Origin of the sequence: Proteiniphilum acetatigenes DSM 18083 (genome assembly GCF_000380985.1) — a bacterium.
GTDB lineage: Bacteria > Bacteroidota > Bacteroidia > Bacteroidales > Dysgonomonadaceae > Proteiniphilum > Proteiniphilum acetatigenes.
The window spans coordinates 1-57671 of record NZ_KB905705.1 but is presented as its reverse complement, the minus strand read 5'-3'; the positions used below and the strand labels follow the sequence as shown (position 1 = coordinate 57671).

At 44.4% G+C, this 57671-nt stretch carries 46 protein-coding genes and 2 pseudogenes (1 of these 48 running past the window's edge); 37 read left to right on the top strand and 11 right to left on the bottom strand.

What is annotated here, in order from left to right; genetic code table 11:
* Window positions 1-482: the end of a putative transporter gene (locus tag F597_RS0116515; RefSeq protein ID WP_019540873.1), read on the top strand. The gene continues 1189 nt to the left of window position 1, outside the view; only the last 482 of its 1671 coding nucleotides appear in the window; its start codon lies beyond the left edge, outside the window; the stop codon is at window positions 480-482.
* Window positions 483-605: 123 nt separating this feature from the next.
* A complete protein-coding gene (locus F597_RS0116510) occupies window positions 606-3275 on the top strand; it encodes a 4-alpha-glucanotransferase (RefSeq protein WP_019540872.1) in 2670 nt (889 codons plus the stop codon).
* A 246-nt stretch (window positions 3276-3521) separates the two neighbouring features.
* On the opposite strand, the gene F597_RS0116505 is transcribed toward F597_RS0116510, so the two are convergent.
* On the bottom strand, window positions 3522-4514 hold the full coding sequence (locus tag F597_RS0116505) for a class II fructose-bisphosphate aldolase (protein WP_019540871.1): 993 nt from the start codon (window positions 4512-4514) through the stop codon (window positions 3522-3524).
* Window positions 4515-4813: 299 nt separating this feature from the next.
* Here F597_RS0116505 and ald point away from each other — a divergent pair, with 299 nt between their 5' ends.
* The 8 genes from ald to gcvP all read left to right on the top strand — a co-directional run bounded on the left by ald (window position 4814) and on the right by gcvP (window position 15014).
* On the top strand, window positions 4814-5923 hold the full coding sequence (gene ald / locus F597_RS0116500; RefSeq protein ID WP_019540870.1) for an alanine dehydrogenase: 1110 nt from the start codon (window positions 4814-4816) through the stop codon (window positions 5921-5923).
* Window positions 5924-6306: 383 nt separating this feature from the next.
* Window positions 6307-6615 (top strand): DUF3467 domain-containing protein, encoded by a 309-nt coding sequence (locus F597_RS0116495; protein ID WP_019540869.1) that lies wholly within the window; start codon window positions 6307-6309, stop codon window positions 6613-6615.
* Between the two features lie 166 nt (window positions 6616-6781).
* Window positions 6782-8344 (top strand): cytochrome ubiquinol oxidase subunit I, encoded by a 1563-nt coding sequence (locus F597_RS0116490; RefSeq protein WP_019540868.1) that lies wholly within the window; start codon window positions 6782-6784, stop codon window positions 8342-8344.
* A 39-nt stretch (window positions 8345-8383) separates the two neighbouring features.
* Window positions 8384-9538: a cytochrome d ubiquinol oxidase subunit II gene (gene cydB, locus F597_RS0116485; RefSeq protein ID WP_026327556.1), complete on the top strand. Its 1155-nt coding sequence runs from the start codon at window positions 8384-8386 to the stop codon at window positions 9536-9538.
* 153 nt (window positions 9539-9691) lie between these two features.
* Window positions 9692-10597: an RsiV family protein gene (locus F597_RS21070; protein WP_157279207.1), complete on the top strand. Its 906-nt coding sequence runs from the start codon at window positions 9692-9694 to the stop codon at window positions 10595-10597.
* Window positions 10597-11220 (top strand): 16S rRNA (guanine(527)-N(7))-methyltransferase RsmG, encoded by a 624-nt coding sequence (rsmG, locus tag F597_RS0116475; RefSeq protein WP_019540865.1) that lies wholly within the window; start codon window positions 10597-10599, stop codon window positions 11218-11220. Before F597_RS21070 ends, rsmG begins: the two co-directional genes overlap by 1 nt.
* A 178-nt stretch (window positions 11221-11398) precedes the next feature.
* Window positions 11399-12046 (top strand): MBL fold metallo-hydrolase, encoded by a 648-nt coding sequence (locus F597_RS0116470; protein ID WP_019540864.1) that lies wholly within the window; start codon window positions 11399-11401, stop codon window positions 12044-12046.
* A 118-nt stretch (window positions 12047-12164) separates the two neighbouring features.
* Window positions 12165-15014, top strand: coding sequence for an aminomethyl-transferring glycine dehydrogenase (gcvP, locus tag F597_RS0116465; protein ID WP_026327555.1), 2850 nt, complete (start codon window positions 12165-12167; stop codon window positions 15012-15014).
* Window positions 15015-15313: 299 nt separating this feature from the next.
* Here the strand turns inward: gcvP and F597_RS0116460 are convergent, their stop codons facing one another.
* Entirely contained in the window at window positions 15314-15916 is a 603-nt protein-coding gene (locus tag F597_RS0116460; RefSeq protein ID WP_019540862.1) for a hypothetical protein, read from the bottom strand.
* Window positions 15917-16155: 239 nt separating this feature from the next.
* Between F597_RS0116460 and F597_RS0116455 the strand changes: the two genes are divergently transcribed.
* The 6 genes from F597_RS0116455 (at window position 16156) to panB (ending at window position 22911) form a co-directional block, all read left to right on the top strand.
* Complete coding sequence (locus tag F597_RS0116455) at window positions 16156-16995, top strand: DUF4382 domain-containing protein (RefSeq protein ID WP_019540861.1); 840 nt, start codon at window positions 16156-16158, stop codon at window positions 16993-16995.
* A gap of 216 nt (window positions 16996-17211) precedes the next feature.
* Window positions 17212-17724 (top strand): SPOR domain-containing protein, encoded by a 513-nt coding sequence (locus F597_RS0116450; RefSeq protein WP_019540860.1) that lies wholly within the window; start codon window positions 17212-17214, stop codon window positions 17722-17724.
* Window positions 17725-17839: 115 nt separating this feature from the next.
* On the top strand, window positions 17840-18598 hold the full coding sequence (locus tag F597_RS0116445) for an MBL fold metallo-hydrolase (protein WP_019540859.1): 759 nt from the start codon (window positions 17840-17842) through the stop codon (window positions 18596-18598).
* A 222-nt stretch (window positions 18599-18820) separates the two neighbouring features.
* A complete protein-coding gene (locus F597_RS0116440) occupies window positions 18821-20164 on the top strand; it encodes a hypothetical protein (protein WP_026327554.1) in 1344 nt (447 codons plus the stop codon).
* Window positions 20165-20194: 30 nt separating this feature from the next.
* Complete coding sequence (locus F597_RS0116435; protein WP_019540857.1) at window positions 20195-21772, top strand: OmpP1/FadL family transporter; 1578 nt, start codon at window positions 20195-20197, stop codon at window positions 21770-21772.
* A gap of 302 nt (window positions 21773-22074) precedes the next feature.
* On the top strand, window positions 22075-22911 hold the full coding sequence (gene panB, locus F597_RS0116430; RefSeq protein WP_019540856.1) for a 3-methyl-2-oxobutanoate hydroxymethyltransferase: 837 nt from the start codon (window positions 22075-22077) through the stop codon (window positions 22909-22911).
* Window positions 22912-23056: 145 nt separating this feature from the next.
* Here panB and F597_RS0116425 read toward each other — a convergent pair whose 3' ends face one another.
* Window positions 23057-23521 carry a type I restriction enzyme HsdR N-terminal domain-containing protein gene (locus tag F597_RS0116425; protein ID WP_019540855.1) on the bottom strand — a complete coding sequence of 155 codons (465 nt, stop codon included), beginning with the start codon at window positions 23519-23521 and terminating at the stop codon, window positions 23057-23059.
* A gap of 65 nt (window positions 23522-23586) precedes the next feature.
* Between F597_RS0116425 and F597_RS0116420 the strand changes: the two genes are divergently transcribed.
* On the top strand, window positions 23587-24363 hold the full coding sequence (locus F597_RS0116420) for an AMP nucleosidase (RefSeq protein WP_019540854.1): 777 nt from the start codon (window positions 23587-23589) through the stop codon (window positions 24361-24363).
* Between the two features lie 115 nt (window positions 24364-24478).
* Window positions 24479-25501, top strand: a complete 1023-nt coding sequence (holA, locus tag F597_RS0116415) for a DNA polymerase III subunit delta (protein ID WP_019540853.1) — start codon at window positions 24479-24481, stop codon at window positions 25499-25501.
* A gap of 2 nt (window positions 25502-25503) precedes the next feature.
* Here the strand turns inward: holA and F597_RS0116410 are convergent, their stop codons facing one another.
* Window positions 25504-25995 (bottom strand): glutathione peroxidase, encoded by a 492-nt coding sequence (locus tag F597_RS0116410; protein ID WP_026327552.1) that lies wholly within the window; start codon window positions 25993-25995, stop codon window positions 25504-25506.
* Between the two features lie 965 nt (window positions 25996-26960).
* Here F597_RS0116410 and F597_RS0116405 point away from each other — a divergent pair.
* The 7 genes from F597_RS0116405 to ung all read left to right on the top strand — a co-directional run bounded on the left by F597_RS0116405 (window position 26961) and on the right by ung (window position 33660).
* A complete protein-coding gene (locus F597_RS0116405) occupies window positions 26961-27416 on the top strand; it encodes a helix-turn-helix domain-containing protein (protein ID WP_019540850.1) in 456 nt (151 codons plus the stop codon).
* Window positions 27417-27680: 264 nt separating this feature from the next.
* Window positions 27681-29018, top strand: coding sequence for an APC family permease (locus tag F597_RS0116400; RefSeq protein WP_019540849.1), 1338 nt, complete (start codon window positions 27681-27683; stop codon window positions 29016-29018).
* A 46-nt stretch (window positions 29019-29064) separates the two neighbouring features.
* Window positions 29065-29598 carry an SAM-dependent methyltransferase gene (locus F597_RS0116395; RefSeq protein ID WP_019540848.1) on the top strand — a complete coding sequence of 178 codons (534 nt, stop codon included), beginning with the start codon at window positions 29065-29067 and terminating at the stop codon, window positions 29596-29598.
* 234 nt (window positions 29599-29832) lie between these two features.
* Window positions 29833-30606 carry a dihydroorotate dehydrogenase electron transfer subunit gene (locus F597_RS0116390; protein ID WP_425413908.1) on the top strand — a complete coding sequence of 258 codons (774 nt, stop codon included), beginning with the start codon at window positions 29833-29835 and terminating at the stop codon, window positions 30604-30606.
* Between the two features lie 179 nt (window positions 30607-30785).
* Complete coding sequence (locus F597_RS0116385) at window positions 30786-31697, top strand: dihydroorotate dehydrogenase (RefSeq protein ID WP_019540846.1); 912 nt, start codon at window positions 30786-30788, stop codon at window positions 31695-31697.
* A 136-nt stretch (window positions 31698-31833) separates the two neighbouring features.
* Window positions 31834-32871: an aspartate--ammonia ligase gene (gene asnA, locus F597_RS0116380; RefSeq protein ID WP_019540845.1), complete on the top strand. Its 1038-nt coding sequence runs from the start codon at window positions 31834-31836 to the stop codon at window positions 32869-32871.
* Between the two features lie 126 nt (window positions 32872-32997).
* Window positions 32998-33660, top strand: a complete 663-nt coding sequence (ung, locus tag F597_RS0116375) for a uracil-DNA glycosylase (protein ID WP_019540844.1) — start codon at window positions 32998-33000, stop codon at window positions 33658-33660.
* A 34-nt stretch (window positions 33661-33694) separates the two neighbouring features.
* On the opposite strand, the gene sufB is transcribed toward ung, so the two are convergent.
* Window positions 33695-35146 carry a Fe-S cluster assembly protein SufB gene (sufB, locus tag F597_RS0116370; RefSeq protein ID WP_019540843.1) on the bottom strand — a complete coding sequence of 484 codons (1452 nt, stop codon included), beginning with the start codon at window positions 35144-35146 and terminating at the stop codon, window positions 33695-33697.
* 342 nt (window positions 35147-35488) lie between these two features.
* On the opposite strand from sufB, the gene F597_RS0116360 reads away from it, so the two are divergent.
* Entirely contained in the window at window positions 35489-36058 is a 570-nt protein-coding gene (locus tag F597_RS0116360; RefSeq protein ID WP_019540841.1) for a YceI family protein, read from the top strand.
* A gap of 182 nt (window positions 36059-36240) precedes the next feature.
* On the opposite strand, the gene F597_RS0116355 is transcribed toward F597_RS0116360, so the two are convergent.
* The 3 genes from F597_RS0116355 to pheS form a co-directional block, all read right to left on the bottom strand.
* On the bottom strand, window positions 36241-37110 hold the full coding sequence (locus F597_RS0116355; RefSeq protein WP_019540840.1) for a DUF3298 and DUF4163 domain-containing protein: 870 nt from the start codon (window positions 37108-37110) through the stop codon (window positions 36241-36243).
* Between the two features lie 143 nt (window positions 37111-37253).
* Window positions 37254-38333, bottom strand: coding sequence for a DUF4831 family protein (locus F597_RS0116350; protein ID WP_019540839.1), 1080 nt, complete (start codon window positions 38331-38333; stop codon window positions 37254-37256).
* Between the two features lie 66 nt (window positions 38334-38399).
* The gene (gene pheS, locus F597_RS0116345; protein ID WP_019540838.1) at window positions 38400-39419 is read right to left on the bottom strand and encodes a phenylalanine--tRNA ligase subunit alpha; all 1020 of its coding nucleotides are present in this window, start codon (window positions 39417-39419) and stop codon (window positions 38400-38402) included.
* Between the two features lie 321 nt (window positions 39420-39740).
* On the opposite strand from pheS, the gene tilS reads away from it, so the two are divergent.
* The 3 genes from tilS to serS all read left to right on the top strand — a co-directional run bounded on the left by tilS (window position 39741) and on the right by serS (window position 42823).
* A complete protein-coding gene (gene tilS / locus F597_RS0116340; RefSeq protein ID WP_019540837.1) occupies window positions 39741-41078 on the top strand; it encodes a tRNA lysidine(34) synthetase TilS in 1338 nt (445 codons plus the stop codon).
* Between the two features lie 233 nt (window positions 41079-41311).
* Window positions 41312-41449 (top strand): hypothetical protein, encoded by a 138-nt coding sequence (locus F597_RS22635; RefSeq protein ID WP_019540836.1) that lies wholly within the window; start codon window positions 41312-41314, stop codon window positions 41447-41449.
* A 102-nt stretch (window positions 41450-41551) separates the two neighbouring features.
* Window positions 41552-42823, top strand: a complete 1272-nt coding sequence (gene serS, locus F597_RS0116330) for a serine--tRNA ligase (protein ID WP_019540835.1) — start codon at window positions 41552-41554, stop codon at window positions 42821-42823.
* A 60-nt stretch (window positions 42824-42883) separates the two neighbouring features.
* Here the strand turns inward: serS and F597_RS0116325 are convergent, their stop codons facing one another.
* Complete coding sequence (locus F597_RS0116325) at window positions 42884-44116, bottom strand: CinA family nicotinamide mononucleotide deamidase-related protein (protein WP_026327549.1); 1233 nt, start codon at window positions 44114-44116, stop codon at window positions 42884-42886.
* A 221-nt stretch (window positions 44117-44337) separates the two neighbouring features.
* Here F597_RS0116325 and F597_RS0116320 point away from each other — a divergent pair, with 221 nt between their 5' ends.
* The 7 genes and pseudogenes from F597_RS0116320 to F597_RS22105 all read left to right on the top strand — a co-directional run.
* Window positions 44338-44595 (top strand): type B 50S ribosomal protein L31, encoded by a 258-nt coding sequence (locus tag F597_RS0116320; RefSeq protein ID WP_019540833.1) that lies wholly within the window; start codon window positions 44338-44340, stop codon window positions 44593-44595.
* A gap of 243 nt (window positions 44596-44838) precedes the next feature.
* Window positions 44839-46146 (top strand): Lnb N-terminal periplasmic domain-containing protein, encoded by a 1308-nt coding sequence (locus F597_RS21065; protein ID WP_019540832.1) that lies wholly within the window; start codon window positions 44839-44841, stop codon window positions 46144-46146.
* Window positions 46147-46170: 24 nt separating this feature from the next.
* Window positions 46171-47757: an alkaline phosphatase family protein gene (locus F597_RS0116310; RefSeq protein ID WP_019540831.1), complete on the top strand. Its 1587-nt coding sequence runs from the start codon at window positions 46171-46173 to the stop codon at window positions 47755-47757.
* Between the two features lie 155 nt (window positions 47758-47912).
* Entirely contained in the window at window positions 47913-51212 is a 3300-nt protein-coding gene (secA, locus tag F597_RS0116305; RefSeq protein WP_019540830.1) for a preprotein translocase subunit SecA, read from the top strand.
* Between the two features lie 180 nt (window positions 51213-51392).
* Window positions 51393-53936 (top strand): DNA gyrase subunit A, encoded by a 2544-nt coding sequence (gyrA, locus tag F597_RS0116300; protein WP_019540829.1) that lies wholly within the window; start codon window positions 51393-51395, stop codon window positions 53934-53936.
* Window positions 53937-54095: 159 nt separating this feature from the next.
* Window positions 54096-55373 (top strand): tetratricopeptide repeat protein, encoded by a 1278-nt coding sequence (locus tag F597_RS0116295; protein ID WP_026327548.1) that lies wholly within the window; start codon window positions 54096-54098, stop codon window positions 55371-55373.
* 112 nt (window positions 55374-55485) lie between these two features.
* Window positions 55486-56403 (top strand): annotated as a pseudogene (locus tag F597_RS22105) (reverse transcriptase domain-containing protein); the annotation flags it as partial.
* 237 nt (window positions 56404-56640) lie between these two features.
* Here the strand turns inward: F597_RS22105 and F597_RS22995 are convergent.
* Both F597_RS22995 and F597_RS23165 read right to left on the bottom strand, forming a co-directional pair.
* Window positions 56641-56766 (bottom strand): hypothetical protein, encoded by a 126-nt coding sequence (locus F597_RS22995; RefSeq protein ID WP_281167196.1) that lies wholly within the window; start codon window positions 56764-56766, stop codon window positions 56641-56643.
* Window positions 56767-56802: 36 nt separating this feature from the next.
* Window positions 56803-57381 (bottom strand): annotated as a pseudogene (locus F597_RS23165) (6-bladed beta-propeller); the annotation flags it as partial.
* A gap of 137 nt (window positions 57382-57518) precedes the next feature.
* Between F597_RS23165 and F597_RS21055 the strand changes: the two are divergent.
* The coding region (locus tag F597_RS21055) for a transposase (RefSeq protein WP_185094370.1) at window positions 57519-57671 on the top strand (153 nt) is incomplete at its 3' end.

Genomic DNA, 57671 nt, shown 5'->3' with positions numbered 1-57671 from the left:
TTATGATCCCCGGCGTTCCCCAACCGGTAAAACTGGGACTGGCAGGTGGACCGCTGATTGTGGCTATCCTGATCAGTAAATTCGGTCCGAAGTATAAGCTTGTGACTTATACGACTATGAGCGCCAATCTGATGTTGAGGGAAATAGGTATTGCCCTGTTCCTTGCCTGTGTAGGACTCGGAGCAGGAGAGAATTTTGTCGAAACCGTGATAAATGGCGGATACAAATGGGTGGGCTATGGAGTGATTATTACCGTTGTACCCCTTCTGATTATAGGTGTCATTGGTCGGAAAGTATATAAACTGAACTATTTTACGTTGATGGGATTGATTGCGGGTAGTATGACTGATCCTCCTGCATTGTCCTATGCGAACACAACGGCAGGGAATGATATGCCCGCGGTGAGTTATGCTACTGTCTACCCCCTTACGATGTTTCTCAGGGTGATCACAGCCCAGTTGCTGATCCTTCTCTTCCTCTGACCCTTACCGTCCCGCAAACGATTGCACGGGAATCCGGATAAAAAGGCCCGTTTTTTATCCGACCCGTTCATGAAACATTGTAGCTTTGTTTGTCAACCATAAATAGTGAATAGATATTACCTAATGGCACACCTTACATTTACAATCAATTATCATACTGCCTGGGGAGAGCAGGTCTGTCTTTGCGGGACTACGCCGGAACTGGGAAACTTAAATGAAGATCAGGCGATCCCTCTTGCCGCCGATGGCGACAATTGGTCGGCAACTGTGAGTATTGGAGAAACGACCGATGTCGCCTATTACTATTTCATCAGGAAAGGCGGACACACCGTTCGCCGTGAATGGGGGAATAACCGCAAACTTCACATTACAAAAGGCCGGAAAGAGTTTATTATTAACGATCTTTGGAAGAACAAGTCGTACCATTCCTATCTATACTCCACGGTCTTTACCGATACTGTTTTCCGGCATAAAGCAACTCCTCTCCCTACAAAGTATTATTCTCAGACTGTTTTGTTAAATGTGATCTGTCCTTATGTCGCAGGCGATCAGATGCTGATGATCAGCGGTGAATGTGAGGAGCTGGGGCAATGGGATCTGAAGTTGGCAAAACCTCTCTCTTATCTTGACGAAGGAGAGTGGCAGATAACACTCGATGCGAAAAAACTACCCGCAAAGAGTGAGTATAAGTTTGTGATTACAGATAAGAATAGCGGTGAGGCGGTACACTGGGAAGATGGCGGAAATCGTGTTTTGACAGCAGAGGCAGTGCATACAGGAAACCGGGTGCTTGTAGAAATGGCTTTGCACTTTCACTACCAGAGTTTTGCCTATCGGGGAACGGGGACGGCTATTCCGGTTTTCTCCCTGAGAACGGATGAAAGCTTCGGAGTGGGTGATTTTGCCGATCTCCGCAAGATGGTCGACTGGGCAGCAGTCACCCATCAGCAGTTGATCCAGTTGTTGCCTGTGAACGATACCACAGCCACTAAAACCTGGCGCGACTCATATCCCTATAGTGCTATATCGGCCTATGCCCTCCATCCTATATATCTGGGATGCAGCGACTATCGGCTGAAAGTCAAGAAAAATCATAGTGCTTTCCTGAAAGAAGCGAGAGAACTGAACAGCCTGCCGGAACTGGACTATGAAAAGGTACTGTCTTTAAAAACCCGCTATAGCCGGGAGCTCTATCATCAGGAGGGGGAGAAGGTACTTGCTTCGGAAGATTATATTGCTTTCCGGGAGAAAAACGAATCATGGCTTTTTCCCTATGTATGTTACTGTTTCCTGCGTGATAAATATGGCTGCGCTGATTTCAGGGAGTGGGGCGACTATGCCGGTTATGATGAAGTGTTATTGAAGAAAATGATTGATACCGATACCGAAGCAAAGGAGGAGACGCAGTTCTGGGCTTTCCTGCAATACCTGCTTCATCAGCAATTCTCCGGCGTGAAAGTATATGCCAATGAAAGGGGAGTGGCTCTGAAAGGAGATATCCCCATCGGTATCAGCCGTAACAGCATAGACGCATGGGTAGCTCCTGACCTCTATCATATGGATACCCAAAGTGGTGCGCCGCCCGACGATTTTTCCTTCTTCGGTCAGAACTGGGGATTTCCCACTTACAACTGGCAGATGATGGAAAAGGATGGATATGTCTGGTGGGTAACCCGTTTTCGCAAGATGGCAGATTATTTCGATGCCTACAGGATAGACCATATTCTGGGATTTTTCCGTATCTGGGAAATACCACTTGACGCCGTACAGGGATCACTTGGCCACTTCAGGCCGGCATTGCCTTTCTGGGTAGAAGAGATCAATCGTGCGGGAATCCCCTTTGATGAGGAGCGGATGGTACAACCGTTTATTCATGAGCACTTTTTGCCGGATATCTTTGCAGAGCATACCGAAGAGGTGAAGAGGGAATATCTTGAGCCAACAGGATGGCAGCGATTTAAATTGAAATCGCAGTGCGACACCCAAAGGAAAATAAAGCAACTATTTGATAATAAAAAAGATGATAAGAGTCGCAGGATATGCGACGGGCTTATGTCGCTATGTGCAGAGGTGCTCTTCGTACGTGATCCGCAGGATCATCACCGGTATCATCCCCGTATTACGGCGCAATATACTCATTCGTATCGCTATCTTGACACTCACGTAAAGGAGGCATTCAACCGCCTGTATGACGAATTTTATTATCACCGGCACAACTATTTCTGGCGTGAAGTGGCAATGAAGAAATTACCGGTACTTATCTCATCCACCAGGATGATGGTCTGTGGAGAGGATTTAGGTATGGTCCCAGACTGTGTACCGTCAGTGATGCATGAATTGCAGATGTTAAGCCTGGAGATCGAACGGATGCCTAAAGATCCATACGTCACTTTCACCGATCTGCAGCAATTGCCCTATCTGTCCGTATGTACTACCTCTACCCACGATATGTCACCCCTACGTTTATGGTGGACTGAAAACCGGGAACTCACACAACGCTATTACAACGAAGTGTTACATCACGAAGGAGTTGCTCCGGCAGAGTGTAATATTACTATCTGCCGGCAGATCATTGAACGTCATCTCCGTTCGTCGGCCATGTGGGTGATCCTGCCGTTACAGGACTGGCTGTCGCTCGATGAAAAACTTCGTAACCCCGATATTTCCAGTGAACGGATCAATGTACCTGCAAATCCTGAACACTACTGGCGCTACAGGATGCATATCTCTTTGGACGATCTGCTAAGGGAGACTGGTTTCAATAAAAAAATGCAAGCGCTTTCCCGGAGGTAATATAAAAGGTGGAAAAGTGATAAGGTGGAAAGGTAGGAAAGTTAATTTGATGATTTATTGATTTAACGATGTGCAGATTTGAGAAGGAATAGTGGGGACTGGGGAGATAAAATCGGGATTATAGATAAAAGGGCGAATTGTAAAAGTGAGATTTTAAGAATTTTCGGGTAGAAGTAAATATGAAAAAAGAGGGTAAAAATCACATTGTGATACACCCTCTTTTCAAATTATGTTGTCCTTGTATGGTTACGCTCTTCCGGCGCTTCCCAATACATTTTCAGTTTTGTGCATATAAAGTTTCTTCAACTCTTCACGTGCCGGACCCAGGTATTTACGCGGGTCGAATTCAGCCGGTTTGGTGGCGAATACTTCACGTATGGCTGCAGTCATAGCCAAACGTCCGTCGGAGTCGATATTGATCTTGCAAACAGCCGATTTGGCAGCTTTGCGCAATTGTTCTTCGGGGATACCGATTGAATCATCCAGTTTTCCTCCGTATTTGTTGATAGTTTCCACATATTGCTGGGGAACGGAAGAAGATCCGTGAAGAACGATGGGGAATCCGGGGATTCGTTTTTCAATTTCTTCCAGAATATCGAAGCGCAAGGGGGGCGGAACCAATACGCCATGTTCGTTGCGGGTACATTGTTCAGGAGTAAACTTGAAAGCACCATGCGAAGTACCTATGGAGATAGCCAGTGAATCAACGCCGGTACGTGTCACAAAATCTACTACCTCATCGGGTTCGGTATAGGTGTGGTGTTCTGCCTGTACATCGTCTTCAATACCTGCCAATACGCCGAGTTCTCCTTCTACAGTTACATCGTGTTGATGAGCATACTCAACCACTTTCTTTGTCAGGGCGATGTTTTCTTCGTAAGGAAGATGTGATCCGTCGATCATCACAGAAGAGAAACCGCTCTCTATACAATCCTTGCAAAGCTCAAAGCTGTCGCCATGATCGAGATGGAGTACGATAGGAATTTCGTAACCCAGTTCTTTTGCATATTGCACAGCTCCCTGAGCCATATAACGCAATAATGTCTGATTGGCGTATTTACGTGCGCCGCTGGATACCTGCAGGATCACAGGTGACTTTGTTTCAACGCAGGCCGAGATAATGGCCTGAAGTTGTTCCATGTTGTTGAAATTGAAGGCAGGGATAGCATAACCGCCATCTACTGCTTTCTTAAAGAGCTCTCTTGAGTTTACAAGACCCAATTCTTTATAAGTTACCATTGTTCTAATTATTTATTATAGATTGAAAAATCTGAAATATTGTCACAAAAATACGATATAATCCGTAATGAAAGAAATTTTTATGCGAAAGAGTCATTAAAAATGATTATTGAACCGTGAAAAAAGAGAAATTGACCCATTAATAAATCCGTTTGAATAAATTGTAGATTTATTTTTTCTTTTTATTTTTGCATATGAAACTATCATATTACAACAGATCACTCAGAATAATACCGTTGCAATTATTTATCACCTGATTCTAATATTATTTTACAACAACAACTTATAATTTTATTATTATGATCGTAGGAATACCCAAAGAAATTAAAGTCAAAGAAGGAAGAATAGCCATGACGCCTGATGGTGTTTTGGAACTTACCGGTCGAGGACATAAAGTTTACGTGCAGAAAGGTGCCGGCATCAAAAGTAACCTGTCGGATGAGAGCTATGTAAAAGCCGGAGCTGTCATCCTTGACCGTATTGAAGATGTGTATGAGATTGCGGATGTGATCGTGAAAGTGAAAGAACCGATAGAAAGCGAATATCATCTGATAAAAAAAGATCAGGTGGTATTTACCTATTTTCACTTTGCATCCGACAAAAAACTCACTGAAGCCATGATTTCGAGCGGAGCTGTCTGCATTGCCTATGAAACGGTAATGAATGACAAAGACGGGTCACTACCGTTGCTCACGCCCATGAGTGAGGTGGCCGGCCGTTTATCTGTCCAGGAAGGAGCCAAATATCTGGAAAAGCCGCAGGGTGGCAAGGGTATTTTGCTGGGGGGCGTGCCTGGCGTGAAACCGGCCGAAGTAGTGATCATCGGTGGTGGAGTGGTCGGACATAATGCCGCTCTGATGGCTGCAGGATTGGGAGCAAATATAAAACTACTCGATATTAATCTGAACCGTCTTCGGTATTTGTCGGAAATCCTTCCTCCAAACGTAGATACCCTTTACTCCACAGAGATGTCTATTGCAGAATCGATCAAAACTGCCGACCTGGTGATCGGTGCTACCTTATTGGTAGGTGCCAGGGCTCCGCACCTGGTTAAGCGGGAAATGCTCAAAGAAATGGAGCCAGGCACGGTAATGGTAGATGTTTCCGTAGATCAGGGCGGATGTTTTGAAACTACACATCCTACTACACATGCCGATCCAATTTTTGATGTGGATGGCATTGTTCACTATTGTGTTGCCAATATGCCCGGAGCCGTTCCTGTTACCTCCACACGCGCACTTACCAATGCCACGCTGCCTTATGTGATAAAGCTTGTTGAGATGGGATGGGAAGGAGCTTGCAGGCAATATCAGGATTTACGCTACGGATTGAATATTATAAAAGGGGATGTGGTGTTTAAAAATGTGGCCGACTCGCTGGATTTGCCTTACACACCATTGGAATTATAAGGAATACAGAATATCTTCTGCCCGGAAAATAGAAAATTATTCCGATGATTCTTCAATGTGATATTTGGCTAATCTGTAGTTGATGAATAGATCTACAAAAAGGAAAGAATTTTCTTCTTTTCTTTTGTAGATTGAAGAAAATTAAGTTTCTTTGTTTAAACTATTTTAATAGTTCAATTTCATCAGACATTTTCTCGCAATGACGACATAATCCAAGCAAGCTTGTCTTCTGTTCATATTGCTTAACGAAAATGTTCACCGGGATTTTTCCATCCCTAATAAAAAGAAAAGCGCTGTTTGTTTGATAATCAGGCATACACTGCATTTCTACGTATCCAAACGGTTATATTATGTGCCAGAGTTATTAAATTCACAGTCAAATAATGGAAAATTTCAATAAGAACAACGAAATACAGATTGAATTGAGTGATGAAATTGCACAGGGGATTTACTCCAACCTGGCAATTATATCGCATTCCACGTCGGAATTTGTTGTTGATTTTGTCCGTATTGTCCCGGGTGTGCCCAAGGCGAAAGTCAAATCGAGAATCATACTCACGCCTGAACATGCGAAGAGGTTGCTGATGGCGTTAAAAGATAATATCGATAAATTTGAACAGCAGAATGGGGCGATCAGGATCCAGAACGATCCCGGTTTTCTGCCACCCATAGGGGGAATAGGGCAGGCTTAGGTTCGTATAATGCTTGGGGTGTCTTCGGACACAACAACCAATGCATGGAAGAGAGAAATAGACAAAGCTTATTCATTTAAAAATCACAAAAAGCGCCGTAGATGTGTTGTGAATGCTACGAGCAGGCGCTGTCAATGGAATAACCAAGATTAAATATTCAAAATTTATGGATCTATTAAGTGTGTCTACAGTCAATTGGTCGAGAGCACAATTCGCTCTCACTGCCGGCTATCACTGGATATTTGTCCCGCTCACTATTGGGCTGGCGCTTATTATGGCCCTCATGGAAACCATGTACGTGAGGACGGGAGATGTAAAATGGAAAAATGTCACCAAGTTCTGGCAAAAGATCTTCGGTATCAACTTTGCGATCGGTGTCGCTACAGGTATTATCCTGGAGTTTCAGTTCGGTACCAACTGGTCGAACTACAGTTGGTTCGTGGGTGATATTTTCGGTGCTCCCCTCGCCATTGAAGGGATCCTTGCATTTTTTATGGAAGCCACATTTATTTCCGTCATGTTTTTCGGATGGAACAGGGTGAGCAAGAAAGTGCACCTTGCCTCTACCTGGTTAGTGTTTACCGGTGCTACTTTATCTGCTTTCTGGATCCTGGTCGCCAACGCCTGGATGCAATACCCTGTCGGGATGGAGTTCAACCCCGAGACGGTACGGAATGAAATGGTCGATTTCTGGGCTGTGGTGCTTTCTCCTGTGGCATATAATAAATTCCTGCATGCCATCTATTCCAGTTGGGCTATCGGAGCCGGTTTTGTGGTGGGTGTCTCTGCCTGGTACCTGCTGAAAAAGAGACATATAGATTTTGCCCTGAAAAGTGTAAAGGTCGGTACCATAGTCGGGCTGGTTGCTTTTGTAATGCTGGCAGTTACCGGTGATGGCTCGGCTTATGAGGTGTCACAGAAACAACCAATGAAACTGGCTGCAATGGAAGGCCTCTATGAAGGGAAAGAGGGTGCCGGATTGGTAGCGATAGGAATGCTGAACCCGGCTAAACAGGATCATGACGATGATGTGGATCCCTTTATCTTTAAGCTGGAGATACCCAAACTATTGTCGTTCCTGGGATACAGGAACATGAACGCGTTCGTGCCAGGAATCAAAGACCTTGTGGATGGAGGTTATACGCTTCAGGACGGCGCTACTGCCCTCTCCTTTGAAGAGAGGAAAGCCCGCGGGAAGGTTGCCCTCCAGGCGCTGGCCGATTACCAGACGGCAAAGGCGGAAGGACGTGACGCCGATGCCGCCAATCACGAAGCCATCCTCAAGGAAAATTACGCACATTTCGGGTACGGTTATCTTGAAACCGGGGAAGACCTGATCCCGGACGTGCCCCTTACTTTCTATAGTTTCCGCATTATGGTGATAATAGGACTCTATTCTATTTTATTTTTTACGATTGTGCTCTATTTCATCTATAAGAAAGATTTGCGTGACACGAAATGGCTGCAATATGTAGCGCTGTGGAGCATACCCCTGCCCTTTATCGCCGGTCAGGCAGGATGGATAGTGGCGGAAGTAGGACGACAGCCATGGACTATCCAGGATATCCTCCCGGTACAGATGGCTGCATCCGCAATATCTGCCGGCAATATTATTACTACATTTATCATTTTCACGGTATTGTTTACGGGAATGTTGATCGCAGAGGTGGCTATTATGGTAAAACAGATCAAAAAAGGGCCGGATCCTGTTCCCGGAGAAGAAGCCTGATCTTATTACATGGTTTAAACAGACTAAAAGATAAAAACAATGATAACTTACGACTTTCTACAGAAATACTGGTGGTTTGTAATGTCGCTTCTTGGCGGAATACTGGTATTCCTGCTTTTTGTACAGGGGGGCCAGTCCATGTTGAACTCTCTCGCGAGGAAAGAAGAGGAGAAGAAACTTCTTATCAATGCGCTCGGACGCAAATGGGAATATACCTTTACTACGCTGGTTGTTTTCGGAGGCGCCTTCTTTGCGTCGTTTCCCCTGTTTTACTCGACCAGCTTCGGAGGTGCTTACTGGGCATGGATGATTTTGCTGTTCTGTTTTGTATTACAAGCTATATCCTACGAATACCAGTCCAAGCCGGGGAATATTTTCGGCCCGAAAACCTATCGCGCGTTCCTGTTTCTCAATGGTGTACTGGCTACCTTCCTGCTGGGCGTGGTGGTAGCCTCTTTCTTTACCGGATCGGAATTTACAGTCGGCAAAGGGAATATTGCCGGGCTGGGTACCTCAGGCTTTACCATCAGCCAGTGGCAGAATCCGCTTCACGGGCTTGAGTTATTGGCAAATGTGAGAAATCTGAGTCTCGGGTTGGCAATACTCTTCCTTGCCCGTACCATGGCAAGCCTCTTCTTTGTGAGCCGGCTCGATCATGAGGTACTCGAAAACAGATCCCGTAAATTTACCCTATATAACGGAATACCTTTTGTGGTTTTCTTCCTCGTCTTTTTGATCTGGACGCTGGTCGCTGAAGGCTATGCTGTGAATCCTGAAACAAAAGTGATATATATGGAGAAGATGAAATACCTTCATAATTTCATCGATATGCCGATTGTACTGGTACTCTTTGTGCTGGGAGTATTGGCCGTTCTGTATGGTATTTTCAATACAGTTTTCAATGCGGGCTTTAAAAAAGGAATCTGGTTCGCCGGTGCAGGTACTATTGTGACCGTGACCATGCTCCTGCTCGTAGCCGGTTATAACAATACCGCTTATTATCCTTCTTCGGTAGATCCGCAGAGTTCACTTACCCTGCAAAACTCTTCATCGAGCTATTTTACGCTTTCGGCGATGGCGGTAGTTTCGCTTCTTGTGCCGTTCGTGATTGCCTACATATTCTATGCATGGAGAGCGCTGGAGAAAAAGAAACTGAACCTGGACGATCTGGAGTCCGACGGACACACTTATTGATAGTCGAAATTTTTAGGATAGATGAATTTTCGACGTATAAATGAGGATACGGATAGCCCGTATCCTCATTTATTTGTAAAAAGTAGAAGCCGGCAAGGGGTATTCCCGATAAAATATGTATTTTTGTACCTGTTATTTTTAAAGTCTTTCGTTATGGGGGTGTATCATAGAATATTAGCTGTCTTGCTATCCCTGGTTGCATTGCTGTTTTTCATCTCCTGCAACCAGCAGGGGGGCAGGAGCATGTTCAGAGCGGAGAATAACGTTGAGTTCGATACTATCAGTCTGGTTGCCCGGCACCATCTCGACGGGGATACGGCAAATCCTTATTGTAATATAGAGGTGGATTTTATTTATCCCGTCAGCAGCGGTAAAATGAATCTGGATATATTACAGCAATTCTTTATCCGGAATACGTTCGGTGCACCGTATGATACTTTGGCGCCGCCTGATGCTATACAGGCTTATGTACGGAATTACATCGAAAACTACACTGCCGATGCACAAACCTACCGGGAAAGTGCGGATGAAATCCGGGAGCTTAACAATCTCATCACAGGTATCGATGTCGCCGACAGCGAACATTATACCGAAGATTTTTTCTATTCCTACTACGAAAGTCTCTCCGATTCCATTGTATACAATCATCACGGAGTCCTTGCATTCCAGGTGAAACAATCCAATAACAAGGGAGGAGCAGCATCTTACGACTCCTACCGCAATTATGTACTGAATCTGAATACAGGCAGACAAGTCACCGAGAATGATATCTTTAATGCCGGATACGATACAGCTCTTCAGCGTCTTATTATCGCATCTTTACTGGAACAGACAGGCGCGGAAAGCGTGGAAGAACTGGAAGATATCGGTTTCTTCGGGGTGCGTGAGATTGTGCCTAACCAAAACTTTTTACTGACCGATAAAGGGATTATTTATACCTACAACAAGGGTGAATATTCGGCTTACCAATTGGATGCACCGCAGGTGTTTATCCCTTACGAGATGATATTCCCCTTGTTGAGGGAGAACAGTATTGCCGCTAAATTAGCCGATTTATAGTGAAGAGTATCGAAACCTATTTTCCGTCGCTTACTGCACAGCAGAAGCAGCAGTTCGAAGCACTGTCCGATCTTTATACCGACTGGAATGCCAAAATCAATGTAATCTCCCGCAAGGATATCCATAATCTCTATCCGCATCACGTGCTGCACTCTCTGGCTATTGCCCGGTATATCCGTTTTACTCCGGGTTCTGCCATTATGGATGTGGGTACGGGAGGTGGATTTCCGGGTATCCCACTGGCCATTTTCTTTCCCGATGTACAGTTCGTACTGCTTGACAGTATCGGCAAGAAAGTGAAGGTCGCAAAAGAGATCTCCGAAGCGGTGGGGTTGAAGAATATAGAAACAGTGCACGCACGTGTGGAGGATGAAAAAAGGAAATTCCACTTTATTGTGAGCCGGGCGGTGATGCCGCTGCCCGAACTTGTCAGGATCACACGTAAAAATATTTCATCGGAACAGATGAACGCCTTGCCTAATGGAATTATCTGTCTGAAAGGGGGAGATCTTACGGCGGAGTTGCATCCTTTCCGACAGGTCGCGGAGTTGGTTTCTCTGTCGGATTACTTTTCCGAACCGTTTTTCCAGACAAAAAAATTGGTGTATGTCCCGTTAAGTTGAATTGAACTTTGGCACTGTAGGAATTAACAATCGGGGAGTGAAGGCGACTCAAAACGACTAATGTAATTGAATGATTCCTCGCGATTTTCTGTAAATCCAAAAGAAAGCGTTATTTTTGTGATAAATGAAAATACCACGGGAAAAGGTACTGATTCTTTCCCGATAAGACTGTAGCAAAATGAATATAAAAACATTTGAATTCAATCCGTTGGGAGTAAACACATACGTGTTGTCTGACGAGACCAGGGAGTGTGTCGTAATTGATCCCGCCCCTTTTTATCCCGATGAAAAAGAGTTGTTACTCAGTTATTTGATCGACAATAACTTTAAGGTAAAACATCTGTTGAATACTCACCTGCATTTTGATCATATATTTGGGATCAATCTGCTCGCCTCTCAATACGGGCTTAAGGTGCAATGCCATCCCGACGATCTCTTCCTGTTGGAAGATATAGCCGCCCAGATGCAGGTATTCGGATTGCCGGGCGGTAACGCCGATTTTAGGCCGGAGATCGGTAATTATCTGAACGAAGGCGATACAATCACTTTCGGGAACCAATCGCTGAAAGTGTTTCATACTCCGGGCCATTCGCCCGGCAGTGTAGTATTCTATCACGAAGCGGAGGGTTGTATATTCGGCGGAGACCTGCTCTTTTATGCCGGCGTGGGAAGAACAGACCTGCCGCGGGGAAGCTATGAGGATCTGGTAAACAGTATTGAAACCAAGATGTTTACCCTACCCAACAGTACGTTGGTCTATTCCGGACACGGTCCTGTCACTACCATCGGATTTGAAAAAAAGAATAACCCTTTCGTCGGGCAATAAGATTATAGTCGGTTTGTGCAATGTATCCCCCGGCCGATTTTTTTACGTGGAATTTTTCCACGTGTCCTGAAGAGAAAAAAGATCAATAATAAGAAATTTACCCCTAGTGCGCGTTATGATAAAAATGGAACAATTTAAAAACCGACATATCGGTATTACCGAGGCTGATAAACAGAAAATGCTCGAAGCAATCGACCTCTCTTCAATGGATAAACTGATCGATCAGACAATTCCTTCAGATATCCGTTTGACAGAGCCTCTTTCTTTACCCAGGGCATTGTCGGAACATGAGTATGCTGAAGAGATTGCTCATATTGCATCACTGAATAACATCTACACTTCTTATATCGGTATGGGTTGGTATGATACCGTTACTCCTGCAGTGATTTACCGGAATGTCTTTGAAAATCCGGTATGGTATACCTCTTATACACCCTATCAGGCCGAGATATCACAGGGACGGCTGGAGGCATTGCTTAACTTTCAAACGGTAGTAAGCGAACTTACCGCATTGCCGCTGGCTAATAGTTCGTTGTTGGATGAAGCTACTGCGGCTGCCGAAGCAGCCACGATGATGTATGGGTTGCGCAGCCGTGAGCAGGTGAAAAACGGGGTGGAAACGCTGTTTGTGGATGAGAACATCTTTCCTCAAACATTAGCGGTGCTTAAGACAAGGATGTATTATGCAGGAATAGAAGTAGTTGTTGGTGATTATAAAACTGTCACTTTCGATAAACCCTTTTTTGGCGCTATCATTCAATATCCCAATAGCGACGGAAATGCAGAGGATTATACTGACTTCACTGAAAGGGCACACAAGATTGAGTGCAAAGTGGCTGTAGCCACCGATCTGATGGCGCTCACATTACTTATTCCTCCGGGTGAATGGGGTGCCGACATTGCTTTCGGAAGCAGCCAGCGTTTCGGTATCCCTATGTTCTACGGAGGACCGTCCGCCGCATTCTTTGCCACCCGCGATGAGTACAAACGCTTCATACCGGGGCGTATCATCGGCATCTCCAAAGATGCCTATGGCAGGGAGGCGCTTCGCATGGCGTTACAGACGCGTGAACAGCATATCAAACGTGAAAAAGCCACTTCCAATATCTGTACGGCGCAGGCTCTGCTGGCTACTATGTCTTCCTTCTACGCCGTCTACCATGGACCGGAAGGACTCAAAAATATTGCCCGCCGCATTCACTCCATCGCCTCCCATGTAAGTGAGGAATTGAAGGAGATGGGTTATAAGCAATTAAACAGCAGCTATTTTGATACGCTCAAGATCCGTCTGCCCGAGGGTATATCGGTACAGGATATCCGTGATAATACCGAAATTCGCAGTATCAACCTGCGTTACTTCGAAAGCGGCGAGGTAGGGATCAGTATCGATGAAACTACCAATCCTTACCGGGTACATGAACTGCTGGCCGCATTCGCCATGACAGCAGGCAGTTCGAAGGTTTACCTGCTCGAAGAGTTACCCGCAAAGAGCACCTTGAAAGAGTCACAACTCAGGAAATCCGATTTCCTTACTCATCCCACTTTCAACAGCTATCATACTGAAACGGAACTGATGCGTTATATCAAGCGGCTCGAACGGAAAGATATCTCGCTGGCGCATTCCATGATCTCTCTCGGCTCATGTACCATGAAGCTGAATGCGGCTTCTGAATTGTTGCCGTTGGGACTTGCCGGCTTTCAGCGCATCCACCCCTTCGCACCGTTAGAACAGGTGGCAGGATATACGCAGATGATCAGTGAACTGGAAGAGATGCTGGCTGAGATCACAGGATTCGCCGCCACCAGCCTTCAACCCAATTCGGGAGCGGCAGGTGAATATGCCGGACTGATCACCATTGCCAGCTACCTCGAAAGCAATGGCGAGGGGCATCGCAAGGTGGTGTTGATCCCCGCATCGGCGCATGGAACCAATCCCGCCAGTGCAGTACAGGCCGGATTTAAGCCGGTGACGGTTGCCAGTGATGCTAACGGGAATGTGGATATGGATGATCTGCGGGCCAAAGTAGATCAGTACAAAGACGACCTGGCAGCCTATATGATCACCTATCCGTCGACGCACGGCATCTTCGAGACGGAAATCAGGGAGATGTGCCGTCTGATACACGAAGCGGGCGGACAGGTCTATATGGACGGCGCCAATATGAATGCACAGGTGGGATTGACTAATCCCGGTACTATCGGCGCCGATGTGTGCCATCTCAACCTGCATAAAACGTTCGCCATTCCTCATGGAGGAGGAGGACCCGGTGTAGGGCCTATCTGCGTGGCCGAACACCTTGTACCTTTTCTGCCCGGACATCCGGTGACTATGTCGACTGACAAGAACACTGTTTCGGGAGCAGCTTACGGCAGTGCGGGTGTGACAGAAATCACCTATGCCTATATCCGTATGATGGGAGCTGAAGGACTGAAAGAAGCTACTGAAGCCGCTATCCTTAGTGCTAATTATGTGGCGGAGAAACTGAAGGACTCTTATGGTATTGTATATCGTGGTGCCAGAGGAAGAGTAGGGCATGAACTTATCCTTGAGTGCCGCGGCCTGAAAGAGGTATCAGGCATTACCGAGACCGATATCGCCAAGCGTCTGATCGATTACGGTTATCATGCCCCTACGCTCTCTTTCCCCGTGCATGGTACACTGATGATAGAACCAACTGAAAGTGAGAGCCTGGCCGAGTTGGATCGTTTCGTGTCTGTGATGAACCAGATCCACGAAGAGATCATAGAGGTTTCGCGTGGTGAATATTCGGCGGAGGATAATGTGCTGGTGAATGCGCCGCACCCCCAATATGAGATCACTGCCGACGACTGGAAGCATGCTTATCCTCGTACTAAAGCTGCTTACCCGCTGCCGTTCGTGGCCGAGAACAAGTTCTGGGTCAATGTAGCCCGTGTGGATAATGCTTATGGCGACCGGAATCTGGTCTCCTGTCTCTGTCAGCAATAATAATTGTTTACAATAAAAAAATATCAGCCCAACTGCCTTTTGCAAAGGTGGTTGGACTGTTTTATTAATAGGGCTACTTCTTTTACGTGTTATCTCTATTATTTCTTTTGCTTTACCAGCATAATCACCGGATTGTCGTCTTCATCCAACCTCGAGGCGATTTCTTTCAACTTGCCATCTTTCAGTTGGCCTTTCTCGTAAATCTCAACAAGTATAAATATCTTGAAATAAACAGACAGTTATATACGAGATCCCATCTGATTATTTTGATTTTGGTGAAATTTTCAGGCTATACTTTTTTACATTAAATCCGGCAGGTCACCCTGTTCGAAAATCACCAGGGGAGAGTTCACTACGTCTTTCTGGAAGAGCCGGATGGTAGTATCGTCAACTTTCGTCAGGAGCACTTTTACCCGATTTTCCATCACGTCGGGATAGGCACCGGCAAAACGATTCATCAGTGGATGATCTTCAGGGATAGTGTTATTCATCAGAAAAGCGTCTATACTGTCCATCACCCGCATCATCTGGCGGTAGGAATATTGTACGGTCTCCACATTAAAGTTATCTGTTCCGAGGATCTCTGTCAGACGTTTTTTGTGTTCCTCCCGGTTCCCGGTTACCGCAACTACAAACATGCCGTTGTTATTGATGAAAGCCCCGCCGTAATATTCGGGATAGAGAGTGGGATCGGCTTCCCTTTCCATCCAATCGTCGCCGAAGGAAGCCAACAAACGGTCGAATAACTCTTCGGGGGATTGCTGCTGTGGAGTATCTGAATTTTCGGTTTCAGATTGGGAAACGTTGTTCCCTTCATTCTTTTTATGCTGTTGATTGCATGCCGTCGCAAAAAAGATTATCAGAAAAGAAATAAAAAAGAGGAATGTGTTAGTTTTCTTCATAAGATTGTTTGTATTGAGAATTAAGAACTTATAATTAAGAACTTAGAAGTGAAGAAGTCCAGGAAGTAAAGACGTCAAGAAATTTACTTTTCCACCTTTTCACCTTTCCACATTAGTATAACAGATATGAAAACGATTTGTTTTTGGGAAATTCATGAAAATTAATTGTTTTTTGTGGCTATGCGATGGGGATTTGTGTAATTTTGTGGTTCATGTATCATTAAAGAGGAGTTGACAATATGCGCTACAGGCCTTTTCGATATATTCTGCTCATCACAGTGCTTTTATTTTCATGGCAGGCATGTGATAGTGAGGATCCCAGCGTCAATGCTTCACGTCTGCGTCTCAAATTGACGGATGCTACTTCATTAGTAATAAAGGAATTTTATGTAGATATCAGGGAGGTATCAGTTTTTCTGGTAGATACTACCAGTGAGGAAGGGGAGTGGCTCACCCTTGACTTTTCCGGAAGCAGGTATGACATTCTCAAGCTAAGGAATGGAAAAACAGTGCAATTGGTAGATCAATATGTACCTGCAGGCAGGGAATTACAGCAAATCAAATTGGTATTTGGAGATGATAATATGCTACAAACCAATACCGACTCGATCATACCGTTGTATATTCCCTCTGAACTGGAAGAAGGTGTGATTATTGATGCTGTGAAAATGGAAATGCGGCTCAACACTATCTCCAGTATGGTTATCGACCTCAATGCCGCCCTTTCTGTAGTGAAGACGGAAGAGGGTGACAATTATCTCTATCCGGTGGCAAGAGCTTTTCCCGAGGTCTTTGGTGGAAAATTGCGGGGCTATGTGGCGCCTCTTGAAGCCAATCCATACGTGAAAGTCATACAGGAAAAGGATACTTTTCTCTCCATTCCCGAGAGGGAGAACCTCGGCGACCAAATGCTTATGTTCCAGTTTATAGGGTTAAACGAGGGCGATTGGGAAGTACACTTTGTTCCCGATCCGCAGGCGAACTTCAGGGATACGGTGGTCATCGTTACCATTGAACAGGGAGAGACCTTCAACATCCCTACCAAACCTATCCGGTTAAAGCGTCTGTCAGAGGAGTGATTTAATTTATTTTCACACACACAAAGATGCAATCATAGGCATCTTTATTATCTTTGCTGTAAGATTTCGTTATAATACAAAATTATACACGAATGGCGAGTTGATTTGAAAAATGAACTATTTCGTTAAGCAAGAGCAGAAACAAAGCTTGCTTTGATTATGCCGAGCACAGAAATAGTCTAAATGTAATTGAACTATTTAATAAAGTGAACAGGCATGAAAAAATTCCATTACGCATTGGTTTTAGTAACCCTGCTGCTTATCGGGGTATCCTGCAAACCCAAACAAAGCGCTTATAAACAAGTGTATGAAGCAGCCAAAGAAAGAGAAATGCAACAAACTGCATCTCAGCCCACTACAGTGGTAAAAGATGCCAGTCCCCTTCCTCCTGTAGAGGTTTCCGTAAGAAAAGAGAAGGTGGAACCGGTTTATCCGACCGATGCCGCGGGATTGAAGAAATTTAGTGTGGTGATCGCCTCACTGAGTGTGAAGTTGAACGCTGAATCATTGAAAAACCGTATGGAGAATGAAGGACATTCGGTAATCCTGGCACAGAACGAACAAGGGATGTATCGCGTGATCGTTGCCAGCTATGATGATAAGACACAAGCAGCAGCCAGACGCGATGAGATATACCGCACTTATTCGGCCAAAGGTGATACGGAATATCTGAGAAGAACCTATGGAGTGCCTTTCAACGATCTTTGGATTTTGGAAAGGGAATATTGATCTTCTAACTTTTACACTTTATATTCACTCCTGCTTTGTATTGAATTGATATAATATACAAATCGAAAGCTGCCCATTTCAGAGAATGAGGCGGCTTTTTTCTTAAACTTGTCATATGAAAGTGAGATTTCTGGGTACGGGTACCTCCACCGGTGTCCCGCAAATCGGGTGCAGATGTGAAGTCTGCAATTCGGCTGACCCGAGGGACAGGCGACTCCGCACATCGGTGAGGATCGAGATTGATGACAAAATGCTTATGATCGACTGCTCGCCCGACTTCAGACAGCAGATGCTACCTTTCCCGCTCGAAAAAATAGATGGTATCCTCCTTACACATGAGCATTATGATCACGTGGGAGGAATTGATGATTTACGACCGTTCTCTGTTTTCGGACCAGTAGACCTCTATATGGAGCAACGTCTGGAAAAGGCTCTCAGAGAGAGATTACCCTACTGTTTTGCAGAATATAAATATAGTGGAGTACCCAATCTTATCGTCAGGCGGATCAGTGCCGACAAGGATTTTCAAATAGGAACAGTTACTGTGACCCCTATCCGGGTAATGCATTACAGCTTGCCTATCCTGGGATTCCGGATACGGAATTTCGCATACCTGACTGATATAAAGACGATGGAGGAAACTGAACTGAAGAAACTGGAAGATGTAGATACGCTGGTCGTCAGTGCACTCAGGAAAACAGAACATATTTCACACCAAACTTTGGATCAGGCATTGAAAATAATAGACAAGATAAAACCGAAAACCGCTTATCTGACACATATGAGCCATGAAATCGGTACGCATGCCAAAGTGGAGGAGGAACTCCCGTCACACGTTTTTCTGGCATATGATGGTCTGGAAATGTCAGTCTGAGCAAACCGGCAGTTTTGTTTTTTTAACCTAAACGGGTGCAGCGTTTTATTACTGTATACATCTTTATTGTGAGACATTTGCTATATTTGTGTATCAGTGTGCTTCGGAAGGGACGAAATAGACTCATTTTAGTGCAGCTGTTTTTAAACTTTTCCGAAGTTTCTGAGTCATAGATGATGACAGATAAAATTATTTACAAACAAATATAAAGAGGGAGAAACTATGAAGACTATAAAAAACTTACTAACGGTTTTGCTGGTTGCTGTACCGTTGTTCGGTTTCGCCCAGGAATGGGATGATATTTATGCTGATCCTACTCAAAAAGAGCCGGTAAAGGTTCAGAAGAAAGCCGAAGAGCCACAAAAGAAAAAAGTGGTGATCGTGCAGGGTGATGCTTCGAACATGGAGGTGACGGCCAACGGCAGGGATGTCGATGAATATAATCGTCGCGGTAACAGTAACGAATCAGTAGCCGATACTGTCAATGAACAGGATCAGAATAATTATGAAGAGTATGCATATACCGACCGGATCGTCCGGTTCCATGATCCGGAATCGAGCATTAAAATTACCGGTGCGGATGAGGTGATTGTCTATGTGGGCGATGATCTCTATGAGAATTATAACAACCGCGGATGGAACACCAATATATACTACGGTATGGGATGGGGCTCCTACTATTATCCCTGGTATGACTCCTGGTATGATCCGTGGTACTATGGCGGCTGGTACGGCTGGGGTAGTCCCTGGTATTATAGCAGGTGGCACTCCCCCTGGTATTACGGCTGGCATAGCCCGTGGTACTACAGCAGATGGTACTCCCCATGGTATTATGGCGGTTGGTATGATCCATGGTATTATGGCGGATACTGGGGTGGTGGCGGTTACTATCACGGTTTTTATGACGGATATTACAGCAGTCTGACCCATAACCGTACCGGAAGAAGTACTTACAGACGGAGTGCTGCGACCAATAGAGATGCCTCCATGGCAAATGTCTCGGGCAGGTCGTCAAGAAGTGGTACCCGTAGCGCTGTATCAGGAAGAAATACTACGACTGCATCTTCTAGAAGTGCAGTTTCCGGAAGAAGTAGTGCCGGCGTGAGCAGAAGTAGCTCTACTACTCCAAGAACAAGAATCGTCGATAGCTCAGGCAGAGTATATGATTCCAGAAATGGACAGGTAATCAACCGTTCGGCTACTACTGGCTCGAGGTCAAGTTCGATCGACCGGACTACACAATCTACCCGCTCGTCAGATACATATAACAGCGGTAGAAGTTCATCGAGGACTTACGAAAGAAATGCAGTAACTCCTTCAAGAAGCAGTTCTACTTATCAAAGAAGTACGACAACACCGTCGCGCTCTTATCAAAGCACTCCCAGCCGGAGCAATGACAACTATTCAACCCCGTCGAGAAGCAGTTCGACGACCAGGAGTTCTTCTACCTATTCCACACCCAGCAGAAGTAGTTCTTCTTCCGGTTCTTTAGGAGGAGGCGGTAGCAGCGGGCGTAGTTCCAGTGGGAGTAGTGGAAGTAGCGGACGTAGCGGAGGTCGCAGATAATAAGATGAAATAATTAAATGCTAAATCATTATGAAGAAGATCACTTATATTCTTTTTTCATTATTCGTATTAACGGCACCTCTGTTTGCCCAGAGTGAGATCGATGCCTTACGATTTTCACGGGAAGATCTCCATGGGACCGCCCGCGCTATGTCGATGGGAGGAGCCTTCGGCGCCTTGGGGGGCGACATGACCGGTGTCTCCGTTAACCCTGCCGGTATAGCAGTGTATCGTAGCTCTGAAGTGACGGGTACGATGAATCTGATGAAAGAGGGTTCGGTTGTGGGAGACCAGAAAGCCAATAGAACCGATTTCAATATAGATAATATTGGATTTGTAGGCTACTTCCCGTTGAGAAACGACGTGATGCCGCTGATCAACTTCGGATTCTCTTACAATAAGCTGAAATCGTTCGATAAGAGGGTTTCAGCAATGGGAGACTCCCGTGGTACCCTGCTCGATTATATTTACAATGACTACCAGGGTAAATTGAATGATGGTATTATCGGGAGTCCGGATGACCTGGAATGGATTGAAGATGAGTATGACCCGTTCTTATCGCAGCCATGGTTGCCGGTGCTTGGGCGTAATGCGTTTCTTCTTCATCCCGATCAGAGCGGGAGAAATCTTATTCCGTTGGATACGAGGGGAGAGATAGCGTTTGCTGGAATCGATACGCGTGAAAGAGGTTATATAGATAATTATGATTTCACCGTGGGGACTACTATCAATAATGTGCTGAACCTTGGTGTGTCGCTTTCTATCAAGGATATATTCTATAGTCTCGATTCACGTTTTGATGAAGATTTTAACGATGGTGGATACACGTTGAACAATTGGATGACTGTCAAAGGTGCAGGAGTGGGTGCCAAGTTGGGAGCAATCTACCGGCCGGTGAACGCTTTGCGGTTCGGTCTGGCCTGGCATACACCTACCTGGTACGCGTTGTCGGAGACTTATCAGGCTGAAATGCTGGAAAATATCGAATCATACCTTCCCTCTTATGATGTGGGTTATGAAGAAGGGGGTATCCATTCAGCCAAGTTCTATAACGATTACGATCTGAAGACACCCGGAAAGATAGTAGCCAGCGTGGCAACCGTGTTGGGTAATAATTTTATTGCCAGCCTGGATTATGAATTGGTGGATTACAGTAAGATGAAATTGAGGCTTCCTTCCAACTCTTCGGACGATCCTGCCTGGTATGATGGCGATAACGAAATCATTTCGCAGGATCACAAGTTGACATCGACCGTGAAAGCGGGGATGGAATACCGTATTACTCCTCAATTCTCCGGCCGGTTGGGATATGCATGGATGCAAAACCCTTATGATGCTGATCTGGTGGAATTCGGTGATGCGGTCATTGCCGGTTCAAATACTATACACCGTATAGAGGGTGACACTCATTACTTTACCGGAGGATTAGGATACCGTTTCAACAGGAATTTCTATCTTGATATGGCGATTGTCTATAAAACTCAAAAAGATGATCTGTATCCTTTCCCCAACTATTATATCAATGATGCTCTTGAAGTAGATGCAGCTCCCTTCTCCCTGAAAAACAATTCTATCAGAGGATTGCTTACTTTAGGGTACAGGTTTTAAACGTTTTCGTTAAGCTAAATGAGCACAGAGGACAAGCTTGCTTGTACTATGTCATAGCGAGAATTGGAAATCGAAGAGTAAAGGCGATTCAAAACGACTAACTTATGAAATAAATAATGAATTTCTGTCAAAAGAGGCCGGGACAATATTCAGTCTCGGCTTTTTTGTGCCGCAGATTAAAAGCATGGATGGATCGTGCATTTTGAAAACAGGTAGAAAATGTGAAAAGAATCTGTAAAAGCACTACCTTTGCAATAGAAAACGTGAGACTCATTTTCAAGTAAACCATTAAAACTGTAAAGATGTCAGAAGATAAAAAAGGGTATCTTACCACCGCCAACCAGAAGAAAGTAACTACATACCGTTTGCGCGAGATGAAGCAACAGGGCGAAAAAATATCAATGCTCACAGCCTATGACTATTCCATGGCATCTGTAATCGATCAGGCCGGTATTGATGTGATCCTGGTAGGGGATTCGGCTTCTAATGTGATGGCGGGAAACACTACCACCTTACCGATGACGGTAGAGCAGATGATCTATCATGGAAAGTCAGTGATGAACGCAGTAAAGCGGGCAATGGTGGTTGTGGATATGCCTTTCGGCAGTTATCAGGGAGATCCTTACGAGGCGGTTGGCAATGCGGTGAAGATCATGAAGGAGACGCAGGCCGATTGCCTGAAGCTGGAGGGAGGGAAAGAGATCCTCGAATCGATCAAGGCCATCCTGAATGCCGGTATTCCGGTGATGGGGCACCTGGGCCTGATGCCGCAATCGATTAACAAATACGGAACCTATGCCGTACGCGCCAAAGAAGAAGAGGAAGCCGCCAAGCTGATGGAGGATGCCCGTTTGTTGCAGGAAATAGGATGCTGCTCCATCGTGTTGGAAAAAATTCCGGCAGGACTGGCAGGCGAAGTGACGGCCGAACTGACTATTCCGACGATAGGGATTGGGGCCGGTGCTCAGGTGGACGGGCAGGTGCTGGTGATGCATGATATGCTGGGGTTGAACAAAGGCTTTTCACCCCGTTTCCTGCGCCGCTACGCTAATCTCTTTGATGAGATCACTACTGCTGTCCAGCAATACATAAGCGACGTCAAATCGACCGATTTCCCTTCGGTAGAAGAAAGCTATTAATTGGGGGAAAGTAGGAAGGTGGGAAAGTGATTAGGTTGATGTGGCGATCCCGACAAGTCAGGATAACTTGTCCCGATTCTTCAGGAACTTGTCCCTATTTCTGGGAAAGTTGATTTTCTTCACTTCTCAACTTCTTCATTATTCACTATTCACTATTCACTTTTAATTCCTGGTAAGTGGGGATTTCTGTAAGGTAACGATAGGACTGCTGTTCATAGTCCATGTGGCAACAATGGTGTACTAACCCATTGGACACAACGATATAAGGAACTTTTAATACGCTGTTGTACCGGGTGATCTGGTCGAATACCTCTTGTGTTATGATTACGTCCGGTCTTTTGTACTCCACGATCATTACCGGTTCAAGCCTGCGGTTGTAGACCACCGTATCACATCTTTTTGAAAGCGAGTTCAGTTTAATTCCCGCCTCGTTGGCTATCAGCGAGCCGGGAAATTGTTTCTCAGAAATCAGATACTGGACAAAATGCTGGCGTACCCACTCTTCAGGAGTCAGCGTCACATATTTTTTCCGTAGAGGATCGAAGATCTCCAACCCCTCGCCCTTTTTACGGATTTTTGTATCGAAAGATGGCAAATTTAAATCGCACATTTGTATCTTTGTTTGCAGAATAACGGTATAGCCGGCACAAAATTACCTTTTTTATGTGAGATCGTATGAAAACAAAACAGGAAATTGTGGAGAATTGGCTCCCCAGATATACGAAAAGGTCACTTGATGAATTCACCAAATTTGTTTTATTGACTAACTTTCAAAAGTATGTCGAGATTTTCGCCGATCATTTCAATGCTCCTATAGTCGGTTTAGACGCCAATATGCCCAACGCTTCTGCCAACGGTATCACCATCATCAATTTCGGAATGGGTAGTGCCAATGCCGCCACCATCATGGATCTGCTGAGCGCGGTATCGCCTTCGGCAGTGCTCTTCCTGGGAAAATGTGGCGCATTGAAATCGAGGAGCGAACTGGGTGATTATATTCTGCCTATTGCCGCTATTCGTGGCGAAGGTACGTCGAATGACTATTTCCCGCCCGAAGTGCCCTCTCTACCGGCGTTTAGCCTCCTGAGGGCGGTTTCTTCCAATGTACGCGACTTTAACCGTGACTACTGGACAGGTACTGTCTACACCACCAATCGCCGCGTGTGGGAATATGACGATGATTTTAAGAATTACCTGAGGCAGATACGTGCCATGGCAGTAGATATGGAAACGGCTACGCTTTTTACCTGTGGCTTTGCTAATCGTATCCCTACGGGAGCACTACTGCTCGTGTCTGACCAGCCGCTGATCTCTACCGGTGTGAAGACCGAGAAGAGCGACCAGCATATTACCGAAAATTTTGTTGAAGAGCATGTGAAAATAGGGATCAAATCGCTTTCATCCATTATGAACAGAGGCTCTACCATCAAACATTTGCGGTTCGACTGGTAACCCCGCGTCGTCAATACATTATCCTGCCAATACATTCATTCATCAGTCCCATTGGCATAATAATCTCACTAACTAATTATCACATCAGTAAATCATCGAATTATCACATCAACCAATGGCTGCATCCACACAATCATCCTTTCATGCTATCCGTAACGATATTCTGCAACGTCGGTTCAAACCAATATATCTCTTTATGGGAGATGAGTCTTATTTCATAGATGTACTGACCGATTTGCTTTCCGATACAGTGCTGACTGAAACGGAGAAAGATTTCAATATGCTTACTTTCTACGGAGTGGATACCGATGTCAACCTTATCATCTCCTCAGCACGCCGTTTCCCTATGATGGCAGAATATCAGCTTATTATTGTGAAAGAGGCTCAGAATCTCGACAAATTCGAGTTACTCGATCTCTATGCCAAGAATCCGATGCCTTCCACTATCCTGGTAATCAATTACAAGCACGGCACGGTCGATAAGCGGAAAGCTGTAGTCAAAAGCATACTTAAAACGGGAGAGGTATTTGAATCCAGGAAATTGTATGAAAACCAGATACCGGCATTTATCCAGTCCTGGTTGAAAGAGAAAGGAATAGGTATTGATGAAAAGTCGGCACAGATGCTGACTGATTTTGTGGGAAATGATATCAGTAAGTTGATCCCTCAGCTTCAGAAATTAGAGGTTTCTCTTCCCGAAGGGGAACGTCGTATTACATCCGCATTGATAGAGAAAAATGTGGGTATCAGTAAGGATTACAACAATTTTGAACTACAGAAAGCCATTATTTCCAAAAATGTAGTGGCAGCCAACCGGATCGTGGATTACTTTGATAAGAATCCGAAAGAGAACCCGATGATGGCCACGATCGCCGTGTTGTTCAATTATTTCAGTAATCTGCTGGAATGCTTCTGGTTGCCGCGTAAAGATGAACAAAGCATTATGAACGCACTGAATATGAGATCAGCCTATTTTGTACGTGATTATATGACAGGCCTGCATAATTACAACGCTCAAAAAGTAATGGAAATCATTTCAGACCTGCGTACATTCGACGCCCGGTCGAAAGGTGTGGATAATGTGTCAGCTTCGCAAGGAGATCTATTAAAAGAGCTGGTGTACAGGATTATGCACTAATCCTAACTCCCGGTGATCCAATTCAGTATCTTGTCGCTCATAGGGCTTTCCTTCGGCATCACAACATCTACCAGATGTCCCTCTTCATCGATCATAAACTTCTGAAAATTCCAGGTTACCTTTTGATCCATTACTCCATTCTCTGATTTCTTCGTAAGCCACTTGTACAAAGGTGCCTGATCTTTACCCTTTACACTGATCTTTTCCATCATGGGAAAGGTTACGCCGTAATTGGCGGTACAAAATTCTTTGATTTCAAGATTGGAACCCGGTTCCTGTCCCATAAAATTGTTGGCCGGAAAACCGATAACTACAAAATTCAGATGCCGGTATTTCTCATAAAGTTCCTGCAGTTGTTCATATTGGGGAGTCAGTCCGCATTTTGAAGCTACATTTACTACCAGCACTTTTTTCCCTTTCAGGGAGGCCAGGCTGAAATCGTTCCCATCTATATCCTTTACAGTGAAATCGTGTAACGTTTTTCTTGCTTCCATATTCTGATTATTTCCTGCGCTTTCTGCTGTTTGCAAGGGTTGGTTTTGTCTTCCCTGACCGTTACCTTGTATAGCGGTAAAAATTAATATTAAGACAATCCAAAATTTTATAGTAGATAATTGCATATTTAATCTGTTTAAATAATCACATTAGACATTTTCTATGTTCGATATAGTCTACACAAGTTTTTCCTCGGTGTTCATCACTATCGAAATAGTCTCATTATTAAACAGTGATGGAGAACAAACAGTTCATTCCTTTCAATATTTTTTTCAGAAGTAAAATATATACAGAAAAAATAGCATTAAACTCTATAGTTATCAAATAGATATACAATTTTAGAGTATCCTGGAGTAGTCTCTTCTGCCTTTTGCCACAATTCCGTACGAATTTATGCGATTCTCACGGAAAATAGCTTTGTAAATTCTGTAGATAATAATTTTTAACAAACAAATGTATACTATGAGTAAGTGAGTGCTTTTTACAAAAGTAAATAATAGAGGTTGATACATTTGTTTAATCGATATATTGTTTACAACTGAAAAGTGATTACATTTCTGTATTTTGAGGATTAACAATTTAGTATTAGATTATATTATTAGGATATATATCTATAAAAAAGATAATTATAGATGATTTATAAACTTAAAAAATAGATGTGATCGTTATAAACAGGTATTTGACTCATCTTAATGTTAAAAAATAAAGATTGTTTGATAACTATATTCATAAATATGAGTTTATTATAAAACTAAAATAAATTAATAGTCTAATCTGTTCAGTGATTGTTTCAAGAATTGCGCTCATGCCGGAATATAATTGTAAATCATCCGGTAAACATTTGTAATTTACAATTATATTTCACAATGATTTTCATTTGTGAATGATTTATTATACATTTGTATCGTTACTTTTGTAATAAAATAGACTGCCATCGTTCTAATAATACCTAAAAGATGATTGTATGAAGGATCGTATCAAACTGATCATGGAAAAAGAAAACCTGACACCTGCAAAATTTGCAGACAGGCTACAGATCAACCGGGCTATTATTTCTCATATCCTCAATGGTAGAAATAACCCCAGCCTCGATGTTGTCACTAAGATCCTGAGTGAAATGAACTATATCAATACCGAATGGCTGATCAATGGTACCGGTAGCATGTACAAAGAAGGATTTAATGGCAACTCTCCTTTGGCAGAGCCTGATTTATTCAATCAGGATGCTCCGAATGCAGCCAAAGTGTCGGAAACTATTGAAAAATCGAAAGAAATAGGGTTTAAACAGGTTGATAATGGTAATCAATCATCAGAAAACAAACCTGTTGTGCCTTTGAAAAGCAATGATCGAAAAATTACACAGATAATTATCTATTACAATGACAATACTTTTGAGGTCTTTGGGCCTCATCTGAAATAGGGATATGTGTCCCTTAATGTAATATGATAAGAAAACAAATACACTCGTTGCTTCTTTTCGAAATAGCTTCATAAAAAAGTTAAACATTTAAAAAGGATACTTTTCTTTGCTGTGAATATTCATATCTTTGATTTTTCGGTATTTGTATACTCGGCATATTGCTGTCGATGAAGAAAGGCGAACCGTTTCCTGTTTTTGACAGGACCTGTGGCGGGAGCCTTTCGTTTATGTAACCACCGGACATACTTTAAAATGTGTTGCCCGATGAAAGAAAAAGATCGACTTACAGACCTGGCTGCGCCAGCACCGGCATTGCGACTGATTGATGCTATAGTCCTTATTGTGGGAATTGTAATTGGTGCAGGAATTTTCCGAACACCTTCGGTCGTTGCGGCCAACTCCCCCGATCAATACTGGTTTGCTGCTGCATGGATACTGGGAGGTGTCATTTCTCTGACCGGCGCCCTTTGTTATTCCGAACTGAGTTCAGCTTTCCCCAATGCCGGCGGCGATTATCACTTTCTGAAAACCGCCTTTGGAAAAAGATTCTCTTTTTTGTTTGCCTGGTCCCGCGTTACGGTCACACAAACAGGATCCATTGCCCTGCTGGCCTATATTGCGGGTGACTACCTCGCCGAAGTTCTCCCTTTGGGAGCCTATTCTTCCGCCTTTTACGCTGCGGGCATTGTAGTTTCCCTCACATTGGTGAATATATTGGGTATCCGTTTTGGTACAGGTTTCCAGAAGCTATTCATGGCATTACAGATTGTCGGGATTCTGATCATTGTCCTGACCGGATTTTTAGTAGAACCAACCACAACGGTGCAGTCCTCAATGCAGTCTGTAGATACCGGTATCTCATCCAATGCATCGATAGGCTTGGCACTTATCTTTGTGCTGTTGACGTTCGGCGGTTGGAATGAAGCGGCATACATTTCTGCCGAATTAAAGACCGGCAGTCGGAAGATGGCGCTGGTGCTGATTGTCAGTATTTTGATTATCACACTGATCTATCTGCTGATGAATCTTGCCTTTCTGAATGTGCTGGGGCTAAGCGGGATGGCAGCTTCAGAGGCTGTAGGAGTAGATATGATGCGGGCTACGCTGGGTGAAAAGGGAGTGATACTGATCGGTCTGTTGGTCTCGCTTTTTGCTCTTACCTCTCTTAATACGACTATCTTTACAGGGGCCAGATCTAACTATGCATTGGGAAAGGATTTCTCTCCTCTGGCATTTCTGGGAAAATGGAACAAAGAAAAATCATCACCTGTCAATTCATTGATATTGCAGGGAGTGATCGCTGTGGCACTGATCGTTTTTGGTGCATTTACCCGCAACGGTTTTGAAGCTATGGTCGATTTTACCGCACCCGTCTTTTGGTTCTTCTTTCTATGTACCGGTGTGAGTCTGTTCGTCCTGAGGAAAAAACATCCGGATGTTCCGCGCCCTTTTAAAGTACCGTTATATCCGGTTATCCCCTTTCTGTTCGTCGCTCTTTGTGCCTATATGCTCTATTCCAGCCTTTCTGTCACCGGAACAGGTGCACTGGTAGGAGTAGCTGTCTTATTGGTCGGATGGGGAGTCTCTTTCTTTCAAAAATAAAAGGCGGAAACGCCCTGATATGTAAAATTTTAAAAAGTCAAAACCTATGAAATCAATGAATTATCTTATTACATTGCTATTTTTGTGCGGAGCAATGCAGCTGAATGCACAACAAATTGAGTTGGATGTACCTTACGTACCCACACCACAGAATGTAGTGGATGGTATGCTCGACCTTGCCAATGTGGGCAAAGGAGATGTTGTTTATGATCTGGGATGCGGAGATGGACGCATTGTAATCACTGCGGCAAAGAAATACGGTGCGACCGGGATTGGAGTAGACCTTAATCCGGAAAGGATCAAAGAGGCCAATGAGAATGCCCGGGAGGCAGGCGTGGAAGACAAGGTAACATTCCATGAGGGCAATCTTTTTGATTTTGACTTCAGTAAAGCTTCTGTGCTGACGCTTTATCTTCTGCCGGATGTAAATCTGAAGTTGATGCCGAAGATTCTGTCTGAGATGAAACCCGGTAGCCGCGTAGTTTCTCATGCTTTTGATATGGGTGACTGGAAACCGGATGGACAAATTTCGGTGGATGGTAAATCTGTTTTCCTCTGGATAGTTCCGGAAAGAGAATAACCGGTTTATAAAAGTAATTGTAACGACCCCCAAAAGTTTTTTGTTTGACTTTTGGGGGTCAATGTTTTCAATTGTCATACAACCTTGGCGTTGAAAATAAATATTGTCGTATGAAAATTAAGATGTATTTTTGTACTTAATAAAGGATATTATCCCGAGCAACGGGTGTCCTTATCCGTCATATCAGTGGAAGGATCACTTTTGATGTTATAGATTTAGAGAAAGGATTAAACAATTTACATGCAAGTACTCGATTTTACTGTTCGCTCCAACGAAGCCCTGAACGACCAGAATCATCTGATAAAGGTAGCACCTTCTGGCAACGAAATATTGCCGGAGATGCAACCCGGACAGTTTGTGCAGATACTGGTCGATAATTCACCCCATGTCTTTTTAAGAAGGCCCATATCTATCAATTTTGTCGATAAGGAAAAAAACGAGATATGGCTTTTGATCCAAAAAATAGGTGAAGGGACGGAGAAGATCTGTAGCATTAATGAAGGAGAGATCATGAACCTGATCTATCCGCTTGGCAACTCGTTTACCCTGCCTGAAAGGAACGGCAAATACCTGTTGATAGGCGGAGGAGTGGGGACTGCCCCGATGCTTTTTCTCGGTAAGAAAATGAAAGAGAGCGGTATCGAACCCGAATTTCTGTTAGGCGGACGTTCGGCAAAAGATATCCTGCAACGGACAGATTTCGAACGGTACGGTACGCTCTATTGTACTACCGAAGACGGTTCGTTCGGTGAGAAAGGGTTTGTAACCCATCATTCCGTGCTGAAAGAAAAAAAATATGATTTTATTTATACCTGCGGTCCGAAACCAATGATGGTAGCCGTAGCAAAGTATGCCCATGAGCATGGCATCGAATGCGAGGCTTCACTCGAGAATCTGATGGCATGTGGTTTTGGTGCCTGCCTCTGCTGTGTGGAGAAAACAGTCAGAGGAAATATCTGCACCTGTACAGAAGGGCCTGTTTTTAACATTAAAGAATTATTTTGGTAAGTTAAATGAGCAAAGACTAAACTTGCTTAGAATGTTTTCGATAAGCGAACACAAAGGGAAAACAAGTTTTCCGTTTGTTGAGCGTAGAAAACAACTAAGTTTACTCGAATATACCATAGCCGAAAATTGAAAATCGAGGAGCGAAGGCGACTCAAATAGTGTAATAAAATTAAACTTACATGGCTGGATTAGAAGTATATATAGGAGATTTAAGACTGAAAAACCCGGTGATGACCGCTTCCGGCACATTCGGATACGGAACGGAATATGCCGATTTTATTGATTTGGGACGCCTGGGAGGTGTTTTCGTGAAGGGTACTACTCTTGCCCCCCGACAGGGGAACGATTATCCCAGAATGGCTGAAACACCGTCCGGGATGCTCAATGCGGTCGGCCTTCAGAACAAAGGGGTAGATTATTTTGTGGAGCATCTCTACCCCGTCATAAAGGACTATGATACCCATATGATCGTGAATGTCTCGGGATCTACTGTGGAGGATTATGTCGCTTGTGCGGAAAAACTGGCGGATCTTGACAAGATGCCGGCTATTGAGCTGAATATCTCCTGTCCTAATGTGAAGGAAGGCGGCATGGCGTTCGGTACTTCCTGTCAATCGGCAGCTCAGGTTACAAGAGAAGTGCGTAAAGTATTTCCCAAGACGTTGATCGTAAAGTTATCACCCAACGTGACCGATGTTACTGAAATTGCCCGTGGCGTGGAGAATGAGGGAGCTGATGCTGTATCGCTTGTCAACACCTTCCTGGGGATGGCTATTGATGTGGAGAGCAGAAGACCGAAACTTTCCACTATTACGGGAGGACTTTCAGGCCCCTGTATCAAGCCGATTGCCATACGTATGGTATGGGAAGTATTCCATGCCGTGAAGATCCCTATCATCGGAATGGGAGGGATATGTAACTGGCAGGATGCCATAGAATTCATTCTGGCCGGTGCTACGGCAGTACAGGTAGGTACTTATAATTTTATCGACCCGACGGCATCGGTGAAGATTGTAGATGGTATTAACGACTATCTCGAACGGTATCATATCGCTTCGGTAAATGATATTGTGGGGAAAATGATTGTTTAATAGATGATTTTTATGATAATTGTTCCTTTTTTAACCAGAAATCTGTCATAATGATGTTTTTAGCCGGTTTTTATTTGACAAAATGAATAAAAATCATACCTTTGTAGATTCAAAATCGAAATCACATTAAAGTAATATGTCAAAACTGCAAATTCCTGCCGGTTACGCACCGCTTCTGAACCTGAAGCAGACGGAACTGGGAATTAAGAGTATCAAAGATTTTTTTCAGGCCAACCTCTCATCCGAATTGCGGCTTCGTCGTGTTACCGCACCTCTGTTCGTGGAGAGTGGAACGGGTATTAATGACGACCTGAATGGTGTAGAGCGGCCGGTACGGTTTCCGATCAAAGATATGGGTGACCGGAGTGCGGAAATAGTGCATTCGCTGGCAAAATGGAAACGGCTGACGCTGGCCGATTACGAGATAGAGGAAGGTTTCGGCATATATACCGATATGAATGCCATTCGTGCCGACGAAGAGTTGGACAATCTTCACTCGCTGTATGTAGATCAATGGGACTGGGAATTAGTTATCGGAGAGAAAGACAGGACAATAGAGTTCCTAAAGCAGGTAGTCAGACGGATCTATGCCGCCATGCTCCGTACCGAATATCTTGTTTATGAGTTATTTCCCGCTATAAAACCACAACTTCCCTCCCAGATATCATTCATTCATTCCGAAGAGTTATTGCAGAAATACCCGGACCTGGATGCCAAACAGAAGGAAGATGCTGTCACACGGGAGTATGGCGCTGTCTTTGTGTTAGGTATTGGTGCGCCATTGTCCAATGGGGAACCGCATGACGGACGTGCACCCGATTATGATGACTGGAGTACCCCAAACAGTGACGGCTATTTAGGGTTAAACGGTGATCTGCTGGTCTGGAACCCGGTGTTGGAGAAGTCGGTAGAGCTATCCTCCATGGGTATCCGGGTAGACCCTGTAGCACTGAAACGGCAATTGGAGTTGCGTGGCAAGGAAGACCGCCTGTCACTCTATTTCCATCAACGATTGATGAATGAGGAATTACCCCTATCCATTGGTGGGGGGATAGGACAATCGAGGCTTTGTATGTATTATCTTCGCAAAGCACATATCGGAGAGATCCAGGCCAGTCTCTGGCCGCGTGAAATGAAAGACGAAGCCAGAAGACAAGGCGTTTTTCTTATCTGATAGCTTCCCCTCTTGGTTTTATTCTTCACTTCTCTTTTCTTTACTTCTAAATTCTTATTACCTTAGAGGTCTCATTCTGATACAAACGAATGGATGAGGTCACTAAAGTTAATCAAAAAACAGCATATGGATGTAAAAATAGAGGAAAGCTGGAAGGTGCATCTTCAGCAGGAGTTTGAAAAACCTTATTTCAGGACATTGACCGATTTCGTGCGGAAAGAATATATTACTAAAACCGTATATCCGCCGGCAAAGCTGATTTTCAATGCATTCGACAGTTGTCCTTTCGACAAGGTGAAAGTGGTGATAGTGGGGCAGGATCCCTATCATGAACCGGGACAGGCACATGGATTATGCTTCTCTGTGAATGATGGAGTACAGATCCCCCCTTCATTGGTTAATATCTATAAGGAGATAGAGGATGATCTGGGAATACCTGTGCCCCGCTCGGGAAATCTGACGAGATGGGCGAAACAGGGAGTGCTTCTACTGAATGCTACCCTGACGGTGCAGGCGCATCGTGCCGGATCACACCAGGGAAGAGGATGGGAAGAGTTTACCGATGCCGCCATCAGATGTTTAGCTGAAGAGCGTGACCATCTGGTTTTTATCCTTTGGGGGTCTTATGCCCAGCGAAAAGGGGCTAATATCGATGCGAACAGGCATCTTATTCTTAATTCACCACACCCTTCGCCATTGTCTGCTCATAGGGGATTCTTTGGTAATAAGCACTTTAGCAAGGCCAATGAATACCTGTCGGCTCATAACATGGAGCCGATCAATTGGTAGGGTCGGGAGAGTGTCGGATAAATCCATCAAGGCCTTATCCGACGCTTCCTTCCAGACTGATCTGAAGTAATTTTTGCGCCTCTACGGCAAATTCCATCGGCAGTTTATTCACCACTTCCTTCACATATCCGTTTACGATCAGTCCGATGGCTTCTTCTTCACCTAAACCGCGTTGGTTACAGTAGAAAATCTGATCTTCACTGATCTTGGAGGTGGTCGCTTCATGTTCAAGTACAGCCGTAGGATTGTGGATATCGGTATAAGGGAAAGTGTGAGCCCCACAATGGTCGGTCAGCAGCAGACTGTCACATTGCGAGTGGTTACGTGCATTTTCCGCTTTTTGGGTCACCTTCACCAATCCCCGGTAGCTGTTCTGGCTACTGCCTGCGGAGATCCCTTTGGAGACGATGCGGCTGCGGGTATTTTTCCCTATATGGATCATTTTGGTGCCGGTGTCGGCCTGTTGATAGTTATTGGTAACCGCAACCGAGTAAAACTCACCTACCGAGTAGTCTCCCGCCAGAATACAGGAGGGATATTTCCAGGTGATGGCCGATCCGGTCTCTACCTGTGTCCAGGAGATTTTGGAGTGGACCCCTTTACAAATACCACGCTTGGTGACGAAATTATAGACACCGCCTTTTCCTTCTTTATCACCCGGGTACCAGTTCTGTACCGTAGAATACTTCACTTCGGCATGATCGAGAGCGATGATTTCCACGATAGCTGCGTGGAGCTGGTTCTCGTCACGCATAGGAGCGGTACACCCTTCGAGGTAACTCACATAAGCATTGTTGTCGGCCACGATAAGTGTACGTTCAAACTGGCCGGTATTGGCCGTGTTGATACGGAAGTAGGTAGAAAGTTCCATCGGGCAGCGTACACCTTCCGGAATATATACGAATGAACCGTCGCTGAATACTGCCGAGTTCAGCGCTGCATAATAGTTATCCTTATAGGGGACAACCGTTCCTAAATATTTCCTTACCAGATCAGGATGATGCCTTACCGCTTCACTGAACGAGCAGAAAATAATCCCTTTCTCGGCAAGTACCTCTTTGAAGGTGGTTTTGATGGAAACACTATCCATCACGGCATCTACCGCAACACCTGTAAGCTGCTTCTGTTCTTCGAGGGGAATTCCCAGACGTTCAAAAGTCTTCAACAATTCCGGATCTACCTCGTCCAGACTTTTCGGACTTTTCTTCTTTGTAGGATCGGCATAATAGATGATATCCTGATAATCAATCTCAGGGATCTTCAGATGCGCCCAATCCGGCATTTCCATCGTCAACCAGTGGCGATAGGATTTCAACCGGAATTCGAGCAACCAGTCAGGTTCCCCCTTTTTTGCCGAAATCAGCCGGATGACATCCTCATTCAACCCTTTCTCAATGACTTCAGTTTCCACATCGGTAGTGAAACCGAATTTATAATCCTGAGTAGTTAACTCGCTTAATATTTGATCTTGATCTAATTCTTGCATAACTCATTATATTTATTTGTATTGGACTTTTCCCGCGATAAAAGAACAGGGTAATGAAAAAGCCCATTTCCGGCCGTTATGGCCGATTTATTACGGGAGACAAAGCCTCCGGCTTTTACTAACAACCAAGCTGGTGCTTTTGTTGTACAAAGATAGTGATTTTTCACTAATTCTTTTGAATGAGTTACATGGGTAAAGATTGAACAATCATTGCTTTCTGAATGTTAATTAGTATATCAATTGATTAAATTGATGATTTAACGATGCGATGATTTATTATCTGCTAAACAGTAAATCAACAAATCGATAAATCGTCCTTATTTTTAATTTAAAAAATAACATATGAAGAGAGGAATATTTTTTTCGATCATCTTTACCGCCTGTTTTGGCTTAATGGCGCAATCCAATTATAAAGTGGATCCGGCGCACGCTTCAGTGAATTTCAAGGTGAAACATAACGGTATCACGTTTGTACAGGGTCGATTCGACAAATTCGACGGTGCCATTATTGGTAGCCCGGATCAGTTGGAATCGGCAAGGGTCTTTTTTAATGTAGAGGTGGAAAGTATCAATACCGGTATACCTATGCGTGACGACCATTTACGGAGTGCTGATTTTTTTGAAGTGAAACGATTCCCTACCATGTCATTTGAAAGTACGGGTATCGAAAAGGTGGAAGATAACAAGTACAAGTTACATGGTAAGCTCCAGATCAAGGATGTTACCAAAGATGTCACCTTTGATGTGGTCTACGGTGGTGTGGTAAAAGGAGAAGACGGAACGGAGGTAGTCGGTTTTACTGCCAAGAACAAGATCAACCGTCTGGATTACAACATTGCTTTTGATCCTGATGGGGCAGGTATTGGGAAAGATGTATTTATTACCCTTTTCCTTGAATTCAAGAACAATTAATCCCTGAATAAAGTGGAACTGAATATCTCAAAATGGAAAATTAAGTTACAGAATTGAAGATTTGAGATTATTTCAGAATAGGGAAGTAGATGAAGAGGGGGTGCACCATATTATGATGCACCCTTATCAATATTACCCTGTTCAATTAGAAGTATAAGTAGAATCAGAGAAAAATCCCTGATTTATTTTTTCAGAAAATACTTTGAAATAGCACCATCCGGCAATAATATATCCGACAGTTCGGTATAGGGTACCGATACATCAATAACTCCCATAGCATAAGGGGCGATCTCATACTGGTTGTAAGAGTAATGAATATTTTCTGCATCGAGCCAGAAGTTGTTATTAGGCACAATATCCTCAAGAGTAAAGAATCCCCTCATAAGAAGAGAATCAGGAACATTCGCATCGTAATTCTTCATCAACTGGGCCACAATTTTTTCCGTAAGCGGCTTGAAATAGCCCGGTACGAACAGATCTTCTTCCGTGAGGGTGACCAGCTCATTCAGGTCGATATTGGTATAGGTGATCCGGTAGGAGCCATGCGCACCACCCTCATAGTCACTGTACTCAACGGCATAACTCAACAGCGAATCGTTTTGAAACAATATCTTATTGCTGTTATTCATGATGTACCAGTACCATGAGGGCATCTTTCCTTCTATGCGTGCTTTGTCTTCGTAATAGTAATTCGACAATGATTGATACCGATCTGTATATTCCTTAAGGTATTGATCTACTGCTTCCTGTGGAGGAAGAGAGTCATAATTGCTGTCGCCGAAGAATGTCCCCTGAAATATTTGCTGTAAGCGCGCCAGGCTTTCACTATCCCTGAATTTCACAGGATAAGTAAAAGAAATATTTACATCGGCATAGGGCAGGGTAGTATCGTTCTCCTGCAAAAGTGGGATATGCCGTGCCACCACAATACTGTCAAAATCTATCCTGGATGATTTTTTACCTCCTCTTCCGGTACAGTTGGTCAATAATCCCAATCCGAGGGAAAGAAAAATAATAGTTACAGATAAGGCAAATTTAGTCTTGGTTCTCATAAAATTCTGTTTTAATCTCTAATTATATATAGATTTATTGAACGTTTTCGTTAAGCTAAATGAGCAGAGATCAAGCAAGCTTGAGCTATGCCATAGCGAGAATTGAAAATCGAGGAGCGAAGGCGACTCAAAACGACTAATGTCTATTGAATAATCTGCTTGATAGCACCTAACTCCGGGTAGAAATATACTTTGATCGGCTGTTTGGTGTTATCGAACATCCTCCTTACAAGAACATCCTGGGTACCGTATTGTACCACGTCTACCTCTTTGTTTGCCAACGTTGTGTTTTTGAATTCAACGGTCAAGGCGGCTTTTCCCGGAACATTGTAGACAATCCCGTCACTGAGTTTATTTTCTAATCGTTTCAAATCGCGTTCGGATAATTGCATCTCTACCTTTGGGGTTTTATTCACCAGAGACAGGTAAATGGGTTCTCCGGCAAGGTTATCGGCATCCACAGGTCCCAGTTTCTCAGAAAAACGGCCAATCACCCTGCGATCAATACCTCTCTCATCGGGAATAACAGTATAGCTGTGAGTAAAGTATTCGACCTTTTCGCTGCCCGCAAATAACTCTGTCAGTGTTTTCTCCTGCAGATTGATCTCATCCATCACTACCTTATATGCATTTCCGTCAGGAGGCATATTTTCTGCTTCTCCGGTCAATATGTCTGTTCTGCTGGTGCGTAACCCGAATATCTGCCTGGCTACCAACTCGGCCTGCTTCGCCGTAGAGCCGGCCATCAGGGCTTCCTGAGAAAGATAGTTGCGCGGATTACCCGATGGGATCTTCCCTTCGGGAATCTCTAAAATCTGAGTCGCCTCAGGTTCGGGATCAGCGTTGATGGTGACGATCACTCCGTCTTCCCGGAGATGGACGAAAGGTTCTAAGGATTTGGCACGGAATGCTACCATAAAAGAGTTATTCTTGTCGGGTATCCCCTTATTTATTATGGAGATATCTTCCAATGTGTGCACAATTTTGTCTTCAGTGACAGGGTTTTCTATTCCCAGGTAACGTTGTGCGTAGGGGTAGAACTCCCCTTTCCGGTAAGTCGTTTTCTTCACTAATAACGTTACCTCAAACGAGGTCTTTGGCAATGAATAAATGACACCGTAGTTATTGGCCTTGATAGCGTTTACCCGTGTTGTCTTCTGCGCCGATATACCGAAGGCGACCGTAAGAAAAAACGCCAGGATCAAATATTTTACTCTCATCATTGTTCAGTAGTTATTCAATTGTTGTTCGATTGTTATTCAGTAGCCGAATAACGTGCGCAGCACAGATTAGTGAGCTGATTGAAATTGTTCTAAAAAGCGGACGTCATTCTCAGAAAACATCCTCAGGTCTTTCACCTGATATTTGAGGTTGGTGATACGTTCAATCCCCATTCCCAATGCGTAGCCGGAATAGATTTTACTATCGATACCGCAGTTTTCGAGTACGTTGGGATCTACCATGCCACATCCCAGTATCTCCACCCATCCGGTGTGTTTACAGAACGGACAGCCCTTTCCGCCGCAAATATTACAGGAGATATCCATCTCTGCACTGGGTTCGGTAAAGGGAAAATAGGAGGGACGCAGCCGTATTTTTGTTTGCTCTCCAAACATCTCCCTGGCAAAAAAGAGCAGCGCTTGCTTCAGATCGGCAAACGACACATCCTTATCGATATAAAGCGCTTCCACCTGATGGAAGAAGCAGTGGGCACGGTAGGAAATCGCCTCATTCCTGTACACACGTCCCGGGCAGATGATCCGGATCGGGGGATCTGACTTTTCCATCACACGGGTCTGTACAGAAGAGGTATGTGTACGCAGCACGATCTGTGGATCGCTCTGAATGAAGAAGGTATCCTGCATGTCGCGTGCGGGATGATCGTCTGCGAAATTCAAAGATGAAAACACATGCCAGTCATCCTCTACCTCCGGACCTTCGGCAATGGAAAAACCGAGCCGTTTGAAGATATCACAAATCTCCTCTTTAACGATTGAAAGAGGATGACGTGTGCCCAAAGGTATGGGATAAGCCGTGCGCGACAGGTCGATATCGCTGTTCGCTGCACCGCTGTTTTCGAATTGCTTCTTCAATAGTTCTATTTTTTCGGTCGCTTTCTGTTTCAGTTCATTCAGCCGCATACCCACTTCACGCTTCTGTTCGGCAGGAACAGTGCGAAAATCATCCATCAGGGAAGATATACTCCCTTTTTTACTCAGGTATTTTATACGTGCCGTCTCTATCTCTTCCGGGGCAGAGACCGTCAATTGCTTTATTTCAGAGAGCAGAGCCTCTATCTTTTCTATCATTCTGTTGAATCTTATAAACCTGTATACACTACAAAAATAGATATTTTATTACTATTTATGCCAGTTTTCAGCGAACATTTTCGTTAAGCAAGAGCAGAACAACTGACAACAAACCGAAATCAAAGGATAAACTTGTTTGGATTTTGATGAGATGCGAAGGAAGAAGACAAAGTCAAATTTATTTGTTTTGCCGGGCGCAGAATTGAAAATTGAGGAGCGAAGGTGATTCAAAATGTCTAACTTTAGTGAAAGATTTGTTTGAAATGGCAGTAGGATAAAGGTTAAATTAGTACTTTTGCTTGATAAACCATTTTCAGAAAAATGATCGACAGGGTACGCCGGTTCATCGAAAAAGAGAAACTACTGACGTCCGACGCCACAGTCGTAGTGGGGTTGAGCGGCGGGATGGATTCGATGGTGCTGCTCGATCTGCTTACCCTACTGGGATATCAGTGTGTGGCCGCTCATTGTAATTTTCATTTGCGCGGTGAGGAATCAAACCGTGATGCAGAATTTGTGAAAAGGTGGTGCAAAGGCATCGATATTCCCTTTACCTCCATCGATTTCGATACTACCCAATATGCGACCGACAAAAAGATATCTATTGAGATGGCGGCTCGGGAACTGCGTTACGACTGGTTTGAGATTATCCGCTGCCAGTATGATGCTGAGGCTGTAGCCGTAGCGCATCACAAGGACGATTCGGTGGAAACTGTTTTACTGAACCTGATCCGGGGTACCGGTATCAAAGGGTTGACAGGCATCATGCCTAGAAACAGGTATGTGGTGCGCCCTCTCCTGTGTGTGACACGTGCCGAAATTGAAGGATATATCATTGGGAGGGATATGCCTTACGTATTCGACAGCACTAACGATGACGATATTTATCTGCGGAATTCGCTCAGGTTGAATATCATTCCTCAACTCGAGAAACTAAATCCGTCGGTGAAAGATGCTGTTTGGCGTACTTCCCGGAACCTTTCCGAAGCGGAAAAGATTTACAGTGCTTCTATGCGGGACACAGTAAGGGAATTGTTCCGTGACCATAAAATAGATATCGCAATGCTTCGGAAAACGCCCTCGCCCCGGTCGGTACTGTTTGAAATTCTCTCTCCCCTGGGTTTTGGGGCGCCGGTTATCGATGATATTCACCTTGGCATGGAGAGCGCTTCCGGAAAAGTTTTCTATTCAAAGAATTATCGTTTGATAAAGGATCGTGATTTTTTTATCCTCGATCAGATAGCTGATGCTGGGACTGGCGAAAAGGCTGTTTATATCGATTCGGAGACGGAAGAGATCATCGAACCCCTTCATCTGAAAATCCGGAAAGAAAAGATGCCTCTCTCCATAGAGAAGAACAGGCGTTTTTTGTATGCCGATGCCGGTAAGTTGTTGTTTCCGTTAACATTGAGGAGATGGAAAGAGGGAGACTGGTTTATCCCTTTCGGAATGAAAGGCAGGAAGAAAGTGAGTGATTATTTCACCGATCGTAAATACAATCTGAAGGAGAAAGAAAATGCATGGATACTGCTTTCGGGGGATGAGATCGTATGGATCGTAGGGGAACGTCCCGATGAACGCTATAAGGTGACAGAAGAAAGCAGGGATGTTTTTATAGCGGAAATGATAAATAATGACTATACAATTAAGAAAAAGTGAAAATTTTTCAGAATTGATGCAACCTTTTTCTCTTTTTTGCATCTATAATATAAGAACAAAGAATAAAGAACAAAAAGTAAAGACAAAAGAGCTAGGAATCAAGACAAGGGATTCAAATTTATTGATTCATTGGTAATTAGTAATTAGTAATTGATTACGGGTCTTCTTTACTTCTAAGTTCTAATTTCTGAATTCCAATTTCTGAGTTCTAATTTCTCAACTATAATAAAATTATGAAGGATAATACAATTAAAGATTTGCTGATAGTAGGGATTTTTGTTGGTTTTGCCTATTATGTATCCCGTTACTATCAACAGAAAAAACAAAAGGAGAGGGAATTACGCGAAAGTCTCCATTTTCAGTTATTTTAAGGTTCTCTTTTTGACGTTCTCGATTGAACGCTGAATTAAATTTTATTCCGGCAGTTTTCCATGCCGGAATTTTTGTACCTTTGCGGGTCAATTAACAGTTTTATGCTTACACTCAGAACAATCAACGAAAATCCGGAAGAGGTTATACGGCAGCTGTCGAAAAAACATTTCGATGGCAGGGAGATCATCAGTCAGATCATCGATCTGGATAACACACGGCGCAAGACGCAGACTCATCTCGACGCTGCCCTTGGCGAGATCAATACTATTTCCAAGTCGATCGGCCAGCTTATGAAAGAGGGAAACAAGGGGGAGGCGGATGCTGCGCGGGAGAAAGTGCGATTGCTGAAAGAGACCTCCGGAGAGCTTGGTGACACATTGAAAGAAGCAGAACAAAAAATAGAGGCTCTGTTGGTTACTATACCCAATCTACCGCACGATTCCGTACCAGCGGGACGGACAGCCGAGGACAACCTGGTTGAACGGAGTGGGGGAGAGATTCCGTCGCTCGACGATGATGCCCTCCCGCATTGGGAACTGGCTAAAAAATATGACCTGATCGACTTTGAATTGGGAGTGAAGATCACTGGTGCCGGTTTTCCGTTATACAAGGGGAGAGGAGCGCGGCTCCAACGTGCCCTGATCAATTTTTTCCTGGATAGCGCGCGCGATGCCGGATTCACGGAAGTGCAACCTCCTTATCTGGTCAACAGCGATTCAGGCTTCGGAACGGGACAATTGCCCGATAAAGAAGGACAGATGTATCATGTGGGATTGGATGATCTTTATCTTATCCCTACTGCAGAGGTGCCGGTAACCAATATTTACCGCGATGTGATCCTCGATGAAAAGGAACTCCCGGTAAAGAATACCGCCTACTCGGCTTGTTTCCGTCGTGAAGCAGGTTCCTACGGGAAGGATGTGCGCGGACTGAACCGCCTGCATCAATTCGATAAGGTGGAGATCGTATGTATTGATAAGCCTGAGAATTCTTATGAGCGGCTTGATGAGATGGTTCGGTACGTACAGAACCTCGTCGAAAGGCTGGAACTCCCGTGGCGTATCCTGCGACTTTGTGGAGGAGATATGAGTTTTACTTCGGCCTTGACGTTCGATTTTGAGGTCTATTCCACTGCCCAAAAGCGTTGGTTGGAAGTGAGTTCCGTGTCCAATTTCGAAAGTTATCAGGCCAACCGGCTGAAATGCCGTTACCGCAATGCCGACCGCAAGACAGAACTTTGTCATACCCTCAACGGCAGCGCTCTTGCTTTGCCGCGTATCATGGCTGCATTGCTGGAAAACAATCAAACGCCGGACGGCATACGGATCCCTGAACCGCTGGTATCGTATTGCGGTTTTGACCTGATCGATTGACAGGTTACCCTGATTTTCTCCTGCTCACAAAAGCCGGGATTTTGTGTTGGGGCCGGCCTGCTATTTCCGGCTTAACATCTTCAGCAACTGAAGGATGGCCAGGTTAGCCGTACGTTCGATGTTCTCTTCGCGGCTGCGTCCAACATTATACTCCCGACTGAGAATCCGGCCATCACAATAGGTGGCAATCCAAACAGTCCCTACCGGCTTCGATTTTGTCCCCCCGTCAGGACCCATAATTCCCGACACGGCAATACCGCATTCTGTCTTCAGTTTTCCGGTAATATTGATAGCCATCTGTTCCACCACTTCACGACTGACCACGCCGTGGACATCTATCGTACCCGGGTCCACATCCAGCAGTTCTTCCTTTATCCGGTTATCGTACGACACAATACTCCCTTCGTAATAATCAGACGCGCCGGGGACAACGGTGATCCTGTGGGCAATATATCCTCCGGTGCAACTTTCGGCTGTAGCAACAGTGAGTTGCTTCTTACGCAGTTTTTCGCCAAGCAGTTCCTCCGGCATTTTCTCGCCTTTACCCGCAAAATGATCTCCCAGGAGTTGTTTCAGCTTTCGACCCAACTGTTTCATCTCCGGCTTGCGGTCTTCTCCCCATGCCGATAAGCGGAGACGGATATATCCGAAAGAGGGTAGGTATGCCAGTGAAAAACCGGGTGGCAGTTTATTTTCAAACTCTGCAAGGCGGGTAGCCAGTGCCGATTCCGTAATTCCCGTTGCCAGGTAGGAACGCTGCAGGTACTCATTTGCCTGGAACCGTTCCTGTAGCAGTGGAATGATATCTTTGCCCATAGCGGTCCTCATTTCGAAAGGAACTCCCGGCATGGAGACCAGTACTTTCCCATCCTTGTCGAACCAGAGAATGGGAGCAGTGCCGACCCTGTTCTGTATTACCCTGCAGTTTTCGGGTATGTAAGCCTGTTGCCGGGTGAGTTGATTCAAAGGTATGTTCCGGTTGAGAAATAATAATTCAATGTTTTGCAATACCTCATCGTTGAACTCCAAAGCGGTATGGAAATAACGGCAAAGGGTATGCTTTGTGATATCGTCGTTGGTAGGCCCCACACCTCCCGTCAGTAGCAGAATGTCCGCCCTCTCAAACGCGTGATCGATAGCCCTGATAATATCATCCTGACAATCACCCACAGAGGTGATAGCCGCTATTTCGAAACCGCACCGTGTAAGTTCACGCCCCAGCCAGGCAGCGTTGGTATCGACAATTTGTCCGATCAGGATTTCATCGCCAATAGTAATTACCTCTACCTTCATATTATTGTATTTCTTAATCTTCTGCAAAATAAAGGATAATCTTTCAGATAGAGAAAAAAGAGTGTTATTTATTTTTTTATTTTAAATGATTGTCATATCTTTGCACACCGAAAATTGAGAATATTCAAACAGCAGGATCAATGGAGTTTGCTTAGGTATCAGAGACTGGGTTACAAGTTGATGATCGGGCAGCTTCAATGACCGGAAAAATAAAAATCAGTATGAAGAAAGAGATCCATCCCAACAATTACCGTCCGGTAGTTTTCAAAGATATGTCGAATGAAGAGATTTTCATTTCGCGATCTACTATTAATGCAAAAGAAACTATCGAAATCGACGGTGTTACCTATCCGTTGGTAAAACTTGAGATTACCAGTTCTTCACATCCGTTCTATACCGGAAAACAAAAACTGGTAGATACGGCAGGACGGGTTGACAAGTTTATGAGCCGTTACGGAAACCGTAACAAGAATAAATAAATCCGGTATCCACAGGATTAATGATGTAACAAATAGCGGCGGTCTGACAGGGATCGCCGCTATTTGTTATTTGAGTTATGTATTGATTTTACGCAAAAATGTGTACTTTTGTCTTATCTGACAGGACGTATATGTAAAACGTATATGTAAAAACCATAACAGAGGCATTCTTGCACCCGTTTACGCCTGCAGTTTTATGTCGGGGAAAATACACGGGCTTACAGATAAACAAGTAAAAAGCCAATGAAACGAATAATCGAATCATTTTTAGTAAGTACGGAGTTTCAGACTTTTATTCGGCAAAAGAAGACTTTGATGCTTCTTCTTATCATACTGTTATCACTTCCTGCGCCGGGTCAGGTGCAACTGAATGATAATGCGAAAATAAGCCTGCTGACCGCATCGCCGTGGTATGGAGCCGTATATGCTTTTTTCGGCCATACTGCCATCCGTGTGCAGGATGATTCTACCGGCGTGGATCTGGTTTTCAATTACGGCTATTTTGATTCCTCGCAGCCCTATTTTATCTATAATTTTGTACGTGGAAAAACGGATTATATCCTGGGTGACCTTCCCTTTGAGGCATTTCTCGACGAATACGGATACCGGGGACAGCAGGTGGTGGAGCAGGAGTTGAACCTCTCGCCGGCTGAAAAACAACAGTTGTACCATGCACTTCTCGTCAACGCATTGCCTGAAAACAGGGAGTATAGATACAACTATTTCTATGATAATTGTTCCACCCGACCCCGTGATATGGTCGAAGAATATACGGAAGGAATCATCCAATACCCTCCGACCGGCTCAGACCAATCCTATCGCGACCTGGTGCATGAATGTGTGGATGGTTATCCGTGGGTGAAGTTCGGTATCGACCTGCTGATAGGAAGCCCGGCTGACAGTACTATCGATGTGAGGGCAAAAATGTTTATTCCGGACTATCTGATGGACTCTTTCGAGGGGGCAACCATACAAAGAGGCGATACATTGAACGTGCCATTGGTGAAAAACACCGAAATGCTCTTACCGGTTGACAAAGAGATAAACAAGAGGAGCGAAGGGGTTGTTTTTACGCCAATCTTGACGGCATTCGCATTATTGTTGCTTACCATAATCGTCTCCCTGATCCAGCTTATCAAACTGAATAAGACCAAACTTGCCAGGATTTATGACACAGTATTGTTTGCGGTTGCCGGATTGGCCGGAATAATCCTTCTGGTGCTGATGTATTTCTCGGAGCACCCTGCCACCAATCCCAACTGGAATTTTGTCTGGCTGAATCCGTTCGCGCTGATTGCTGCTTCTTTCTTCTGGATGAAATCAGCAAATAAAGCAGTTTATTTCTATCATTTTATTAACTTTGCACTCTTAACGCTTTTCCTTTTGTTATGGTGGTGGATACCACAGCAATTACCGGTGGCAACAATCCCATTTTCAATGAGTTTGTGGCTCAGGTCGGGAACAAACATTTATATGTTGAGAAAAAGGCGGTTAAAAAATAAACAGTTCACAACAAGCAAACACCTGAAAGCAGGGTGGGGTGGACTCTAGATCGGTAAATGACAGAAATATACGATGGTTAGAATATTATCTTCACTGGTTGCTTTTTTTTCAATCACTACGCTTTTTGCGCAAGCGCCTTCGGGCGAAATACCGAAATTGGTGGTAGGTATTACCATCGACCAGTTCAGGGGGGATTATCTGGAGATGTTCAGGCATAAATTCGGAAGCAGGGGATTCAACAGATTGTTGAATAGCGGACTTGTATACAGTAATGTCTATTACGACTTTCCCAATCTGAATAAAGCCTCTGCCATCACGACCATCTTTACCGGTGCCAATCCTTCCTATCATGGAATTATGGCAGAGCACCGGTATCTTGTGGAGTCGAATCGTGAGATATCTTCTTTCTTCGACGATAATTATCTGGGGAATTTTACTACTGAAAAACTTTCTCCTCTTCCCATCAAAGTATCCACTATTGCTGATGAGCTGAAAGTAGCTTCAGGAGGACAGTCGGATATCTTCGCTTTTGCTCCCGATGCGTCCCAGGCTTTCGCCTCCGGCGGTCATGCTGCCAGTGGTGCCTTCTGGATCGAGGAGGAAAATGGGAAATGGGCAACCTCTACCTTTTACAAAACAAAACAGCCGATAGTCGATCAGCATAACCGTAGCGGGCAGTCACTCACCTATACCATTAATAGTCTTACGTGGCGTCCGGCCATCGATGTGAACCGGTATGATGCTTTTCCCTATACCCGGAACAGATATAGTTTTCAACATTATTTCGGAACTGACAAGAAAAATAATATCAGGTTGTTCAAGCAATCACCCTATGTAAATAAGGAAGTGAATGATATGGCGGTCAGGTTGCTTGAGTCGGGATCGCTGGGGAAACGAATGAATCCCGATTTTCTGGCGCTTACTTTCTATGCCGGGAATTATGAAAAAGCACTTGATAAAAATTATTCCGTAGAGATACAGGATACCTATTATCGTCTTGATCAGGAGTTGGAGAGGCTGCTTGACGCCATCGACACTTCTGTGGGACTTAAGAATACACTCATCTTTGTAGTTTCTACCGGATATTTCGAGGAACAGGAGATCATTCCCGACGGGATGGTTACTTCCGGTGGTGATTTCTATCCCGAACGGAGCCAGGCGCTGCTCAATATGTATCTGATGGCACTTTACGGCAGAGAGCAGTGGATCAGGAAATATTACGACAGGCAATTCTTCTTCGACAGGAAATTGCTGGAAGACAAAAAGATCGATTTAAGGGAGTTTCAACAGAAAGCGGCTGAGTTTTTAGTGCAATCGGCCGGTATTCAGGATGTGATCACTTCGTATCAGATGCTGCATGGCGCCTATAACCAGGATGTACAGTATTACAGAAACGGATTTTATAAAGGTTTTTCAGGTGATCTTTTCCTCCGGTTACAACCCGGTTGGCGGATAGTAGACCCTCAGTCCGATCAAAACGTAAGAGTGCGGAACAATGCTGTTGTAGCCCCGGTAATTTTCTTTGGGAGTGATATCAAACCCCAGAGAATTGAGCGGACAATTGAAGCTACCGAAATTGCTCCGAGTGTAGCCTATCGGTTGCGTATCCGGGCTCCCAATGCCGCTGAAGGTAAGATTTTAGGGGAATTATTTCGGTAAGTGAGAACATAGGCCAAACTTGTTTGGCAACCACAATCAATACAATATTTATTTAAGAATATATACCAATAGGAGGTGGAAGGGTAGTAAGGTGATTAGGAAACCATATCTGTAACCTGTAACCAATTTAAACCTCACAATGAATAGAGATACTTATGGGATGGAATGATTTTATATCAAAAATAATCGGTAACAAGGCACAACGCGACCTGAACGAAATTAATCCGGTCGTGAAAAGGGTGAAAGAGGCCTATGCCGAAATAGAGAAACTCTCTAATGATGAATTGCGTAACAGGACGAAAGAGCTTGAAAAACGCATTCAGGAATATGTCGTGGCAGAGAAAGCGCAGATAGCGGAACTCAAGGCCGGTATTGATGCCATCGATCTGGATAAGCGTGAAACGGTCTGGAACCAGGTGGACAAGCTGGAGAAAGATGTGATTGAGAAGTATGAGAAGGCGCTCGATGAAGTGCTGCCGGAAGCGTTCTCTATAATGAAAGATACAGCCCGCCGTTTCACACAGAATGAGGAGATTGTGGTTACAGCTACTGATTTCGACAGGAATTTGGCTGCGAATCACGACTTTGTCCGTATTGAAGGCGATAAGGCCATCTATCAAAACCACTGGATCGCCGGGGGGAACGAGATTACCTGGGACATGATCCATTATGATGTGCAGCTCTTCGGTGGCGTGGTACTACACCGTGGAAAAATTGCCGAGATGGCTACGGGAGAAGGTAAAACGCTGGTGGCGACACTTCCGGTTTTCCTGAACGCACTTACCCACGAGGGGGTGCATGTGGTGACTGTGAATGATTATCTGGCAAAACGTGACTCGGAATGGATGGGCCCCATGTATATGTTCCACGGTTTATCGGTAGATTGTATCGACAAACATGAACCCAATTCCGACGCCCGTCGCAAGGCTTATGAATCGGATATCACTTTCGGTACCAATAACGAATTCGGGTTCGATTACCTGCGCGATAATATGGCGGTCTCGCCGAAAGACCTGGTGCAGCGCAAACATAATTATGCGATTGTGGATGAGGTAGACTCGGTATTGATCGACGATGCCCGTACCCCGTTGATTATCTCCGGTCCGGTACCCAAAGGCGACGACCAGTTATATGACCAGTTCCGTCCGAGGGTAGAAATGATTGTGAAAGCACAGCGTGAACTGACCACACATCTGCTGGCAGAAGCAAAAGTAAAAATGGCTTCGTCCGATCCCAAGGAACAGGAAGAAGGCGCACTGTTGCTTTTCCGTTCCTATAAGGGAATGCCGAAATATAAACCTCTCATCAAGTTCCTCAGTGAACAGGGGGTGAGGGCAGCCATGCTTAAAACCGAAGCATTCTATATGCAGGAGCAGATGCGCAATATGCATGTTGTAACCGATCCGCTTTACTTCGTAATTGATGAAAAGCAGCACAGTATTGAACTGACGGATAAGGGTATCGACCTCCTGACCGGTAAGTCGGACGACCCGGATTTCTTTATCCTGCCTGATATTGCTTCCGAACTGGCGGAACTGGAACAGTCTCCGCTTTCGGATGAAGAGAAAGCAGTTAAGAAAGACGAGTTACTACAGAACTACGCTGTGAAGTCGGAACGTGTACATACCGTCAACCAGTTGCTGAAAGCTTATACCCTGTTCGAAAAAGATGATGAATATGTGGTGATCGACAACAAGGTGAAGATCGTAGATGAACAGACCGGCCGTGTGATGGAGGGACGCCGCTACTCCGACGGTCTGCACCAGGCGATCGAAGCAAAAGAGCGGGTAAAGGTGGAAGCAGCTACCCAGACGTTTGCCACCATCACACTGCAGAATTTCTTCAGGATGTACAGCAAGCTGGCCGGTATGACCGGTACGGCTGAAACGGAAGCCGGTGAGTTCTGGGATATCTATAAACTGGATGTGGTGGTGATCCCGACCAATAGGCCGATCATCCGCGACGACCAGAATGACCGTATTTACAAGACCAAAAGGGAAAAATATACGGCAGTGATCGAAGAGACGGAAGCCCTTATTGCCAAGGGACGACCTGTACTTGTGGGTACTACTTCCGTGGAAATCTCGGAGTTATTGAGCCGTATGCTTACACTTCGCAAGATCAAACATAACGTCCTGAATGCCAAATTGCACCAGCGTGAAGCCGAGATCGTGGCCAATGCCGGGCAAAAGGGAATGGTAACTATCGCCACTAATATGGCCGGTCGTGGAACCGACATCAAACTTACCCCCGAAGTGAAGGAAGCCGGCGGTCTCGCCATTATCGGTACGGAAAGGCATGAGTCTCGCCGTGTAGACCGGCAGTTAAGAGGACGTGCCGGACGTCAGGGAGACCCGGGATCGAGTGTTTTCTTTGTTTCACTGGAGGATGACCTGATGCGCCTCTTTGCTACGGAAAGGATTGCCGGCCTGATGGACCGGATGGGATTCAAAGAAGGCGACGTACTTGAACACAATATGTTGAGTAAATCGGTGGAACGTGCCCAAAAGAAGGTGGAAGAGAACAACTTCGGTATCCGTAAGCGTTTGCTGGAATACGACGATGTGATGAACTCCCAGCGTGAAGTGATCTATCGCCGTCGCCGTCACGCCCTGATGGGTGAACGTATCGATAACGATGTAGCCAACATGATTTCGGAGACCGCAAGGAATATTGTGGAGATGAACGAAGATAACTACGAAGGGATGAAACTCGATCTGCTTCGTGTGATGGCGCTGGATATTCCCTTCAAAGAAGAGGATATGAAGAAGATGAAACTGGACGACCAGTTGCAGGCAGTGACTGCCCAGGCTTTTGAGACCTTTAAGCGTAAAACGGAGCGGCTCGCCGAAGTCGCCCAACCGGTCATCAAGCAGGTCTATGAAAATCAGGGAGCGATGTATGAGAATATCCTGATCCCGATTACCGATGGGAAAAGGGTATATAACATCTCATGCAACCTGAAGGAGGCATACGAGACCGGATCGAAAGCATTGGTAAAAGCCTTTGAGAAATCGATCCTGCTGCATACCATCGACGAGGACTGGAAAGAGCATCTCCGGGAAATGGATGAACTGCGCCAATCAGTGCAGAACGCGAGTTACGAGCAGAAAGACCCGCTGCTGATCTATAAGCTGGAGTCGTTCAACCTCTTTAAGACAATGGTTAACGATATCAACTCCAAGGCGGTATCCATTCTGATGCGCGGACAGATACCGGTACAGGATCCCGGAAGCGTAAGGCGTGCCGCCCCTGAGCAAAAAACCGATTATAGCAAGTACCGTACTCAAAAAGAGGAGTCGGACGGTATGCCGGCAGGAGCTGGCAGGAATGGCGACCCCCAACAGAGACAGCCTCAGAAGCTGGAGCCGATCCGTGTGGAGAAAAAGGTCGGGAGGAACGACCCATGCCCCTGTGGAAGCGGGAAAAAGTACAAAAACTGTCACGGCGCATAAGCGTTCATTATAGTTCATAAAAAATTAAAAACAGGAAGTAATAAACTTCCTGTTTTTTTTGTTAAATCGGGAAAAAAGTTGTACCTTAGTCTGTCCAAATTTTCAAAATTTTAAAACAGTTACTAATCTGTTAATAAACTACATAGAAATATTAGTTGAAGAGAAAAATCACTTTGTAATATGATTGATCAGGAAGACAGAATCATCAAGATTAATATCGAAGATGAAATGAAGTCATCGTACATCGATTATTCGATGTCAGTTATTGTTTCTCGGGCCCTGCCCGACGTGCGTGACGGCTTTAAGCCGGTGCATCGCCGTATCCTTTACGGTATGTCGGAATTGGGTAATACCTCCGATAAACCCCACAAGAAATCCGCAAGAATCGTCGGTGAGGTATTAGGTAAATACCATCCTCACGGCGACTCTTCAGTGTACAACGCCATGGTGCGTCTCGCGCAGCATTGGAGTATGCGTTATACGCTGGTAGACGGGCAGGGTAACATGGGCAGTGTGGATGGCGACAGTCCGGCGGCCATGAGGTATACCGAAGCACGGTTGAACAAACTGGCGGAGGAAATGCTCAGGGATATCGATAAAGAGACGGTCGATTTTCAATTGAACTTCGATGATACCCTCGAGGAACCGTCGGTACTTCCTACCCGTATCCCCAACCTGCTTATCAACGGTTCATCGGGGATTGCCGTAGGGATGGCTACCAATATCGCACCACATAACCTCACAGAATGTATCAACGGTATTATCGCCTATATCGATGACAGGGAGATAGATACCCAGGGGTTGATGCAACATATCAAAGCGCCCGACTTCCCCACCGGAGGTTATATCTATGGTTATAAGGGTGTGGAAGAGGCGTTCGAGACGGGTAGGGGACGTATTGTAATGCGTGGAAAAGCGGAGATTGAGACGGGTAAGACTCACGATAAGATCATTATCTCCGAAATTCCCTATCTGGTCAATAAAGCCGACCTTATCAAGCATATTGCCGATCTGGTTTCGGAGAAGAGAATTGATGGTATCTCGAATGTCAACGACGAGTCAGACAGGGACGGTATGCGTATCGTGGTGGATATTAAACGCGATGGCAACGCCAATGTCGTGTTAAATAAACTGTATAAGCTTACTGCGCTGCAATCATCTTTCAGCGTGAACAGTATCGCGCTGGTGAAAGGACGTCCGGAATTATTATCGCTAAAACGGATGATCGAACTGTTCGTAGAACACCGTATTGATGTGGTGATCCGCCGGACCAAATATGAGTTACGTAAAGCCGAAGAGCGTGCCCATATCCTGGAAGGACTGATTATCGCTTCCGATAATATCGATGAAGTGATCGCCATTATCCGCAGTTCTTCCACACCGCAGGAAGCCATCCAGCGACTGATGGAACGGTTTGAACTTTCTGATATACAGTCGCGTGCCATCGTCGAGATGCGATTAAGGCAACTGACCGGCCTGGAACAGGATAAGTTGCGCGCCGAATACGAAGAGATACAGAAGTTGATCGCTTATCTCAATGAAATTCTGGTCAATGAAGAACTTCGTATGAAAGTGATCAAGGATGAGTTGACAGAGATCCGTGAGAAATATGGCGATGAGCGCCGTTCGGAAATCATCTTTGCTTCGGAAGAAATGAATCCCGAGGATTTCTATGCCAATGAAGATATGGTTATCACCATCTCTCATATGGGGTATATCAAACGTACTCCTCTGGCCGATTTCCATACACAGAACAGAGGTGGAGTAGGAGTCAGGGGAACCGATACCCGCGAAGAGGACTTCGTGGAATATATCTATCCTGCTACCACACACAATTATATGCTTTTCTTCACCCAGAAAGGAAAATGCTACTGGCTACGTGTATATGAAATCCCGGAAGGAACCAAAAATTCGAAAGGAAGGGCTATCCAGAACCTGCTGAATATCGATTCGGATGATGCAGTCAATGCATTTGTCCGGGTGGAGACATTGCAGGATAAGGAGTATATCAATTCTCACAACCTGCTCTTCTGTACCCAGCAGGGGGTGGTAAAGAAAACGCCGCTCGAAGCCTATTCAAGGCCAAGACAAAATGGGGTAAATGCGATTACTATCCGTGAAGACGACAGGGTAATATCTGTACGCTTAACCGACGGTAACCAGCATGTAATCATGGCAAACCGCAACGGACGTGCCATACGATTTCCCGAAAAGGATGTCCGTCCGATGGGACGCACTGCTACCGGAGTAAGAGGTATGACATTGGATGACGACGGTCAGGATTGCGTAATAGGAATGATCTGTATGAAGCCCGATTCGGAAGATACTATCCTGGTGGTATCGGAACAGGGATTCGGTAAAAGGACAAAACTGAACGACGAGGACGGCGAACCGGTATACCGGATTACCCGCAGAGGCGGAAAAGGTGTGAAAACACTCAATGTGACAGAGAAAACCGGTAAGTTGGTCGCCATCAAAAGTGTAACCGATGATAATGATTTAATGATAATTAACAAATCTGGCGTTACAATACGTGTGAAAATTTCCGACCTTCGTATTATGGGGCGTGCCACACAAGGCGTTCGTCTCATCAATTTGGAAAAGAGGAACGATCAGATCGCCTCCGTTTGTAAAGTAAATTCCAAGGAAGAAGAGATAGAAGATATGGAAAATCTCTCTGAGGAGACCGAAGAAACAAGCACAGATATCGATGGATTGTTGTAATCGGTGCACATGTATAGACCAATAAAATTCATTATTTAATTAAACTTTTTGATATATTTTAGTCAATACATAGCAAGAAACAGTTATCAGATGAAGATAATTACGAAACCGAAAGGGTCCATATCGTATAAATAGTTTAATCACAAAAAATATGACAAAATGAAAAGAATTCTATTCTTAACTATGATTGCCATTTTCTCCACGGGAAGTATTCTCGCGCAGAAATCGGCTCTTAGAGATGCTAAAAGGGCATTAGGACGAGACGATCTGAAAGAAGCACGCACATTGATCCAGCAGGCCTCCACGAATCCGGAGACTGCCACTGATCCCGAAACATGGAAAGTGATGGGGGATATTGGCAATAAAGCTTTCGACAATGAGAGAACCAAAACGATGTTGAACCAGGATGCCAACGACAAGGTGATGTACGATGGGCTCATGGAGTCTTATCAACCTTATCTGAAGGCCGATTCATTGGCTGAACTCCCTGATGACAAAGGTAGAGTAAGAAACCGGGTACGTAAAGATATCAGTAACATCCTGCGTGCCAATCATCCGTTTTATATCAACGGAGGAGTCTATTACAACGAACAGAAAGACTATAAGAAAGCGGCAGATTTCTTCGAGGTTTACTGGAATATACCTGCACTGCCCATGTTTGAAGGTCAGAAAGATGCATTCGTATTGGACAGTACCTATCAGACTATCAAGTATTACGCCATCATTTCCGCCATCTCTGCCGAGCAGCACGAAAGAGCTTTGGCTATGCTGGAACGCGTTGCTAAAGAACCGTTCATTGAGAATAGCGTATATCCGGAAAGTGATATTTACGAGTTGATGGCAAGCGAATACGAAAAATTAGGTGACTCTGTCAAATTTGTAGAAACACTTTATCTCGGTGCAGAAAAATTTCCCAAAAGTAAGTATTTTTTGCCCACCTTGATCAATGTGCTTATTCGAAATGGGGAAGGTGATAAAGCAATGGGATATCTCGATCAGGCTATTGTTAACGATCCATCCAACTCGTGCGACCTGAACAGTGTGAAGGGAGCCCTCCTTGCTGAAAAGGGAGACTATGCAGCTGCTGAAGCCGAGTATAAGAAAGCCCTGGCACAAGATCCCAATTGCGAGAGAGCGCTGGAAAACCTTGCAAGGAATTATATTATTCAGGCACAGGAAATAAAAGAAGAAACCGCTACTTTGTCCAGCAGACAACAGCAGGTAGAAAACGATAAAAAAACAGTGGAGTTATATCAGCAATCACTTCCTTTATTGGAAAAATTAGACCAAGTTACAAAAGCAAGAAATGCTTCTCAGCAAGAAGTGAATGGAGTGCTTATGTTGCTTAGAAATGTATATTATAATTTAAGTGTATTGGGAGTCGATAAGTCTGCAGAACTGAAAGTTATAGAAGATCAACTCAATTTGGAAAATTAAATAATAACCAACAAATTGGACAGATTACAAATTAAGTTTTCTGTGTTAGAGCTCGGTATTGCACCGGGCTCTTTTCATTGTGCGCTGTGCATGATTACAAACTTGGTGGTGCAAGTCCACATCCCAAATCCTTTCCCCTCTCTACGAGGCGGAGTTCAGCGAAAGCAACCACGGCTTCCGCCCCGGACGCAGTTGTCATGATGCCCTGCGTGAAGCGCAATCCCACATCAACACGGGCTACAAATATGCCGTCGACCTGGATCTGGAGAAATTCTTCGACACGGTCAGCCACAGTCGCCTGATAGAGGTGCTGTCGCACAAGATACGGGACGGAAGGGTCATTTCCCTTATCCACAAGTATCTTGTTGCAGGCATACGTATAGGAGAGCGTTTCGAGGAGAGCCATGCGGGCGTGCCGCAGGGAGGTCCGTTAAGCCCGCTGTTGGGCAACATCATGCTCGACGGTCTGGACAAGGAACTGGAAAGTCGTGGGCACCCGTTCGTGCGCTATGCTGATGATTGCATGATCTTCTGCGGGAGCAAACGTGCGACTGAAAGGACACGGGAGAGCATCATCCGCTTCATAGGGGATGTGCTCCATCTGCGGGTCAACCGTGAGAAGACGAAAGCCGGCTATATAAGGGGAATGAAGTTCCTGGGATATAGTTTCTATGTCCACAGTGGCGAATGCCGTTTGTCTGTCCACCCCAAAAGTCTCGACAAGTTTAAAGCCAGACTGAAAAAGTTGACGGGACGGAGCAACGGGATGGGGTATGCACAGCGCAAAGAATCGCTGCGCCACTTTATCATGGGCTGGCTTGAATACTTCAAGCTGGCGGATATGAAAAGCAAGCTCCACGATATGAAATGTGGAATAGACAGGTATCAGGCATGGCAATGGGCAAATACCCGCAAGGGCTATTGGCGCATATCCAAAAGCTGGATACTCTCCAGAGCATTGAGTGATGGGAATCTGAAAAAGGCAGATTATCCTTTACTGATGGACTGTTACTACAAAGTTGTATCGTAAGTAAGGAACCGCCTTGGTACCGGACGGGGTGGTGTGAGAGGTCGGAAAATAAAGTGCGGACAATTGCCTGATTTTTTGCAAAGAGCGCAGACGCGTCATGGGCTGGAATACTTCGAGCTGGTGAATATTTAGGTATTCGGGTGGGGGTACCCGGCGTCTGCGGATATGAATCTGGAAGAATTGGAAGTTAGAAAACTTCTTGAAAAGCGAAAAATGTCATCTTCACCATTGGTAACATCAATCTCTTTGTTCAAATGTATAATAAATCAATATAGGATTATCATCTACACTAGAATTTTCTATGATTCTTTTCAATTCAGCCAAACCTCTTTTTTTATTATTTATTTCTAAAGTTTTTTTCATTTCATCGATATTATAAATTACTGAAACGAAATTATCATCTATTACTGATATAGGTGGGGACAAGAAAGGTATATTGATTATTTTCTCAAATTCTTTTGAGGTATAAATATTTGACTCGTTACTATTCTTGTTATATACCGCATAGTAAAAACTATTTTGCGTAAAAAATGGAATCAATATATGGGTCTTATTCTCAAAAATATCAAACGTGAAAATATAAGGAGACTCAAGTAATTGGGGAATATAATTTCGATTATTCTTGCTAATTCTTTTTAAAAAACTAACAGAAGGAAAATCAAAACCTTCTATAATAAATTGATATTTTTCGTTTATTGAATTCTCATTAAATGTGTATAAAATTGGGACAAAAGGAAAATAGAAATAGGTCTGATTGTCATAATTATAGAACTTTCTTTTATAAGGGTCAAAAGAATGTCCATTATATAAATCTTTCTTGAAGTACTTTGCATTTACAATAAAATTGCTATCTGTAAGAATAATTTTGAAATTTGATAATTCCGAAACCTTATCATAAGCTGTATTACTCCAAATGATTTTATTATCATTTATATAATGAAATTGATTTGTATTAAATGGAATTTTTTTTTCATTTATAAAAAGAAAAAATGATTATCCGCAGTTCTTCCTAAAGAATTTAGCGGGAAAAAGTTATAAATAAGTTTCAAAAAATGTTTGCACAATTCATTGATATTCATTATATTTACATCAATAACAATAAAATAATTCGAGCTATGAATATCCTGGATTTTGCCATAAATTACCCCGATGAGGAGTCCTGTCGGAAAAAATTCAAAGAACTAAGAGACCAAATGGGTATAACTTGTCGTCATTGTAATTGTAAAGAACATTACTGGCTTCAAAACAAACAAGCCTACGAATGCAAG

What these genes read in the sequence shown, in the direction of transcription:
- F597_RS0116510 (WP_019540872.1), top strand. Translation starts at nt 606, where the DNA reads ATGGCACACCTTACATTTACAATCAATTATCATACTGCCTGGGGAGAG.
- F597_RS0116505 (WP_019540871.1), bottom strand. Translation starts at nt 4,514, where the DNA reads ATGGTAACTTATAAAGAATTGGGTCTTGTAAACTCAAGAGAGCTCTTT.
- ald (WP_019540870.1), top strand. Translation starts at nt 4,814, where the DNA reads ATGATCGTAGGAATACCCAAAGAAATTAAAGTCAAAGAAGGAAGAATA.
- F597_RS0116495 (WP_019540869.1), top strand. Translation starts at nt 6,307, where the DNA reads ATGGAAAATTTCAATAAGAACAACGAAATACAGATTGAATTGAGTGAT.
- F597_RS0116490 (WP_019540868.1), top strand. Translation starts at nt 6,782, where the DNA reads ATGGATCTATTAAGTGTGTCTACAGTCAATTGGTCGAGAGCACAATTC.
- cydB (WP_026327556.1), top strand. Translation starts at nt 8,384, where the DNA reads ATGATAACTTACGACTTTCTACAGAAATACTGGTGGTTTGTAATGTCG.
- F597_RS21070 (WP_157279207.1), top strand. Translation starts at nt 9,692, where the DNA reads ATGGGGGTGTATCATAGAATATTAGCTGTCTTGCTATCCCTGGTTGCA.
- F597_RS0116470 (WP_019540864.1), top strand. Translation starts at nt 11,399, where the DNA reads ATGAATATAAAAACATTTGAATTCAATCCGTTGGGAGTAAACACATAC.
- F597_RS0116460 (WP_019540862.1), bottom strand. Translation starts at nt 15,916, where the DNA reads ATGAAGAAAACTAACACATTCCTCTTTTTTATTTCTTTTCTGATAATC.
- F597_RS0116455 (WP_019540861.1), top strand. Translation starts at nt 16,156, where the DNA reads ATGCGCTACAGGCCTTTTCGATATATTCTGCTCATCACAGTGCTTTTA.
- F597_RS0116450 (WP_019540860.1), top strand. Translation starts at nt 17,212, where the DNA reads ATGAAAAAATTCCATTACGCATTGGTTTTAGTAACCCTGCTGCTTATC.
- F597_RS0116445 (WP_019540859.1), top strand. Translation starts at nt 17,840, where the DNA reads ATGAAAGTGAGATTTCTGGGTACGGGTACCTCCACCGGTGTCCCGCAA.
- F597_RS0116440 (WP_026327554.1), top strand. Translation starts at nt 18,821, where the DNA reads ATGAAGACTATAAAAAACTTACTAACGGTTTTGCTGGTTGCTGTACCG.
- F597_RS0116435 (WP_019540857.1), top strand. Translation starts at nt 20,195, where the DNA reads ATGAAGAAGATCACTTATATTCTTTTTTCATTATTCGTATTAACGGCA.
- panB (WP_019540856.1), top strand. Translation starts at nt 22,075, where the DNA reads ATGTCAGAAGATAAAAAAGGGTATCTTACCACCGCCAACCAGAAGAAA.
- F597_RS0116425 (WP_019540855.1), bottom strand. Translation starts at nt 23,521, where the DNA reads ATGTGCGATTTAAATTTGCCATCTTTCGATACAAAAATCCGTAAAAAG.
- F597_RS0116420 (WP_019540854.1), top strand. Translation starts at nt 23,587, where the DNA reads ATGAAAACAAAACAGGAAATTGTGGAGAATTGGCTCCCCAGATATACG.
- holA (WP_019540853.1), top strand. Translation starts at nt 24,479, where the DNA reads ATGGCTGCATCCACACAATCATCCTTTCATGCTATCCGTAACGATATT.
- F597_RS0116410 (WP_026327552.1), bottom strand. Translation starts at nt 25,995, where the DNA reads ATGGAAGCAAGAAAAACGTTACACGATTTCACTGTAAAGGATATAGAT.
- F597_RS0116405 (WP_019540850.1), top strand. Translation starts at nt 26,961, where the DNA reads ATGAAGGATCGTATCAAACTGATCATGGAAAAAGAAAACCTGACACCT.
- F597_RS0116400 (WP_019540849.1), top strand. Translation starts at nt 27,681, where the DNA reads ATGAAAGAAAAAGATCGACTTACAGACCTGGCTGCGCCAGCACCGGCA.
- F597_RS0116395 (WP_019540848.1), top strand. Translation starts at nt 29,065, where the DNA reads ATGAAATCAATGAATTATCTTATTACATTGCTATTTTTGTGCGGAGCA.
- F597_RS0116385 (WP_019540846.1), top strand. Translation starts at nt 30,786, where the DNA reads ATGGCTGGATTAGAAGTATATATAGGAGATTTAAGACTGAAAAACCCG.
- asnA (WP_019540845.1), top strand. Translation starts at nt 31,834, where the DNA reads ATGTCAAAACTGCAAATTCCTGCCGGTTACGCACCGCTTCTGAACCTG.
- ung (WP_019540844.1), top strand. Translation starts at nt 32,998, where the DNA reads ATGGATGTAAAAATAGAGGAAAGCTGGAAGGTGCATCTTCAGCAGGAG.
- sufB (WP_019540843.1), bottom strand. Translation starts at nt 35,146, where the DNA reads ATGCAAGAATTAGATCAAGATCAAATATTAAGCGAGTTAACTACTCAG.
- F597_RS0116360 (WP_019540841.1), top strand. Translation starts at nt 35,489, where the DNA reads ATGAAGAGAGGAATATTTTTTTCGATCATCTTTACCGCCTGTTTTGGC.
- F597_RS0116355 (WP_019540840.1), bottom strand. Translation starts at nt 37,110, where the DNA reads ATGAGAACCAAGACTAAATTTGCCTTATCTGTAACTATTATTTTTCTT.
- F597_RS0116350 (WP_019540839.1), bottom strand. Translation starts at nt 38,333, where the DNA reads ATGATGAGAGTAAAATATTTGATCCTGGCGTTTTTTCTTACGGTCGCC.
- pheS (WP_019540838.1), bottom strand. Translation starts at nt 39,419, where the DNA reads ATGATAGAAAAGATAGAGGCTCTGCTCTCTGAAATAAAGCAATTGACG.
- tilS (WP_019540837.1), top strand. Translation starts at nt 39,741, where the DNA reads ATGATCGACAGGGTACGCCGGTTCATCGAAAAAGAGAAACTACTGACG.
- F597_RS22635 (WP_019540836.1), top strand. Translation starts at nt 41,312, where the DNA reads ATGAAGGATAATACAATTAAAGATTTGCTGATAGTAGGGATTTTTGTT.
- serS (WP_019540835.1), top strand. Translation starts at nt 41,552, where the DNA reads ATGCTTACACTCAGAACAATCAACGAAAATCCGGAAGAGGTTATACGG.
- F597_RS0116325 (WP_026327549.1), bottom strand. Translation starts at nt 44,116, where the DNA reads ATGAAGGTAGAGGTAATTACTATTGGCGATGAAATCCTGATCGGACAA.
- F597_RS0116320 (WP_019540833.1), top strand. Translation starts at nt 44,338, where the DNA reads ATGAAGAAAGAGATCCATCCCAACAATTACCGTCCGGTAGTTTTCAAA.
- F597_RS21065 (WP_019540832.1), top strand. Translation starts at nt 44,839, where the DNA reads ATGAAACGAATAATCGAATCATTTTTAGTAAGTACGGAGTTTCAGACT.
- F597_RS0116310 (WP_019540831.1), top strand. Translation starts at nt 46,171, where the DNA reads ATGGTTAGAATATTATCTTCACTGGTTGCTTTTTTTTCAATCACTACG.
- secA (WP_019540830.1), top strand. Translation starts at nt 47,913, where the DNA reads ATGGGATGGAATGATTTTATATCAAAAATAATCGGTAACAAGGCACAA.
- gyrA (WP_019540829.1), top strand. Translation starts at nt 51,393, where the DNA reads ATGATTGATCAGGAAGACAGAATCATCAAGATTAATATCGAAGATGAA.
- F597_RS0116295 (WP_026327548.1), top strand. Translation starts at nt 54,096, where the DNA reads ATGAAAAGAATTCTATTCTTAACTATGATTGCCATTTTCTCCACGGGA.
- F597_RS22995 (WP_281167196.1), bottom strand. Translation starts at nt 56,766, where the DNA reads ATGAAAAAAACTTTAGAAATAAATAATAAAAAAAGAGGTTTGGCTGAA.